General features: G+C 68.8%; 50 protein-coding genes, 2 tRNA genes and 1 other RNA gene (1 of these 53 cut by a window edge). 19 read left to right on the forward strand and 34 right to left on the reverse strand.

Annotated elements, in window-relative coordinates; all coding sequences use genetic code 11:
• The 9 genes from BLS25_RS17225 to BLS25_RS15390 all read right to left on the reverse strand — a co-directional run.
• Positions 1-227 (reverse strand): helix-turn-helix domain-containing protein (locus BLS25_RS17225; protein ID WP_143017950.1); only part of this gene is annotated, 227 nt, incomplete at its 3' end.
• 201 nt (positions 228-428) lie between these two features.
• Entirely contained in the window at positions 429-767 is a 339-nt protein-coding gene (locus BLS25_RS15355; protein ID WP_056230642.1) for a hypothetical protein, read from the reverse strand.
• Positions 764-1,291, reverse strand: coding sequence for a hypothetical protein (locus tag BLS25_RS15360; RefSeq protein WP_056230639.1), 528 nt, complete (start codon positions 1,289-1,291; stop codon positions 764-766). The genes BLS25_RS15355 and BLS25_RS15360 overlap by 4 nt, the downstream gene beginning before the upstream one ends.
• A 98-nt stretch (positions 1,292-1,389) precedes the next feature.
• Positions 1,390-2,415 (reverse strand): ketol-acid reductoisomerase, encoded by a 1,026-nt coding sequence (ilvC, locus tag BLS25_RS15365; RefSeq protein ID WP_056230637.1) that lies wholly within the window; start codon positions 2,413-2,415, stop codon positions 1,390-1,392.
• Between the two features lie 66 nt (positions 2,416-2,481).
• Positions 2,482-2,991 carry an acetolactate synthase small subunit gene (gene ilvN, locus BLS25_RS15370; protein ID WP_056230635.1) on the reverse strand — a complete coding sequence of 170 codons (510 nt, stop codon included), beginning with the start codon at positions 2,989-2,991 and terminating at the stop codon, positions 2,482-2,484.
• Position 2,992: 1 nt separating this feature from the next.
• On the reverse strand, positions 2,993-4,801 hold the full coding sequence (locus BLS25_RS15375; protein WP_074696861.1) for an acetolactate synthase large subunit: 1,809 nt from the start codon (positions 4,799-4,801) through the stop codon (positions 2,993-2,995).
• A 46-nt stretch (positions 4,802-4,847) separates the two neighbouring features.
• Entirely contained in the window at positions 4,848-6,566 is a 1,719-nt protein-coding gene (gene ilvD, locus BLS25_RS15380) for a dihydroxy-acid dehydratase (protein WP_056230630.1), read from the reverse strand.
• Positions 6,567-6,706: 140 nt separating this feature from the next.
• On the reverse strand, positions 6,707-7,486 hold the full coding sequence (otsB, locus tag BLS25_RS15385) for a trehalose-phosphatase (RefSeq protein ID WP_056230629.1): 780 nt from the start codon (positions 7,484-7,486) through the stop codon (positions 6,707-6,709).
• Positions 7,483-8,970, reverse strand: coding sequence for an alpha,alpha-trehalose-phosphate synthase (UDP-forming) (locus BLS25_RS15390; RefSeq protein ID WP_074696863.1), 1,488 nt, complete (start codon positions 8,968-8,970; stop codon positions 7,483-7,485). The genes otsB and BLS25_RS15390 overlap by 4 nt, the downstream gene beginning before the upstream one ends.
• 152 nt (positions 8,971-9,122) lie before the next feature.
• Here BLS25_RS15390 and BLS25_RS15395 point away from each other — a divergent pair, with 152 nt between their 5' ends.
• Positions 9,123-9,377 (forward strand): cytochrome c-type biogenesis protein, encoded by a 255-nt coding sequence (locus tag BLS25_RS15395; protein WP_056230625.1) that lies wholly within the window; start codon positions 9,123-9,125, stop codon positions 9,375-9,377.
• A 64-nt stretch (positions 9,378-9,441) separates the two neighbouring features.
• Here BLS25_RS15395 and BLS25_RS15400 read toward each other — a convergent pair whose 3' ends face one another.
• Genes BLS25_RS15400 through BLS25_RS15410 form a run of 3 tightly spaced genes read right to left on the reverse strand, consistent with a single transcriptional unit; the run spans position 9,442 to position 12,052 of the window.
• Entirely contained in the window at positions 9,442-10,629 is a 1,188-nt protein-coding gene (locus BLS25_RS15400; protein ID WP_074696865.1) for an acetyl-CoA C-acetyltransferase, read from the reverse strand.
• Positions 10,626-11,279: a CoA transferase subunit B gene (locus BLS25_RS15405; RefSeq protein ID WP_176786394.1), complete on the reverse strand. Its 654-nt coding sequence runs from the start codon at positions 11,277-11,279 to the stop codon at positions 10,626-10,628. The genes BLS25_RS15400 and BLS25_RS15405 overlap by 4 nt, the downstream gene beginning before the upstream one ends.
• Complete coding sequence (locus BLS25_RS15410; protein WP_074696867.1) at positions 11,279-12,052, reverse strand: CoA transferase subunit A; 774 nt, start codon at positions 12,050-12,052, stop codon at positions 11,279-11,281. The genes BLS25_RS15405 and BLS25_RS15410 overlap by 1 nt, the downstream gene beginning before the upstream one ends.
• 100 nt (positions 12,053-12,152) lie before the next feature.
• Between BLS25_RS15410 and BLS25_RS15415 the strand changes: the two genes are divergently transcribed.
• The 4 genes from BLS25_RS15415 (at position 12,153) to BLS25_RS15430 (ending at position 16,461) form a co-directional block, all read left to right on the forward strand.
• Positions 12,153-12,935, forward strand: a complete 783-nt coding sequence (locus BLS25_RS15415; protein ID WP_056230622.1) for an IclR family transcriptional regulator — start codon at positions 12,153-12,155, stop codon at positions 12,933-12,935.
• 50 nt (positions 12,936-12,985) lie between these two features.
• Entirely contained in the window at positions 12,986-13,528 is a 543-nt protein-coding gene (locus BLS25_RS15420; protein WP_081349890.1) for a MarR family winged helix-turn-helix transcriptional regulator, read from the forward strand.
• The gene (locus BLS25_RS15425; protein WP_074696869.1) at positions 13,525-14,766 is read left to right on the forward strand and encodes an MFS transporter; all 1,242 of its coding nucleotides are present in this window, start codon (positions 13,525-13,527) and stop codon (positions 14,764-14,766) included. Before BLS25_RS15420 ends, BLS25_RS15425 begins: the two co-directional genes overlap by 4 nt.
• A gap of 162 nt (positions 14,767-14,928) precedes the next feature.
• On the forward strand, positions 14,929-16,461 hold the full coding sequence (locus BLS25_RS15430; protein WP_074696871.1) for an HNH endonuclease signature motif containing protein: 1,533 nt from the start codon (positions 14,929-14,931) through the stop codon (positions 16,459-16,461).
• Here BLS25_RS15430 and BLS25_RS15435 read toward each other — a convergent pair.
• Together BLS25_RS15435 and BLS25_RS15440 are read right to left on the reverse strand one after the other, a co-directional pair.
• Positions 16,428-17,000, reverse strand: a complete 573-nt coding sequence (locus BLS25_RS15435) for an NUDIX hydrolase (protein WP_081349891.1) — start codon at positions 16,998-17,000, stop codon at positions 16,428-16,430. The genes BLS25_RS15430 and BLS25_RS15435 overlap by 34 nt on opposite strands.
• Before the next feature lie 151 nt (positions 17,001-17,151).
• Positions 17,152-17,227 (reverse strand) — tRNA-Lys (locus BLS25_RS15440).
• A gap of 103 nt (positions 17,228-17,330) precedes the next feature.
• Here BLS25_RS15440 and BLS25_RS15445 point away from each other — a divergent pair.
• Positions 17,331-18,155, forward strand: coding sequence for an inositol monophosphatase family protein (locus BLS25_RS15445; RefSeq protein ID WP_056230613.1), 825 nt, complete (start codon positions 17,331-17,333; stop codon positions 18,153-18,155).
• Positions 18,152-18,721, forward strand: coding sequence for a hypothetical protein (locus tag BLS25_RS15450; RefSeq protein WP_056230612.1), 570 nt, complete (start codon positions 18,152-18,154; stop codon positions 18,719-18,721). The genes BLS25_RS15445 and BLS25_RS15450 overlap by 4 nt, the downstream gene beginning before the upstream one ends.
• Positions 18,722-18,746: 25 nt before the next feature.
• On the opposite strand, the gene BLS25_RS15455 is transcribed toward BLS25_RS15450, so the two are convergent.
• Complete coding sequence (locus BLS25_RS15455; RefSeq protein WP_056230610.1) at positions 18,747-19,001, reverse strand: hypothetical protein; 255 nt, start codon at positions 18,999-19,001, stop codon at positions 18,747-18,749.
• A gap of 30 nt (positions 19,002-19,031) precedes the next feature.
• Between BLS25_RS15455 and BLS25_RS15460 the strand changes: the two genes are divergently transcribed.
• Positions 19,032-19,763, forward strand: coding sequence for a DUF6891 domain-containing protein (locus tag BLS25_RS15460; RefSeq protein WP_074696873.1), 732 nt, complete (start codon positions 19,032-19,034; stop codon positions 19,761-19,763).
• An 86-nt stretch (positions 19,764-19,849) separates the two neighbouring features.
• Positions 19,850-20,389, forward strand: coding sequence for a YaeQ family protein (locus BLS25_RS15465; RefSeq protein ID WP_056230606.1), 540 nt, complete (start codon positions 19,850-19,852; stop codon positions 20,387-20,389).
• Positions 20,390-20,474: 85 nt separating this feature from the next.
• Here BLS25_RS15465 and ssrA read toward each other — a convergent pair.
• Positions 20,475-20,844: a transfer-messenger RNA gene (gene ssrA / locus BLS25_RS15470) on the reverse strand.
• 213 nt (positions 20,845-21,057) lie between these two features.
• Here ssrA and BLS25_RS15475 point away from each other — a divergent pair.
• On the forward strand, positions 21,058-21,717 hold the full coding sequence (locus BLS25_RS15475) for an SIMPL domain-containing protein (RefSeq protein WP_074696875.1): 660 nt from the start codon (positions 21,058-21,060) through the stop codon (positions 21,715-21,717).
• Positions 21,718-21,726: 9 nt separating this feature from the next.
• Here BLS25_RS15475 and smpB read toward each other — a convergent pair whose 3' ends face one another.
• From smpB to prfB, 4 genes are all read right to left on the reverse strand, one after another.
• Positions 21,727-22,203, reverse strand: a complete 477-nt coding sequence (smpB, locus tag BLS25_RS15480) for an SsrA-binding protein SmpB (RefSeq protein ID WP_074696877.1) — start codon at positions 22,201-22,203, stop codon at positions 21,727-21,729.
• A gap of 83 nt (positions 22,204-22,286) precedes the next feature.
• Positions 22,287-23,204: a permease-like cell division protein FtsX gene (ftsX, locus tag BLS25_RS15485; RefSeq protein ID WP_056230602.1), complete on the reverse strand. Its 918-nt coding sequence runs from the start codon at positions 23,202-23,204 to the stop codon at positions 22,287-22,289.
• On the reverse strand, positions 23,201-24,253 hold the full coding sequence (gene ftsE, locus BLS25_RS15490) for a cell division ATP-binding protein FtsE (RefSeq protein ID WP_074696879.1): 1,053 nt from the start codon (positions 24,251-24,253) through the stop codon (positions 23,201-23,203). Before ftsE ends, ftsX begins: the two co-directional genes overlap by 4 nt.
• Before the next feature lie 127 nt (positions 24,254-24,380).
• Entirely contained in the window at positions 24,381-25,493 is a 1,113-nt protein-coding gene (gene prfB, locus BLS25_RS15495; RefSeq protein ID WP_056230598.1) for a peptide chain release factor 2, read from the reverse strand.
• Positions 25,494-25,564: 71 nt separating this feature from the next.
• Between prfB and BLS25_RS15500 the strand changes: the two genes are divergently transcribed.
• The gene (locus BLS25_RS15500; protein ID WP_074697098.1) at positions 25,565-26,803 is read left to right on the forward strand and encodes an MFS transporter; all 1,239 of its coding nucleotides are present in this window, start codon (positions 25,565-25,567) and stop codon (positions 26,801-26,803) included.
• 107 nt (positions 26,804-26,910) lie between these two features.
• Here BLS25_RS15500 and BLS25_RS15505 read toward each other — a convergent pair whose 3' ends face one another.
• The gene (locus tag BLS25_RS15505) at positions 26,911-27,930 is read right to left on the reverse strand and encodes an NADPH:quinone reductase (protein WP_074697100.1); all 1,020 of its coding nucleotides are present in this window, start codon (positions 27,928-27,930) and stop codon (positions 26,911-26,913) included.
• Positions 27,931-28,058: 128 nt separating this feature from the next.
• On the opposite strand from BLS25_RS15505, the gene BLS25_RS15510 reads away from it, so the two are divergent.
• Positions 28,059-28,140 (forward strand) — tRNA-Leu (locus tag BLS25_RS15510).
• Between the two features lie 48 nt (positions 28,141-28,188).
• On the forward strand, positions 28,189-28,938 hold the full coding sequence (locus BLS25_RS15515; protein ID WP_074696881.1) for a DedA family protein: 750 nt from the start codon (positions 28,189-28,191) through the stop codon (positions 28,936-28,938).
• On the opposite strand, the gene ku is transcribed toward BLS25_RS15515, so the two are convergent.
• On the reverse strand, positions 28,935-29,798 hold the full coding sequence (ku, locus tag BLS25_RS15520; RefSeq protein ID WP_074696883.1) for a non-homologous end joining protein Ku: 864 nt from the start codon (positions 29,796-29,798) through the stop codon (positions 28,935-28,937). The genes BLS25_RS15515 and ku overlap by 4 nt on opposite strands.
• A 300-nt stretch (positions 29,799-30,098) precedes the next feature.
• On the opposite strand from ku, the gene BLS25_RS15525 reads away from it, so the two are divergent.
• Positions 30,099-32,537, forward strand: a complete 2,439-nt coding sequence (locus BLS25_RS15525; RefSeq protein WP_074696885.1) for an ATP-dependent DNA ligase — start codon at positions 30,099-30,101, stop codon at positions 32,535-32,537.
• A gap of 77 nt (positions 32,538-32,614) precedes the next feature.
• On the opposite strand, the gene BLS25_RS15530 is transcribed toward BLS25_RS15525, so the two are convergent.
• The 8 genes from BLS25_RS15530 to murI form a co-directional block, all read right to left on the reverse strand.
• Positions 32,615-32,887: a GNAT family N-acetyltransferase gene (locus tag BLS25_RS15530; protein WP_074696887.1), complete on the reverse strand. Its 273-nt coding sequence runs from the start codon at positions 32,885-32,887 to the stop codon at positions 32,615-32,617.
• 2,777 nt (positions 32,888-35,664) lie between these two features.
• The gene (locus BLS25_RS15535) at positions 35,665-36,093 is read right to left on the reverse strand and encodes a hypothetical protein (protein WP_143017976.1); all 429 of its coding nucleotides are present in this window, start codon (positions 36,091-36,093) and stop codon (positions 35,665-35,667) included.
• Between the two features lie 10 nt (positions 36,094-36,103).
• On the reverse strand, positions 36,104-42,568 hold the full coding sequence (locus BLS25_RS15540) for an RHS repeat-associated core domain-containing protein (RefSeq protein WP_256335608.1): 6,465 nt from the start codon (positions 42,566-42,568) through the stop codon (positions 36,104-36,106).
• 5 nt (positions 42,569-42,573) lie between these two features.
• Positions 42,574-43,218 (reverse strand): hypothetical protein, encoded by a 645-nt coding sequence (locus BLS25_RS15545; protein WP_074696892.1) that lies wholly within the window; start codon positions 43,216-43,218, stop codon positions 42,574-42,576.
• Positions 43,219-43,389: 171 nt separating this feature from the next.
• Complete coding sequence (locus BLS25_RS15550; protein WP_074696894.1) at positions 43,390-44,307, reverse strand: cation diffusion facilitator family transporter; 918 nt, start codon at positions 44,305-44,307, stop codon at positions 43,390-43,392.
• A gap of 78 nt (positions 44,308-44,385) precedes the next feature.
• On the reverse strand, positions 44,386-44,982 hold the full coding sequence (gene rdgB, locus BLS25_RS15555; protein WP_074696896.1) for an RdgB/HAM1 family non-canonical purine NTP pyrophosphatase: 597 nt from the start codon (positions 44,980-44,982) through the stop codon (positions 44,386-44,388).
• A gap of 1 nt (position 44,983) precedes the next feature.
• Entirely contained in the window at positions 44,984-45,709 is a 726-nt protein-coding gene (gene rph, locus BLS25_RS15560; protein ID WP_074696898.1) for a ribonuclease PH, read from the reverse strand.
• 36 nt (positions 45,710-45,745) lie between these two features.
• Positions 45,746-46,564: a glutamate racemase gene (gene murI / locus BLS25_RS15565; protein ID WP_074696900.1), complete on the reverse strand. Its 819-nt coding sequence runs from the start codon at positions 46,562-46,564 to the stop codon at positions 45,746-45,748.
• A gap of 351 nt (positions 46,565-46,915) precedes the next feature.
• On the opposite strand from murI, the gene BLS25_RS15570 reads away from it, so the two are divergent.
• Entirely contained in the window at positions 46,916-48,241 is a 1,326-nt protein-coding gene (locus tag BLS25_RS15570; protein ID WP_074696902.1) for a nicotinate phosphoribosyltransferase, read from the forward strand.
• A 480-nt stretch (positions 48,242-48,721) separates the two neighbouring features.
• On the opposite strand, the gene BLS25_RS15575 is transcribed toward BLS25_RS15570, so the two are convergent.
• The 3 genes from BLS25_RS15575 to BLS25_RS17230 are packed head-to-tail and all read right to left on the reverse strand — an operon-like array spanning position 48,722 to position 51,903.
• Positions 48,722-48,988, reverse strand: a complete 267-nt coding sequence (locus BLS25_RS15575; RefSeq protein ID WP_056230575.1) for a DUF3039 domain-containing protein — start codon at positions 48,986-48,988, stop codon at positions 48,722-48,724.
• A gap of 51 nt (positions 48,989-49,039) precedes the next feature.
• On the reverse strand, positions 49,040-50,569 hold the full coding sequence (locus BLS25_RS15580) for a hypothetical protein (protein ID WP_371129347.1): 1,530 nt from the start codon (positions 50,567-50,569) through the stop codon (positions 49,040-49,042).
• An 8-nt stretch (positions 50,570-50,577) separates the two neighbouring features.
• Positions 50,578-51,903, reverse strand: a complete 1,326-nt coding sequence (locus tag BLS25_RS17230; protein WP_256335605.1) for an ABC transporter ATP-binding protein — start codon at positions 51,901-51,903, stop codon at positions 50,578-50,580.
• 385 nt (positions 51,904-52,288) lie between these two features.
• Between BLS25_RS17230 and BLS25_RS16740 the strand changes: the two genes are divergently transcribed.
• From BLS25_RS16740 to BLS25_RS15595, 3 genes are all read left to right on the forward strand, one after another.
• Positions 52,289-52,777 carry a hypothetical protein gene (locus tag BLS25_RS16740; RefSeq protein WP_143017977.1) on the forward strand — a complete coding sequence of 163 codons (489 nt, stop codon included), beginning with the start codon at positions 52,289-52,291 and terminating at the stop codon, positions 52,775-52,777.
• A gap of 221 nt (positions 52,778-52,998) precedes the next feature.
• The gene (locus BLS25_RS15590; protein ID WP_074696905.1) at positions 52,999-53,937 is read left to right on the forward strand and encodes a hypothetical protein; all 939 of its coding nucleotides are present in this window, start codon (positions 52,999-53,001) and stop codon (positions 53,935-53,937) included.
• 77 nt (positions 53,938-54,014) lie between these two features.
• Positions 54,015-55,358: a maltokinase N-terminal cap-like domain-containing protein gene (locus BLS25_RS15595; RefSeq protein WP_074696907.1), complete on the forward strand. Its 1,344-nt coding sequence runs from the start codon at positions 54,015-54,017 to the stop codon at positions 55,356-55,358.
• Positions 55,359-55,429: 71 nt separating this feature from the next.
• Here BLS25_RS15595 and BLS25_RS15600 read toward each other — a convergent pair whose 3' ends face one another.
• Positions 55,430-56,959, reverse strand: coding sequence for a S1C family serine protease (locus tag BLS25_RS15600; RefSeq protein ID WP_074696909.1), 1,530 nt, complete (start codon positions 56,957-56,959; stop codon positions 55,430-55,432).
• A 148-nt stretch (positions 56,960-57,107) separates the two neighbouring features.
• On the opposite strand from BLS25_RS15600, the gene BLS25_RS15605 reads away from it, so the two are divergent.
• A protein-coding gene (locus BLS25_RS15605) for an aminotransferase class I/II-fold pyridoxal phosphate-dependent enzyme (RefSeq protein WP_074696911.1) crosses the window boundary here: on the forward strand, positions 57,108-57,496 show its start. It continues 817 nt past the right edge of the window; the window shows 389 of its 1,206 coding nt (coding positions 1-389); its start codon is at positions 57,108-57,110; the stop codon falls past the right edge of the window.

The following is a 57,496-nucleotide window of genomic DNA, read 5'->3' on the forward strand; positions in this document are numbered from 1 at the left end:
TTCACCGCATCCGCCAGCGCGGACGGACTCGACCTCGGGCGCCGCGAACGCGGCTCCAACGCCTGGGCCTCACCCTCGGCCATCACCCGGGAACGGATCGCGTAGAACGTCTTCCGGGAGATGCCTTCCTCCGCGCAGAACGTCGACACAGCCCCACGCGGAGCATCCGCTGGCCACCGCACGATCGCGAGACGGACACGGGGATCGACAGGCTCATTTCGGCTCACACCCTCATCAGAGCCGCCGAAGTGTCACCATCACACACCCCGAAAGTGTCACCGATGTCCTGAGGCAGAACTGTCACCAAAGTCCTGAGACATGACAGAGCCCACGTCAGCGAGACGCCGAAATGTCAGCGAGATGCTTTCTCGCGGAGGACAACGCCGCGCGCGAGCAGAACGGGACCCCGGATGCCGGGACCCTCGTCCTCAGCCGCCGTACAGGCCGTACGAGGTGGTGCCGTAACCCACGATCGCGAGCCAGAACGCGGCGGAGAGCGTCAGCCCCGCGAGGAGGGCGATCGCGAGCTCGCCCGCCCTTCGCCGCTGGCCGATCGCGAAGGCCACACCGAACGCGACGAGCGGGAACACGATGGGAAGGATGTACACGAACCAGCCCAGACCGTTGAGCCCCAGGGGGCCGTTGACCTGCTGGATCAGCAGCGCGACCGAGCTCCACACGACGTACGCGTAGAACAGGCCGAAGAGTCCCGCGATCGTGACGAGAAGCCACGTCGGCAGGTGGCGGGTGCGAACGGGAGTGCTCATGCGAAGGCTCCCAACGACAGGAACGGCCAGGGAACGAGAAGCACGATCCCCACGATCAGCAGCAGGAAGCGCTGCCACGTGCGCCAGCTGCGCGTGAGAGCGAGCACGGCGACGAACCACACGACCGGGGCGAGCGCCGCGCCGATCGTCAGGGCGATCACCGTCACCGACGGAATGGGAAGACCGAGGCCGTTCAGCCGCAGTCCCGCGAGAAGCCAGCCGATCGCGAAGAGCAGGAACGTCGCCGCCACCATGCCGATCCCCACGAGACCCACGTTTCCGAGGGGCGCCGCGTGGGCGGCATCCGGGTCCTCATCGTCGACGTCGTCGACCGCGACCGGCTCGGAGCGGACGGGCTCGGGATGCCGGGTGACCGGCGCCGCGGCAGGCTGCAGGGGCTCGATCGGCTCGGCCTCGACCTCGCCGCCGGGGACGGGGGTCGGCGCGTGCTTCTCGCCGACGTCGAGGGTGGGGTCGTCGTCACCGCCCCAGGACAGGGCGTCGTCATCGCGCGGAGTGCTCACGGCTCCACGGTAGCGGCGCTCCCCCGCCGCCGGGCCGCGCCCCGCCGAAACGTCGAACGCCCCGGAACCGCGAGGTTCCGGGGCGTTCGACGAGAGGATCAGCGCGCGGCGGAACCCTCGACGTAGTCGGTGTCCTGCTGCTTCCACGCGAAGAGGCCGCGCAGCTCCTTGCCGGTCGCCTCGATGGGGTGACCCTGCTCCTTCTCGCGGAGCTCGAGGAACTCGGGGGCGCCCTTGTCCTGGTCGGCGATGAAGCGCTCAGCGAAGGCACCCGACTGGATGTCGCTGAGGACGGCCTTCATGCTGGCCTTGACGTCGGACGAGATGACGCGGGGACCCGAGACGTAGTCGCCGTACTCGGCGGTGTCGGAGATCGACCAGCGCTGCTTGGCGATGCCGCCCTCCCACATGAGGTCGACGATGAGCTTGAGCTCGTGCAGCACCTCGAAGTACGCGATCTGCGGCTGGTAGCCCGCCTCGACGAGGGTCTCGAAGCCGGCCTGCACGAGGTGGCTCATTCCGCCGCAGAGCACGGCCTGCTCGCCGAACAGGTCGGTCTCGGTCTCTTCGGTGAAGGTCGTCTTGATGACGCCGGCGCGGGTGCCGCCGATGGCCTTGGCGTACGACAGGGCGGTGTCCCAGGCCGAGCCCGAGGCGTCGCGCTCGACGGCGATGATGTCGGGGATGCCGCGGCCCGCGACGTACTCGCGACGCACGGTGTGACCGGGAGCCTTGGGGGCGACGAGGATCACGTCGACACCCTCGGGGGCGTCGATGTAGCCGAAGCGGATGTTGAAGCCGTGCGCGAAGGCGAGCGTCTTGCCCTCGGTGAGCTTGTCCTTGATCGAGTCGGCGAAGATCGAACGCTGGTGCTGGTCGGGCGCCAGGATCATGATCAGGTCGGCCCACTCGGCGGCATCCGCCACGTTCTTGACCTCGAAGCCGTCTTCCTGCGCCTTGGCGGCCGACTTGGAGCCGTCCTTGAGCGCGATGACGACCTCGACACCCGAGTCGCGCAGGTTCTGCGCGTGGGCGTGACCCTGCGAGCCGTAGCCGACGATCGCGACCTTCTTACCCTGGATAATCGAGAGGTCGGCGTCGTCGTCGTAGAAGATCTCTGCCATGAGGATGTTTCTCCTTGAATCGTGGCCCCCGCTCAGGGGCCGCTGGTGAATGGAAGAAGGGAAGATTCAGCCGCGCAGAACGCGCTCGGTGATGCTCTTGCCGCCGCGACCGACGGCGAGCAGGCCCGACTGCGCGAGCTCCTTGACACCGAAGGGCTCGATCGCCTTGAGGAAGGCCGCAACCTTGCCCGAGTCGCCGGTGATCTCGATCACGATGGCGTCGGGGGCGTAGTCGACGACCGACGCGCGGAAGAGGTTCACGACCTCGAGCACGTTGGAGCGGCTCGCGTTGTCGGCGCGCACCTTGACCAGGACGTGCTCGCGCTGGACGGAGCTGGCGGGGTCGAGCTCGACGATCTTGATGACGTTGATCAGCTTGTTCAGCTGCTTGGTCACCTGCTCGAGCGGCAGACCCTCGACGTCGACGACGACCGTGATGCGCGAGAGGCCCGGCACCTCGGTGACACCCACGGCGAGCGATTCGATGTTGAAGCCGCGGCGGGCGAACAGGCCCGCGACGCGCGTGAGCAGACCGGGCTTGTCCTCGACGAGGAGGCTCAGAACGTGGCGGGACATCTCAGTCCTCCTGCTCGTTAAAGGTGGGCGAGTGGTCGCGCGCGTACTGGACGTAGCTGTTGCTGACGCCCTGCGGGACCATCGGCCAGACCATGGCGTCGGCGCTCACGACGAAATCGATCACGACCGGGCGGTCGTTCGTGTCGAGCGCGAGCTGGATGGCCGCGTCGATCTCGTCTTCTTTCTCGACGCGGATCGCCAGGCATCCGTACGCCTCGGCCAGCTTGACGAAGTCGGGGATGCGGCGGGTGCCGTGTCCCGTGTTCAGGTCGGTGTTCGAGTGGCGGCCGTCGAAGAACAGCGTCTGCCACTGGCGCACCATGCCGAGCGAGGAGTTGTTGATGATCGCGACCTTGATCGGGATGTCGTTGATGACGCAGGTCGCGAGCTCCTGGTTGGTCATCTGGAAGCAGCCGTCGCCGTCGATCGCCCACACGGCGCGCTCGGGCTGGGCCACCTTGGCGCCCATGGCCGCGGGCACCGCGTAGCCCATGGTGCCGGCACCGCCGGAGTTGAGCCACGCGTTCGGGCGCTCGTACTTGATGAACTGCGCGGCCCACATCTGGTGTTGGCCCACGCCCGAGGCGTAAACGCCCTCGGGGCCGGTCATCTCGCCGATGCGCTGAATCACGTACTGCGGCGAAAGCAGACCATCGGTGGTGGGCGTGTAGCCGAGCGGGAACTCCTCGCGGAGCCCGTTCAGGTAGGTCCACCACTCGGTGTAGTCGTGGGGCTGCTCGGCGTCGACGGCACGGAAGGCGGCGTCGAGGTCGACGAGCACGTCCTTCAGGTCGCCCACGATCGGCACATCGGCCGTGCGGATCTTCGAGATCTCGGCGGGGTCGATGTCGACGTGCACCACCTGCGCGTGCGGGGCGAACAGCGCCGCCTTGCCGGTCACGCGGTCGTCGAAGCGCGCGCCGAGCGAGACGATCAGGTCGCTCTCTTGCAGGGCGAGCACCGCGGGAACGGTGCCGTGCATGCCCGGCATGCCGAGGTGCTGCTCGTGCGAGTCGGGGAACGCGCCGCGCGCCATGAGCGTGGTGACCACGGGCGCACCGGTCGCTTCGGCGAGCACCTTCAGCTCGGCCGAGGCGTTCGCGCGGATCGTGCCGCCGCCCACGTACAGCACGGGCTTCTTGGCGGTGGCGAGCAGCTGGGCCGCGGCCTGGATCTGCTTGCCGTGCGCTTTGGTCACCGGGCGGTAGCCGGGGAGCTCGACCTTGGGCGGCCAGACGAACGGCGCTTCGGCCTGCTGGGCGTCCTTGGTGATGTCGACGAGCACGGGACCGGGGCGACCGGTCGAGGCGATCTCGAAGGCCGCGGCGATCGCGCCGGGGATCTCTTCGGCGGTCTTCACCAGGAACGAGTGCTTGGTGATCGGCATCGTGATGCCGACGATGTCGGCTTCCTGGAAGGCATCCGTTCCCATGAGGGTCGAGAACACCTGGCCGGTGATGCAGACCAGCGGCACCGAGTCCATGTAGGCGTCGGCGATCGCGGTGACGAGGTTGGTCGCCCCAGGGCCCGACGTCGCGATGGCGACGCCGACCTTGCCCGAGGCGGCGGCGTAGCCCTCGGCCGCGTGACCGGCGCCCTGCTCGTGGCGCACGAGGATGTGGCGCACGTGCTCGTCGTCCATGAGCGGGTCGTAGACGGGCATGATCGCCCCGCCCGGCAGACCGAACACGTCGGTGACGCCGAGCAGGTCGAGCGAGCGGACGACCGCCTGCGCACCCGTCATCACGGGCGCCGGAGCGGTGCGGGCGGGCGGCCGGGGAATGGCTGCCGTGGAGGAATCGATGGACATGGGAGTACCTCGAGAACCGGGAGAAAGGTGAGAAGGGGGACGGCCGTCAGCCCGTGACCGCGCCCTCCGCGGCGGAGTGCACGAGCTTGGAGTACTTGGCCAGAACGCCACGGGTATAGCGCGGGGGAAGCGGTTCCCAGCCTTCGCGGCGGGAACTCAGCTCGGCGTCATCGACGATCAAGTCGAGAGTGCGAGCGGCGATATCGACCCGTATCAGATCACCATCGCGCACGAAGGCGATGGGACCTGCGTCCACCGCTTCGGGAGCTATGTGGCCGATGCACAGGCCGGTTGTGCCGCCTGAGAATCGTCCGTCCGTCAACAGTAGTACATCTTTTCCGAGGCCCGCGCCCTTGATGGCCGCGGTGATCGCGAGCATCTCGCGCATGCCCGGACCGCCCTTGGGACCCTCGTAGCGGATGACCACGACGTCGCCGGCGGCGATCTCGCCCGCCTCGAGGGCGTCCATCGCGCCGCGCTCGCGCTCGAACACGCGGGCGGGGCCTTCGAAGACGTTCCCGTCGAAGCCGGCCGACTTCACCACGGCGCCCTCAGGGGCCATCGAGCCGTGCAGGATCGTGATGCCGCCGGTCGCGTGGATCGGGTCGTTGAACGAGTGGATGACCTTGCCGTCGACCGGGTCGGGGTTCAGATCCGCGAGGTTCTCGGCGAGGGTCTTGCCCGTGACGGTGAGCGCATCACCGTGCAGCAGCCCCTCGTCGAGCATGGCCTTCATGATGACCGGGATGCCGCCGTGACGGTCGACGTCGTTCATGACGTACTGGCCGAAGGGTTTCATGTCGGCCACGTGGGGCGTGCGGTCGCCGATGCGGTTGAAGTCGTGCAGGTTGAGCTCGACCTCGGCCTCGTTCGCGATGGCGAGCAGGTGCAGCACGACGTTGGTCGAGCCGCCGAGCGCCATGGCGAGGGCGATGGCGTTCTCGAACGCCTCTTTGGTGAGGATGTCGCGCGTGGTGATGCCCTGGCGCAGCAGGTTGACCACGGCCTCGCCCGAGCGGTGGGCGAAGTAGTCGCGGCGGCGGTCGGCCGAGGGCGGGGCTGCGGAGCCGGGGAGGCTGAGGCCGAGGGCCTCGGCGACGGACGCCATGGTGTTGGCGGTGTACATGCCACCGCACGCGCCCTCACCCGGGGCGATCGCGCACTCGATGCGCTTGAGGTCGGCCTCGCTCATCTTGCCCGCGAGGCACGCGCCCACGGCCTCGAACGAGTCGATGATCGTGACGTCCTTCTCGGTGCCGTCGCTGAGCTTGACCCAGCCCGGGGCGATGGAGCCGGCGTAGAGGAAGACGCTCGAGAGGTCGAGGCGAGCGGATGCCATGAGCATGCCGGGGATCGACTTGTCGCAGCCGGCGAGCAGCACGGAGCCGTCGAGGCGCTCGGCCATCATCACGGTCTCGACGCTGTCGGCGATGACCTCGCGCGACACGAGCGAGAAGTGCATGCCCTCGTGGCCCATCGAGATGCCGTCGGAGACGGAGATCGTGCCGAACTGCAGCGGGTACCCGCCGCCGGCGTGCACGCCCTCTTTCGCGCCCTGCGCGAGGCGGTCGAGGCTGAGGTTGCAGGGCGTGATCTCGTTCCAGCTCGACGCGATGCCGATCTGGGGCTTGTCCCAATCCTCGTCACCCATGCCGACGGCGCGGAGCATTCCGCGCGACGTGGTGGCTTCGATGCCATCGGTGACGACGCGACTGCGGGGCTTGATGTCGAATTCGCCGGTGTTCGGATTCTGCGGTGCGGGCATTCTCGAAGTCTATTGCGCGGGTACGACACCCGATGCTCCGCAGGCCGTGAACGCTCGATTAATCGGCGCTCGTGAACCCCGCGCCCGGTGCCGGCCGCATCGACTTCCGCGCGAACGCGGATCGTCGAGGTGGCGTCGGGTCAGTCGACGTGCGCACGACGCAGGCGCGCCACATCCTCCAACACCGCGACGAACGCGTCGATGTCGTCCACGCGGAGCGTCGCCGCGGTGTCTCCCCCGCCCACGCGCACGCCGAGGTCACCGGCATCCAGGGAGCTCAGGGCATCTTCATCGGTGACGTCGTCGCCCGCGAACAGCACGGCCGTCGCCCCGACGCGCTCGCGCAAGCGCGCCACGGCGGAGTCCTTGCCCTCATGTCGGAACGAGAACTCGAGGATGTCGTGGCCGGTGCGACGCCGCCACGAGGGCGCTCGATCGGCGAGCATCTCGTCGACGAGAGCACGGGCGGCCCGAGCGGTCGCGGCGTCCGCGGTGCGCGTGTGGACGCCGAGACCGTACTCCTTGGGCTCGATCCACACACCCGCCATGTCAGCCGTGCGCTCGAGGACCTCTTTCTGCAGCTCATCCCGCAGCTCGAGGTCGGCGGCGTCGTCGCCTGTCTCTTCGATCCCCGCACCGGGCACCCAGAACTGGGCGCCGTGCGAGCCCGCGAGCCAGATGGGCGAGGAGTCGTCGTGCTCGGCGATCTCGCGCAGGTGCCCGAGCGAGCGCCCCGACACCAGGGCGACGACCGTGCGCGGAAGCACCGCGAGGGCGTCGACCGCGGCCCGCGCACCCGGGGTCATCCGCGCCGACATCGGCTCGTCGACGAGCGGCGAGAGCGTGCCGTCAAAATCGAGGGCGATGAGAAGCGTGTCGGTGGTGGCGACGGCCTCGACCGTCGCGTCTGCGGCGGTCACTCGGCATCCGTTTCGTCGATGGGCTCGCGCTCGGGGACCGAACCGTCGTCGTGTTCGACCACCTCGGCGGCGGCGGCGCTCGACGATTTCTCGTGGAAGACCGAGAGCGCCTCGAGGAACTCCCGCGACCAGTCCTCGACGTCGTGATCGCGCACGCGTTTGCGCAGGGCCCGCATGCGGCGGCCCTGCTCGGCGGCGGGCATGTCGATCGCGCGCAGGATCTGGTCCTTCAGCCCGTCGATGTCGTGCGGGTTGATGAGCAGGGCGCTGCCCATCTCGTCGGCGGCTCCCGCGAACTCGCTCAGCACGAGCACGCCGCGGTTGTCGATGCGGCTGGCGACGTACTCCTTGGCGACGAGGTTCATGCCGTCGCGGAGCGCGGTGACGAGCATGACGTCGGCAGCGAGGAAGAGGGCGACCATCTCTTCGCGCGGGTACGACTGGTGCAGGTAGCGGATGGCCGTGTGCGTGGTGGTGTCGTAATCGCCGTTGATGCGCCCGACGGTCATCTCGATCTCGTCGCGCAGCTGCACGTAGGCGTCGACGCGCTCGCGGCTCGGGCTCGCCACCTGCACGAGGGTGGCGTCCTCGACGGTGGCACGGCCGTCTTCGAGCAGTTCACCCCACGCTTTCAGGCGGTGGCGGATGCCCTTGGTGTAGTCGAGGCGGTCGACGCCCAGGAGAATCTTGCGCGGATTGCCGAGCCCCTCGCGGATCTCTTTGGCGCGCTGCTGGATCTCGGGCTTCTGCGCGAGCTCGATGTACGACTCGGCGTCGATCGAGATGGGGAACGCCTTCGCAAGGGCGACGCGCGTGCCGCCCTGGGAGTCGGGCACCAGGATGCCGCTGGCCTTGGTCTCGTACCGCAGCTGTCGCCGCACGGCCCGGGCGAAGTTGCCGGCGTCGGCCACCCGCTGGAATCCGATGACGTCGGCGCCGAGAAGTCCCTCGAGCACCTGCTTGCGCCAGGGCAGCTGCGAGTACAGGCCGTAGGCGGGGAACGGGATGTGGTGGAAGTACCCGATCGTGAGGTCGGGGCGCAGCTCGCGCAGCAGTTTGGGGACGAGCTGGAGCTGGTAGTCCTGCACCCACACGATGCCGCCCTCGGCGGTCACGTCGGCGGCGGCGCGGGCGAAGCGTTCGTTCACCTTCACGTAGGCGTCCCACCACGCGCGCTTGTACGTCGGCGCGGCGATGACGTCGTGGTACAGCGGCCAGATGGTGTCGTTCGAGAAGCCCTCGTAGTAGAGCTGCACGTCGGACGCCGACAGGGTCACGGGAACGAGGTGCGTGCCCTCGAAGTCGAAGGGGTCGACGGTGGCATCGGCTTGACCGGCCCATCCGACCCAGGCGCCTTCGGCGCGACGCATGACGGGTTCGAGAGCGGTGACGAGACCGCCGGGTGAGCGTCGCCACCCCTCGCCGTCGGGGGTGCGATCGACGGGCAGTCGGTTGGCGACGACGACGAAATCGGCCTGGGTCACAGGTCCTCCTCGGGGATCGTCCTCAGGCTAACAGCGGGCCCGATCCGCGCACGGGGGTGGACGGGATGCGATACGTGCGTCTCGCGCTCGGTCCGGTCGCGCTTCGCTGTCAAGGTGCGGCGCCGGATCACACCGCTCGATAGGTTGGGCTCATGCGGCAGTACATCTTCGGAACCGGTCTTCTCAGCGCCATCACCGGCGGCGTCACGCTCCTGCGCGGTCTCAAGAACGACGAGCCGTTCACCTGGCGCACGGCGCTGGCGTGGCTGAGCTGGGGCATCACTCTCGCGCTCGCGATCGGCGCGGTCGTCGACACGCGCCGCGCACGTCGGGGTCGCGTGATCTCGGGGGACTCCCCCGTCTCGAAGAAGCAGGAGAAGCTGTTCAAGAAGCGTCTCGCGCGCTGACCCACGGAGACCTCACGGATGCCGCGGCCTCGAGGTCGCGGCATCCGTTCGTTTCGGGCCGGCCCTACCGGGTGAGGATCAACGCGTCGCCCTGACCGCCGCCACCGCAGAGCGCCACCGCGGCCGTCCCGCGGCCGCGACGGACGAGTTCGTGCACCGCGTGGACGACGAGACGGTTGCCCGAGGCGCCGATGGGGTGCCCGATCGCGATGCCGCCGCCGTGCGGGTTGACGACCTCGCCGGAAACGCCCAGCTCGGCCTGCGACCGCGCGACCACGGCGCCGAAGGCCTCGTTGATCTCGATGAGGTCGAGGTCGGATGCCGCGATGCCCTGCTTCTCGAGCGCTTTCGCGATCGCGCGGGCGGGCTGGGCGTGCAGGGAGTTGTCGGGGCCGGCGACCTGACCTGCGGCCCCGACTACGGCGAGCACGTCCCACCCGCGCTCGTCGGCGATCGCGCGGGTGGTGACGACCACCGCGGAGGCGCCGTCGGAGATCTGCGAGGCGTTTCCCGCGGTGATCGAGCCGCCCTCGGCGAAGGCGGGACGCAGCTTCGCGAGCGTCTCGACCGTCGTGTCGGCGCGGATGCCCTCGTCGGCCGAGACGACCACGGGGTCGCCCTTCCGCTGCGGGATCGACACCGGGACGATCTCGGCGTCGAAGATCCCGTCCGCCTGCGCGGCGGCGGCGCGCTGGTGGGAGCGGGCGGCCACGGCATCCTGAGCTTCGCGCGTGACCTCGTACCGGGCGTTCGCGCGCTCGGTCGAGGCGCCCATGCTCTCGCGGTCGTACGCGTCGGTGAGGCCGTCGTACGCCATGTGGTCGAGCACCTCGACGGAGCCGTAGGCGTAGCCGTCGCGCGAGTTCATCAGCAGGTGCGGGGCACGGGTCATCGACTCCATGCCCGCGGCGACGACCACCGTCGCGTCTCCCAGGCGCAGCATGCGTGCCGCGTCGATGATCGCGGTGAGACCCGACAGGCAGACCTTGTTGATGGTGGCGGAGTGCACGTCCCAACCGATGCCCGCTTCGATCGCGGCCTGGCGCGCGGCGTTCTGCCCCGCTCCGGCCTGCAGCACGTGGCCCACGAGCACCGCATCGACGGCGTCGGCGGGGATGCCGCCGTGCTCGAGCGCCCCGCGGATGGCGGCCGCCCCGAGCTGCACGGCGGTTAACGGGGCGAGCTGCCCCTTCAGTCGGCCCTGCGGGGTGCGGGCGGCGGCGACGATGACGACGTCTTTCTGTGCGTTCATGCGTGCTGCTCCTCAGCGAGTCGGACGGTCAGCTCGGGCTCGGTGGCGGCCCGCACCTCGTCGACGCTCACCCCGGGGGCGAGCTCGACGAGCACGAGTCCATCCTCCGTCACATCGATCACGGCGAGGTCGGTGATGATCCGGTCGACGACGCCGCGGCCGGTGAGCGGCAACGAGCACTCGTCGACGATCTTCGGTGAGCCGTCGCGGGCGACGTGCTCCATGAGCACGATCACGCGGGCGGCGCCGTGGACGAGGTCCATCGCTCCCCCGGGGCCCTTGACCATCTTTCCGGGGATCATCCAGTTCGCCAGATCTCCGGATGCCGACACCTGCATCGCCCCGAGGATGGCGGCGTCGATCTTGCCCCCGCGGATCATCCCGAAGCTCAGGGCCGAGTCGAAGAACGCCGACCCCGGGAGGGTGGTCACGGTCTCTTTGCCGGCGTTGATGAGGTCGGCGTCCACCGCGTCCTCGGTCGGGTAGGGACCGACGCCGAGGATGCCGTTCTCGGACTGCAGCACGACCGTGACCGCGTCGGGCACGTAGTTGGGCACGAGGGTCGGCAGGCCGATGCCGAGGTTGACGTACGAGCCGTCGGCGAGCTCGCGGGCGGCGCGGGCGGCCATCTCGGTGCGGGACAGAACCATCAGCGGGTCTCCTCACTCACGGTGCGCTTCTCGATGCGCTTGGGGACGTCGGGGCCGACCTCGACGATGCGGTGGACGTACACGCCGGGGAGGTGAACGGCGTCCGGGTCGAGGTCACCGGGCTCGACGAGGTGCTCGACCTGCACGATGCAGGTGCGGCCGGCCATCGCGGCGAGGGGGTTGAAGGCGCGCGCGGCCTTTCGGAACACGAGGTTGCCGTGCCGGTCGCCCGTGTGGGCGTGCACGAGCGAGAAGTCGGTGGTGATGGCCTCTTCGAGCACGAACTCGCGCTGCTCGCCGTTCACCTCGAAGGTGCGGACGTCCTTGACCGGGGAGGCGACGGCGATGCCGCCGGCCCCGTCGTAGCGACGCGGCAGTCCGCCCTCGGCGACCTGGGTGCCGACACCGGTCTGGGTGTAGAAGGCCGCGATGCCCGAGCCGCCGGCCCGCAGCTTCTCGGCGAGGGTGCCCTGCGGGGTGAGCTCGAGCTCGAGTTCGCCCGAGAGGAACTGCCGCTCGAACTCCTTGTTCTCTCCGACGTACGACGAGGTCATCTTGCGGATGCGACCGGCGCCGAGCAGGATGCCGAGCCCCCAGTCGTCGACGCCGCAGTTGTTCGACACGACCGACAGGTCGCGGGTCCCCTGGGCGAGAAGGGCCTCGATGAGGGCGATGGGGTTGCCGGACAGGCCGAACCCGCCGACGGCGAGAGACGCTCCGTCGGTGATGTCGGCGACGGCCTCGGCGGCCGAGGCGACGGTCTTGTCGATCACGCGAACTCCTTCGTTTCGTCCTCCTACGGTGCGCTGTTCGGGCCCGCCGAGTCGACCGCGCTCTTGTCATGTGGATGACGTGGGGCTTAGCGTCCACATCGTGGACACTGCATCGCGATCCGTTCCCGGCGCCCAGGCCATCTCGCGGGCGGCCCGGCTCTTGCGCCTCGTGACGGCCGCGGGCGAGACCGGCGCGTCGGTCGGCGACCTCGCGCGCGACGCCGATCTCACGCGACCGACCGCGCACCGCCTCCTCAGCGCGCTTCGCGCCGAGGGGCTCGTCGACCGCGACGAGCCGACCGGTCACTGGCTACCGGGGCCGGAGCTCTATCTGATGGGGAGTGTGGCGGCATCCCGATTCGACATCACCTCGACCGCGCGCGACATCGTGCGCTCCCTGGCGGTCCGAACCGAGGAGAGCGCGTTCCTGTCGGTACGGCGGGGCGACGAGACGGTGTGCCTGGTGCGCGAGGACGGGAGCTTCCCGATCCGCTCGTTCGTGCTGTCGGAGGGGGTGCGCTTTCCCCTCGGGGTGGCCTCGGCGGGGTTGGCGATCCTGGCGTTCCTGCCGTCGAGCGAGGTGGATGCGTATCTCGAGCGGCATCCGGAACTTCCCGAGAAATGGGGGGCGTCGCACTCCCCCACCCGTCTGCGCGGGCGGATCCGCGACACGCAGGCACGTGGATACGCGGTGAATCCGGGGCTCATCGTGGAGGGGAGCTACGGGCTCGGCGCGGCCGTGTTCACGCGCGCGGGCGACCCGCAGTGGGCTCTCAGCCTGACCGGGGTGGAGTTCCGCTTCGGCGGCGAGCGCCTCGCGGAGCTCGGACGGATCCTTCTCGCGCACGCGCACCAGTTGTCGACGCGCATCGCGTCTCGCTGAATCCCTCGAAATAGATACCCACGGTATATACCGGGGGTATACTTCCACATATGACCCGCCACGACGACCTGCAGACGCTTTTGCTCGCGGTGCACGCCCTCACCCGCGTCGCGGCTCTCGACACCCAGACCGACGCCCCCGCCGCGCAGTGGCGCACGCTGACTCTCCTGCGCGACCACGGCCCCCAGCGCCTCGGCGACCTCGCGACCCTCAGCCGCGTGACACAGCCCGGCATGACCCGACTCGTCCACCAGATGGACGCCGCGGGACTCGTCGAGCGCCGCCGCCTGCCCGACGACTCGCGCGTCAGCGTGATCGCCGCCACGGCGAAGGGCCTCGACGCGCTGGCCGGGTGGTACGAGCAGTTCCGCGCGGCCCTTGCGCCGCACGTGGCCGACCTCTCCGAGAAGGAGTGGGATGCCGTGAGCGTCGCCGCCTCCGCGCTCTCACTGCGCGTGGGAATGGCGCCGACTCCCGCGGGTCGAAACGAAACCACTGACGATCGAACCCCCGACGACGATGGCGCCGCCGACCCCACCGAAGACCGCGGAGTCCCCACGGAATCCGCAGAAGAACAGGAGGTGGTCCGGTGAGTGCCGGAACCGCAGCAGTCAGCAAGGCGCCCAGCGTCTGGAAACAACCCGCGCAGGTCTGGGCCGTCGCCTTCGCGTGCGTCGTCGCCTTCATGGGCATCGGTCTCGTCGACCCGATCCTCCCCGCCATCGCGGACTCCCTGAAGGCCACCCCGGTCGAGACGGAGCTGCTGTTCACCAGCTACCTCGTCGTGACCGGCCTGGCGATGCTCATCACCAGCTGGATCTCGAGCCGCATCGGCGCCAAGGCGACCCTGCTCGTCGGTCTCGGTTTGATCGTCGTGTTCGCCTTCTTCTGCGCCATCAGCGGCAGCGTCGACGCCGTGATCGGCTTCCGCGCCGGATGGGGTCTGGGCAACGCCCTGTTCATCTCCACCGCGCTGGCGACCATCGTGGGCGCGGCATCCGGCGGGAGCTCGGCCGCGATCATCCTCTACGAAGCCGCGCTGGGCCTCGGCATCGCCGTGGGGCCGCTGCTCGGCGGCATCCTGGGTGAGGTCAGCTGGCGCGGGCCGTTCTTCGGCGTCGTCGTCCTGATGGCGATCGCGTTCCTCGCGGTGGCGGTCCTTCTGCGCGGCCCCCAGCCCGCGCGCACCCCGCTCCCCTTCAGTGCCCCGTTCCGTGCCCTCGGCCGTCCGGCGCTCGCGATCCTCGCGGCGACCGCGCTGTTCTACAACATGGGCTTCTTCACGCTGCTCGCGTTCTCGCCGTTCCCCCTCGGGTTCGGGGCGATGGGCATCGGCCTGACCTTCTTCGGATGGGGCGTGGGCCTGGCGATCACGAGCGTCTGGGTCGCCCCTCTGCTGCTGCGCCGCCTGCGGCTGACGACGGTCCTGCTGATCGCCCTGCCCCTGCTGGCCCTCGACCTGCTCGTCGCCGCGTTCATCGTGTCGTCGGCCGTCGCTCTGGTCGTGTGCATCATCGTGGGCGGTCTCGTGCTGGGCGTCGTGAACACCGCGCTGACCGAAGCGGTCATGGAAGCCACCGACCTCCCGCGCTCGGTCGCGTCGTCGGCCTACTCGGCCGTGCGCTTCCTGGGCGGGGCGGTCGCTCCCCCGCTCGCCGCGCTGCTCTGGCACGCGTACGGCGCCGGAGTGCCCTACGTGATGGCCGCGGTGTCGGTCGTGATCGCCGCCGCCTGCATCCTCTTCGGTCGGCGTCTGCTCGCACACGTCGACGGAGCACACCCGGATGCCGCCGACGAGGGCGCAGCTGTTCTCGTGGGGGATGCGGCGTAAGGCGTCGGCGTCACCTCTCCTCGCGCCGGGTGCCGGCAGGACGAACCGTTCGGATCGTCTTGTCGGCGCCCGGCGCTTTCGCGTGGGTGGGCGCTACTTGCTCGATTTCGCCCTCGACCGGCGGTTCCTCCTGATGTCGGAGGTCCTCGATACCGTGCTCGTATGACGAGCCCGACCCCCGCATCGCACCGGTCGACACCGGATGCTGCGCTCGTGCCCGCCGTGTTCCTGGCGCCTCCTCCGAGCGACGACGAGCTCCGGGCCTGGGCCGATGAGATCCGCGCGATCGAAGAGGGACAGTCCGAGCCGGACTGGAACGAGCTGTTCTCCGACGACAGCACTCCGTGGCCGGTGAGCCACGACCTCGACTCCCCCGGCGAGGACGCCGCTGCGGTTTCCGAGTCCGAAGCCGACGCTCGTCCCATCGACCTCGTGCACACCCTCGTCGCGGTCGCCATCCGCCGTCGCCAGCACACCGCCGAGGAATACCAGCTCATGACGCTGATCCTCGACCGCGCCGTTGCCGATCCCGACCCGTGGGTCGGTCCCGATCCCACCCTGGATCACGCGTGGGAGGACTCTCGCGGGCGGTCAGTGGCCGCCGTGCGGCGCGACCGTGCCGACCTCGCGGAGCGCGCCGCCGCCGCAGAGATCGCCGTTCACCTGCGTCTGGCCGAGCAGACGGTCCGCACGCGGGTCGGCCACGCCCGGACGCTGCAGGCACGGTGCAGCCTGGCCTGGCGGGCGTTCCTCGACGGACGGATCTCCGAGAGCCACGCGATCAGGATCGCCCGGCTCGCCGACTCCCTCCCCGATGACCGCGAGGCCTGGACCGCGTTCGACACCGGCGCCACCGAGCGCGCCGAGCGTCTGACGCCGTCGAGTTTCGACACCGCCGCTCGCGCGCTACGCGAGAAGGTCCACGCCGAGTCGATCGAGGAGCGGCATCGCCGCGCGGCCCGCGACCGCGGGGTGTGGCTGACCGCCGAGCTCGATGGCATGGCGACACTGACAGCCTTGCTTCCGGCCGACAGGGCGCACGCCGCCATGACACGCCTGGACCGCGCCGCGCGGCATCTGGCGACGGCAGACGGCGAAGAGCGCACGCTGGCGCAACTGAGAGCCGATGCGCTAGCGGATCTGCTCGCGGGTGGATCGGTCGCGGAGCGTCCCGCGGCGGCGCCGGCTCCCACAGCAGGGGACTCGAGGGCGTTCGGCTCCGGCCGCCCCACCGTCGTCGTGACCGTTCCCGCCCTCACCCTCCTCGGCCGCGACGACACCCCAGCCACCCTCGACGGGTACGGCCCGATCGATCTCGACACGGCACGAAGACTCGCCGGAGAGGCGTCGTCGTGGATCCGCGTTCTCACCCACCCGGTCACGGGGGTTCCGCTCGCCCTCGATCGCACCAGATACCGAGTGACGACCGCACTCCGGCGCTGGCTCGGCGTCACCTCGCCGACGTGCGTCTTCCCGGGATGCGCCCGCCCCGCCCGCGACTGCGACATCGATCACCTCACCGCGTGGGCCGACGGCGGGGCCACCGACCACGACAACCTCGAACCCGAGTGCCGCCACCACCACCGCCTCCGCCACGAGACGAAATGGGAACCGCTCAAAAACCCCGGCGATGTCGACCTGAGGTGGCGCTCACCCCTGGGTCACGACATCGAGGTGGATCCGCCGCCGTTCTGATCTTTGGCGGCGCCGACCTGGCACTCCTCTCGCACCCGTTCCCCCAGCGTGTCCCACAGCTGATCGAACCGGGCGTTCCACGGTGTCGCGAACACCCCGTCCTTCCAGCGCTGGTGCACGACGTCGAGGGTGACCCACTCGGCATCCTGGACCTCCTCCGGATCCGGCACGGGCGCGGGCTCCCCGTCGACACGGCCGACCCAGAGGTCGAACAGGGCTCTTTCTTCGACGACGCGACCCACCAAGACCAGGTCGTCGGGGGCCAGCACCATCCCCGTCTCTTCCGCGAGTTCCCGGACGGCGCCGGTGCGGCTGGTCTCTCCGCGCAATGCGCTGCCGGCGGGGAACTCCCACGCCAAGGGGTAGTCCTTGGCCGCGGCGCGCAGGCTCATCAGCACGCGGCCGGTGGACGACACCAGACAGACGGATGCCACGACGTGGAACAACCCGGCCGGCACAGGGCCGTCCCCGCGCCGGTGGAGGGTTCCGGTCGGTGTGCCCTGGATGTCGGTGACATCCCACATCTCGTCGTCGGCCATGGAAACCTCCCGGGTCACGCGCCGCCGTTGGAGACGGGGCTGGTCCCATCATGCCGAGCGCCATCGAGGAGGCGGAGGGATTGCGCAGAACCCGGATCTGAGAAATGAAAATCCCCTCCACACCACACGGGCGAGAGGGGACTTTCTGTGCTGGTGCACCCCCTGGGACTTGAACCCAGAACCCACTGATTAAGAGTCAGTTGCTCTGCCGATTGAGCTAGAGGTGCGTTCCGTTCGGCCGGAGTTTCGCTCTCCGCGCCGAGGAATGACACTACCAGGCGTGACTCGGGCACGCCAAATCGAGCCAGGATCGACCGTTATCCTGGAGCCGTGTCCCGCATCGAAGAGCCCGCCGCGCCCGCCGCGGACCTGACCGACGATCTCGCACTCGCCCTCCGCCTGGCTGACGCTGCCGACGCCGTGGCGATGGAACGCTTCGACTCCGCCGACCTCCGGATCGACACGAAGCCCGACCGCACGCACGTGACCGAGGCCGACCTGGCGACGGAGCGCGCGATTCGCGGGATCCTCGACGCGGAGCGCCCGGGCGACTCCGTGCTCGGCGAGGAATACGGCACGTCGGGTGACACGTCCCGCCGCTGGGTCATCGATCCGATCGACGGGACCCACAACTACATGCGCGGCATTCCGGTCTGGGCGACGCTCATCGCCCTGACCGTCGACGGCGTCCCCCGGGTGGGCGTCGTGAGCCAGCCCGCGATCGGTCGCCGCTGGTGGGCCGCAACGGGCCAGGGCGCGTGGACGACGACCGCCGACGGTGACATCCGACGCATTCACGTGTCCGGGGTCGACGAGGTTTCGGCATCCAGCATCAGCTTCCAGAGCATCGAGCAGTGGGATGACGTCGATCTCGTCCCCACTCTCGAGAAGCTCACGCGCGCTGTCTGGCGCGATCGCGCCTACGGGGATGCGCTCCCTTACATGTGGTTGGCCGAGGGCCGTCTCGAGCTCGTGGCCGAGTTCGGGGTGAAGGAGTACGACATCGCGGCGATCGCCCCCATCGTGCGCGAGGCCGGCGGACGTTTCACGGCGTTCGACGGGACCGACCGTCTCGATGCCGGTTCTTCCCTCGCGACGAACGGCCTGCTGCACGACGACTTCTTCGCTCTGCTGCACGAGGACGGTGCCCGATGACACGCGCCCGCCTCGCTCTCCTCGCCGCCGGCGGCGCCATCGTCGCAACGGCTCTCGCCGGGTGCACGTCGACCCCTGACGCCGCCCCGAGCGTCGCGGCCAGCGCCACGACGACCGATGCACCCGCTCCCGACGCCGGTGCCAGCGCGACTCCCACGACGGACCCGATCACCCCGACCTGCGAGAACATCATTCCGACCGCCACCGTCGACGACTTCAAGAGCCTCGGGTGGACCTACCAGGAGGAGCCGTTCCGGATCGGCGCGACGGCGCTTGACGATGGCATCCAGTGCAAGTGGGGCGATGCCAAGGTGGCATCCGATCGCGTGCAGATCTTCGGGTGGGCTCCCATCGACGACGCGACGGCGCAGCAGGCCGAGAAGGACCTCGTCGCTTCGGGGTGGAAGCTCGAGCGCGACGGCACGGGCGATTATGTCACCGAGAACCCCGATTGGCTCGGCGGGCGCGGTGCCGACGGCTACGGTCTGACGTACCTGTTCGGCGACGGGTGGGTGAAGTTCGCGGATACCCGCCAGAGTCTGCTCCTCGTCGAGACGCCTCAGTAGCGCGCTGCAGACGCGGGCGCTTCGCTCACCGGTACGGATTCACCGCCGCGGCATCCCGGCCGGCGGCGAAGCCCTCGTCCCACGCGTCTCCGCGCGCCTCGAGACCACGCCATCGTTCGTCGACCTGCAGGATCCGTTGTGCGAACGCGACCCAGTCGCTCCACCCGCCCTCGACCGGGGCGTCGCCGCCTCTCCCCTCGGCCCGCCACCGCGCCGAATCGGGAACGGCGTCGAGGTGGAAGGGACCGACATCGATGCGGATGTGACGCGGATCGGGCATTCCCCGACGCTAGCTGGTTCACTGGGACGCATGGGATTCCTGGATCGCCTGTTCGGCAAGAACGTGCCGGCCCCGCAGGCCGCTCCCCTCGCGTCCGATCCTGGTCTCGCAGAGCTCAGACGGACAGCTCAGGATGCCGTCATCCCCGGCTTCCGCGACTTCGATGAGGTCGTGCAGCAGGTGCAGGACGTCCACGAGCTCGACGATGCCGCAACCGCCGAGGCCGTGGTGCGCGAGGTCTGGGCCGAGCGCCGCCGCGTCGAGCAGGGGTGGCCGTCCGTCACGGAAGGCGACCGCCTGCGCACGGCATTCGCGATCCTCGAGGCACGCGGCTTCGTCGCCCGCGCCGACTTCACCTGCTGCAACACGTGCGGAACCGCTGAGATCGACGACGAGCGCACGCCCGCGCCGAGCGACGAGACGGGTGCACCGCAGTTCCGCGAGTGGGCCTACACCTTCTTCCACCAGCAGGACGCCGAGCGACTCGCCGAGGAGCCCGCACATCTGTTCCTCACGTTCAGCGCCTTTGCACCCCTGCGCGATCTCGACCCCGGGCTTCTCGCGGCGGCCGACGTCGGCGACGAGGCCGCGCGCAGCGAGGTCTGGCGACAGACCGATGCCCGCGTCGGCCGGATCGTCGCCGATGCTCTCGCCGAAGCCGGCCTGCCGGTGGAGTGGGACGGCGACCCCGCGCACCGCATCGTGATCCCCCTCCCCCAGTGGCGTAACCGCCTTCCCGGCACCGCCCCCGCGACCGCGTAGGCGCGGCACGGCACAACGCACACGGCACAGCGCGCACAGAACAACGCGCACGGGCATGCCGTTCCGACAACGTAGGCTCGACCCTCGTGGCTATCGGCTCGACCATTCATCAGTTCACCGTGCAGCTCTCCGACGTCGATCGCGGCGTCTACGACGAGCTGGCGTTGCGCGTCGCTCGGCACCCCTCGGAGACCGCTCCGTACATGCTGACGCGCGTGCTGGCCTACTGCCTCGAGTACGAGGAGGGCATCGGCTTCAGCGAGGGCGTCGCCGCGACCGACGAGCCCGCCGTGATGATCCGCGACCTCACGGGCGCCCTGGTGGCGTGGGTCGAGGTCGGAGCTCCGGATGCCGCGCGCCTGCACACCGGCAGCATGAAGGCCGAGCGCGTCGCGATCTATACGCACCGCGATCCCGACAAGGTCGCCGCCCCGTGGGCGGGAAAGCGCATCCATCGCGCTGAGGAGGTGCTCCTGCACAGCTTCGAGCCCGGCTTCGTCGAGAAGTTGTCGGATGCCATCGAACGACGCAACACCGCCACTCTGACGCGCACCGAGGGGCGCATCTATCTCGAGCTGAACGGCGTTGCCGGCGAGAGCGACATCCACACGCGCTCCGCGGGCTGATCCCGAGATGAAGAAAGCCCCCACCTTCGCCGAAACGGGCGAAGATGGGGGCTTTCTCACATGACAACCTCATCGTGACGATGGTTCGTGGAGCTGGGGGGAATCGAACCCCCGTCCAACGCTGGGTCTCCGCGTTTTCTCCGGGCGCAGTCTGTGCAGACGTTCTGCTCGGCTCCGACCTTTGTCACAGACACCTAAGTCGACAAGCCCAGCCTGGGAAAAGTCCCGCGTGACGTCCAGACGCCGTCACACAGCAAGACCCCTAAATGACGCCAGATTCCGTGGCGGGGTCGCACACGGCCTGACGGACTATCGGGCTCGCTTACGCAGCGAGGGCGAAGTCAGTGCGCTTAGCATTGGCACTTATTGTTTTGCAGGGAGCGTTTACGAGATAACCCCACATCCTCGGCCCGCTTCTCGCGGGTTCGCAGGCGCTGTCGAAACCGATCAGCCCCGGGAACTCCGTGAAGGAGCGACCATCGTCACGCTGTTGAGTTGCCACCTCGGGGGCGGAAGCACCCGAGCATCACAGTCTACAACGGTTCGCGGCGCGCGATGATTCCCACCCGAAGCCGTCTCGCCCGCGCCCCGTAGGCTCACCGCCTGAGCGACGTCGTCGCGCCCACCCCGACCCCCACCCGAGCGCGCCCCTCCCGTAGGCTCGCCGCATGAGCGACGTCGTCATCACCGTCCGGGGCGAGAGCAACGCCCGTGCCCGCGCTGAAGAGGCCGCCGTCCGCGTCACCGTGTCGACCGACGGTCCGACTCGCGGGCCGGTGGTGGAACGGGCGCAGGAGCGCGCGGCGAGCGTGCAGGATGGCCTGGTCGCGCACCTGCGCTCCGGCGAGGTGTCGGAGTGGTCGAGCGCGCGCGTGTCGGTGTGGTCCGACCGGCCGTGGAACAACGAGGGAGCGCAGCTCCCCCTCGTCCATCACGCCGCCGTGGAACTCTCCGCCACGTTCACCGACGCCGGTGCCCTGTCGTGGTGGCTGGGGGATGTGGCCGAGTCCGATGACGTGCAGGTCACCGCGGTGGAGTGGCGCCTGTCCCCCACCACTCGCGCCCGTGTCGAGCGCGAGGTGGCCGCCGACGCCGTCCATGTCGCCGTGGAACGGGCGACGGCTTATGCGGACGCTCTGGGGCTGGCATCCGTGTCCGCCGTCGAGATCGCGGATGCCGGTCTGCTCGGCGCGCACCCCGAACAGCCGGCGCCGTTCGCCGCGCGCATGATGGCGGCCTCCGGTCCAGCCGGGGGGCCGTCGTTCAGCCTGCAGCCGCCCGAGATCGTGGTCACCTCGGTCGTCGAGGGCCGCTTCCGCGCGGAGTGACTCAGTGCGTCACTCGCCCAGACGGTTCTTCGTGCGCATGGCGCGTTCGGCTTCGCGCTTGTCTTCGCGCTCGCGGATCGTCTGACGCTTCTCGAACTCGCGCTTGCCCTTCGCGACGGCGATCTCGACCTTCGCGCGGCCGTCCAGGAAGTACAGCCGCAGCGGCACGAGCGTGTACCCGCCCGCCGACACGGCGTGCGACAGCTTGATGATCTCTTCTTTGTGCAGCAGCAGCTTGCGCGTTCGCTTGGCCGAGTGGTTGGTCCAGTGGCCCTGGGAGTACTCCGGGATGTGCACGGCATCGAGGAACGCCTGGCCACCGTCGATGTAGGCGTAGCCGTCGGTGAGGTTCGCGCGCCCCTGGCGCAGCGACTTCACCTCGGTGCCCGTGAGCACCAGTCCCGCTTCGTACGTCTTCTCGATGGCGTAGTCGTGACGCGCCTTCTTGTTGGACGCGATGAGCTTTTCACCCTGCTCACGAGGCATGGTGCCACCTCCTCATGATCATGGGCACACAGAGCCCTACAGTTTACCCCACAGCGGATGCCGACTCCGCGCGCGACCGGAGGTCAGGCGCGCAGCCAGCGACGGATGGCGAAACTGGCGCTCAGGGCGGCGAGGACGATACCGATCACCACGAGCGCGGGGATGACGATCGCGACGTCGCCGAAATCGACCCACGAGGTGATGAAGCCGATCCGATCCCTCAGGTACTGGTTCACGCCGACGCCGACGATCGCCCAGACGGCGACGCTCGCCAGAGCGGACCCGATCAGCGCAGCGAGGACACCCTCGACGATGAACGGCGTTTGGATGAAGCGGTTGGACGCGCCCACCAGGCGCATGATCCCGAGCTCCTTGCGTCGAGCGAACGCCGAAAGGCGGATGGTCGTCGCGATCAGCAGTACCGCCGCGATCAGCATGAGTCCGGCGATGCCCACCGCCACGTAGGTCGCGACCGTCAACGCCTGGAAGAGGGGCTCGAGGTATTGGAGCTGGTTCGTGACGCTCTCGACGCCGTCCTGTCCGCTGAAGGCTTCGGCGATGACGTCGGACTGGCTCTGGTCGACGAGGTTGATGCTGAAGGTCGCGTTGAACTGGTCGGCCGTGACGACACCGAGGATGTCCTCGGACAGCAGGCCCTTGGCGTTCTCGAACACCTGGTCACTGGTCTGGAAGGTGTAGTCGCGGATGAGCGGGGCCAGGGCGGAGCCGTCGAGCTTCGCGGTGACCGCGTCGATCTGATCCTGCGTCGCGGGCTGACCGGCCACGCAGGTCGGCGCGTTCGACGAGGCCGCGCACATGAACACCGCCACCTGGGCGCGATCGGCCCAGTACGACTGCATCTTGCCGATCTGCATCTGCATGAGCATCGCCGCGCCGACAAAGGTCAGCGACACGAAGGTGACGAGGATGACCGAGATGACCATCGACGCGTTGCGGCGAAGACCGGTGAAGGCCTCCGAGAGGATGAGCCCGAACCTCATGACGTGGGTCCCACTTCGTCGTTGCGGTCTTTCTTCTGGCCCAGGCCGAGTCGGTCGGCGAGACCGAGAGCGTCGACGTCGGGGCGGGTGACCGGGATGGAGCGCGTGTTGGTGCCGGGCTCGCGGGGCTCGTCGGCGGGGGCCGGAGCGTCGTCCGACGCGGCCGCAGCGGTCTCTTCGCGTCGCGCCGCCGGAGCAGCCTCGTCGCGTCGTGCCGCCGGCGTCGCGTCCGCGCCCGGCTTCGTCAGCGGTTCGACGGGCCCGGTCAGACCGGTGACCTCGCGCTGCACCTCGAGCACCGCGGTGAGGGCGGCGACCGCGGCCGCTCCGCGCTCGACCTCGGGCGCGAGGCGCGGAAGGCTCGACGTGTCGCCGTAGCCGCCGTGGCGCTCGTCGCGCACCATCTCGCCACCGCGCAGCTCGATCACGCGGCGCTGCATCTGGTCGACGAAGCCGGCCTCGTGCGTAGCCATGACGACGGTCGTGCCGCCGGCGTTGATCCGCGCGAGCAGACGCATGATGTCGATCGAGGTGCCGGGGTCGAGGTTTCCGGTCGGCTCGTCGGCGAGCAGCACCTGCGGACGGTTCACGAGCGCGCGGGCGATCGCGACGCGCTGCTGCTCACCGCCCGAGAGCTCGTGGGGCAGCCGCTTCTCTTTGCCGTCGAGACCGACGAGCGCGAGCACTTCGGGCACGGCCTGCTGGATGAACCCGCGCGAGGCGCCGGTCACCTGCAGCGTGAAGGCGACGTTCTGGTGCACCGTCTTGTTCGGCAGCAGGCGGAAGTCCTGGAAGACCGAACCGATGTGACGGCGGAAGTAGGGAACCTTGCGGTTCGACAGCGTGCGCAGGTCGCGACCGAGCACGACGACTCGGCCGTCGCTGGGGGTCTCGGCGCGCAGGATGAGCTGCAGGCACGACGATTTGCCGGAGCCCGAAGCGCCGACGAGGAAGACGAATTCCCCGCGCTGCACTTCGAAGTCGACGGCGTTCAGGGCGGGCTTCGCGGTGCCGCGATACCGCTTTGTGACGTTCTCGAACCGGATCATGGCTTGACGAGCCTAAGCGCGGGCTTCAAGCAGGCCGACAGGACGCGCCGGGTGGCGAAACCGAGAGAGCCCTATGGATGCCGAGGTGCCGGCATCCAGAGGGCTCTCTGTCGTGAGAGTGGACGACTCAGTCGTCGTCGTCCTTGCGCTTGCGCCAGCGGATGCCAGCCGCGATCAGGCCGTCGAGGTCGCCGTCGAATACGACCGCCGGGTTTCCGACTTCGTATCCGGTGCGGAGGTCTTTCACCAGCTGCTGGCCGTAGAGGAAGTACGAGCGCATCTGGTCGCCCCAGCTCGCGGTGATCGTGCCGGCGAGCTCCTTCTTCTTGGCCGCTTCTTCTTCGCGCTTGAGCAGCAGAAGGCGGGTCTGCAGCACACGCATGGCGGCCGCGCGGTTCTGGATCTGCGACTTCTCGTTCTGCATCGAGACGACGAGGCCCGTCGGAAGGTGCGTGATGCGCACGGCGGAGTCGGTCGTGTTGACCGACTGTCCACCGGGGCCCGACGAACGGAACACGTCGACGCGGATGTCACCCTCGGGCACCTCGACCTCGACGGCTTCTTCCATGACGGGGATGACCTCGACGGCCGCGAAGCTCGTCTGTCGCTTGTCGGCGCCACCGAAGGGGCTGATGCGCGCGAGGCGGTGCGTTCCGGCCTCGACCGACAGCGTGCCGTAGGCGTAGGGCACGTCGACCTCGAAGGTGGCCGACTTGATGCCGGCGCCTTCGGCGTAGGACGTGTCCATGACCTTGACGGGGTACTTGTGGCGCTCGGCCCAGCGCAGGTACATGCGCAGCAGCATCTCCGCGAAGTCGGTGGCGTCGTCGCCGCCGGCGCCGGAGCGGATCGTGACGACCGCGGAGCGCGGGTCGTACTCGCCGTCGAGCAGCGTCTGCACCTCGAGCTGGCCGATGACGTCCTTCAGCGAGGCGAGCTCGCGGCGCGCTTCGTCGGCGGACTCGTCGTCGTCCATCTCGATGGCGAGTTCGACGAGCACCTCGAGGTCGTCGAGGCGCTGCTCGATCTCGGTGACCCGCTTGAGCTCGGCCTGCTTGTGGCTCAGGCGGCTGGTGACCTTCTGGGCGTTGTCGACGTCGTCCCAGAGGTCGGGGGCACCGGCCTCTTCGCTGAGGCGTTCGATGTCGGCTTTGAGTGCGTCGACGTCGACCACGGCCTGAATATCGGCGAAGGTCGAGCGCAGCGCCTGGATGTCGGCGGTCAAATCGAGTTCGAGCATTTGACATCAAGCCTATCGTGGAGACGGTGACAGCCGACTCTCCCCGGAACGTGCTGGTGCGCTTCGCACCGATGATCTACGGCCCCACGCTGCTGTTCGCAGTCGGCGAGGGCGCCGTGATCCCCCTCATTCCGGTCATCGCGAACCGCCTCGGTGCCGACGTCGCTCTCGCCGCCCTCGTGGCCGCGGCCCTCGTCGTCGGCCAGCTCTGCGGCAACATCCCGGCAGGCTGGGCCGTCGCCCGCTTCGGCGAGCGCGTCACGATGGGGGTGGCCGGCATCGTCGTGCTGGCGGGTCTGCTGGGAATCGTGTTCGCGCAGTCCTTGGCGTTCTTCACCGCGGCGGTGTTCCTCATCGGCTTCTGTGCGGCGTCGTTCGCGCTCGCCCGTCACTCCTTCATGACCACGAGGGTTCCCCTGACCTTCCGCGCTCGCGCGTTGTCGCTGCTGGGCGGCACGTTCCGTCTCGGGATGTTCGTCGGCCCGTTCATCTCGGCGGCGCTGTTGGCGGTCTTCGGTACCGAGACGGCATCCATCATGTTCTTCGCCGTGTGCCAGGTCGCCACGATCCTGCTCGTGTTCTTCGGCCCCGATCCCGAGAAGGCCGTGCCGGTGGGCGCGGGGTCGCCGACGCGGCGGGGCGGCGGGGACTCGCGCGATGCCGAAGACACGGGTGAGCCGGTTACCGGGGCGATCCCCACCGTCGAGCGGGTCGGGGTGTTCCGCACGATGTGGCGCTTCCGCGGAGTGCTCGCCCGGTTAGGCCTGGCGGCGTCGTCGCTGTCGGCCGTGCGCTCGGCGCGGCAGGTGGTGCTCCCGCTCTGGGGCGTCTCCCTCGGACTGGATGCCGGAACGATCGCGGTGGTCGTCGGCGCCTCGGGCGCGATCGACTTCGCGCTCTTCTACGCGAGTGGCCAGGTGATGGACCGCTTCGGTCGCCTCTGGGCCGCCCTTCCGGCCTTGATCCTGATGGGCGCGGGGTTCTTCGCCCTCTCGTTCACGCACGATCTGTCGTCGGCGGCGATGTGGTACGCCATGTTCGCGGCGGTCCTGGGTGTCGGGAACGGTTTGTCGAGCGGCATCCTGCTCACCCTCGGCGCGGACGTCGCCCCGCCGACCGATCCCGCGGCGTTCCTCGGCTCGTGGAGGACGTTGACGGATGCCGGGGGCGCGGTCGCTCCGTTGATCGTGTCGGCCCTGACGGCCGTGGCATCCCTGTCGGTCGGTGTCGGCGCAATGGGACTGATCGCCGTCCTCGTTTCGGCGGGCTTCATCCGGTGGGTGCCGCGCTACGTCCCGCGCACCCGCTGACGGAGCCTCACTCCCCTGTCGTCTCTCGCGTGAGGGGTCACTCACTGTCGCCTCGGGTCCGCCCCAGCGACAGTTTCCGACCCCTCACGCGCAACGCGAGGCGGAGATCACTCCGCGACGCGGATGAGCACCTTGCCGAGCGCACCCTGCTCGACGGCGTCGTGCGCGGCGGCGGTGTCGGCCAGGTCGAAGAAAGTCAGCGGAAGCCCCGCGTCCTCCCCCACCGGCAGAGCGCCGTCGGCTACAGCCGCGGCGACGTCCTCGGCGGCGGCGAGCAGCGCCCGCTCCCCCACCGTGTACAGCAGCAGTCCCTGCCAGCGGATGTTCTTCGCGAAGCTCACGCGCACGGGGGCGGTGAAGTCGTCTCCGCCGTTGTCGGCGTAGTACCCGATCGTTCCGTGGTTGGCGATCACCTCGACGTCGAGGGCGGCGTTGTCGGCGATCGCGACCTCGACGATGTGTTCGACGCCGTTCGGGGCGAGTTCCCGGATGCCGTCGGCCAGCGCGTCGCTCGGGTACTGCAGCACGTGGTGGGCGCCGGCGGCCCGCGCGAGAGCTTCTTTCTCGTCACTGCTCACGGTCGCGATGACGGTGGCTCCGGCCCAGGCCGCGAGCTGGATCGCCGCGTGCCCCACGGCTCCGGCGCCACCCTGCACGAGGACGGTGCGTCCGGCGAGCGCGCCGGGGGCCAGACGCGAGGGGCCGTCCTCGTGCACGGTGAGCACGCGGTGGGCGGTCATCGCGGGCACCCCGAGGCTCGCGCCGAGTTCGAACGAGGCGTCGTCGGGCAGGGCGACCGCACGCGACGCGGGGAGCACCGTGTACTCGGCCGCCGTGCCGAGAGGACGCTGGTGCGCCGCGAGGTACACCCACACCCGCTGACCGACAGTCAGGGTGTCGACGCCGTCGCCGACGGCATCCACCACTCCCGCTCCGTCCTGGTTCGGGGTGACCTCGTCGAAGGGAAGGGGCCGCCCGGTCGTGGCCCGCGCCTTCCAATCCGTCGGGTTGACGCCCGAGACGGTCACGCGCACGCGCACCTCTCCGGGGCCGGGTTCGGGCAGCGGACGGTCCTCGAGCGAGAGGACGGAGGAGTCACCGGGCTGGGAGTACGTGATCGCCTTCATGGAGGGGAGAACGGATGCCATGTCGTCCAGCATTCCCCCGCGGCGTGTCGCGCCGGGTGGAACAGGCGTGGGCTTGACGGCTGCTTCACATCGTGGGCGCGCTCCGCACGCTTAGAATGAGCACACTCGCGGGAGTGGTGAAATCGGTAGACACGCAGGATTTAGGTTCCTGTGCCTTCGGGCGTGGGGGTTCAAGTCCCCCCTTCCGCACGGCATCCGCTGTTCTCAGCACCGACTCTCCGACCCGACGGGACCGATGTGATCCACACCACCACCGCGCTGCTCCCGTGGCTCGACCCTGCGGCGATCATCACCAACTCGCAGCCGTGGGCGCTGCTCGTGGTGTGCTTCATCATCTTCGCCGAGACCGGTCTGCTGATCGGCTTCTTGCTGCCGGGTGACACCCTGCTGATCATGGCGGGGCTGCTGTCGCACTCGACTCCCGCGGCTCCTAACGGCGTGTTCGGCATCAACGCGTGGTGGGTGGCCCTGGCGATCGGCGTCGCCGCCTTCATCGGCGGTGAGGTCGGGTATTTCATCGGTCATAAGGCCGGGCCCTCGATCTTCGAGCGCAAGGACTCCGGCATCTTCAGCAAGAAGAACGTCGAGCGCACGAACGCGTTCTTCGAGCGCTTCGGCGGATTGACCGTGATTCTCGCGCGCTTCGTGCCGGTCGTGCGCACGTTCGCCCCGATCGCGGCGGGCGTGGGCCACATGCCGTGGAAGAAGTACTCGCTGTACAACCTCATCGGTGCGGTCATCTGGGGCATCGGTCTCACGATGCTCGGCTACGCGGTCGGCTACATCCCCTTCATCCGCGACATCGTCACCGAGTACATCGACGTGATCCTGCTCGCCGCAGTCGCCGGTACCGCGATCTTCATCGCGATCCACTACTTCCGCGAGCGTGCCGCCGCCAAGCGCGAGGGTGCCGTCACCCCCGCCGAGGCCGAGGCCCTCACGCTCGACCCGAAGACCCTCGAAGACGGAGACCAGCCGACGCGCTAAGACGCCTTCGACGTCTTCTTCTTCGCGGGAGCCTTCTTCTTCGGCGCGTCTTCGGTCCTATCGGCGCGGGCGCGGGCGGCCCGGCTGCGCTCGACGCTCGCGCGCAGCGCCTCCATGAGGTCGATGACCTCACCGCCGTCCTCTTCTTCCTTCTTGCCGAAGGTGGCGTCGGTGTCGAGCGCGTCGCCCTGCTCGAGCTTCGCGTCGATGAGGGTGCGTAGCTCGGCCTGGTACTCGTCGGTGAACTCTTCGGGGTCGAAGTCCTTCGAGAAGCTGTCGACGAGCGAGGCCGACATCTCGAGCTCCTTCGCCGAGATGCGCACGCTCTCGTCCAACGCGGGGAACGCCGCCTCGCGCACCTCGTCGGCCCACAGCAGGGTCTGCAGCACGAGCACGTCTCCGCGGACGCGGAGGGCTGCGAGCCGCGTCTTCTGACGCAGCGAGAAGCGCACGATCGCGGTGCGGTCGGTCTGCTCGAGCGTCTTGCGCAACAGGACGTACGCCTTGGGCGACGACGAGTCGGGCTCGAGGTAGTACGCCTTGTCGAGCGTCAGCAGATCGACCTGGTCGCTGGGCACGAACTCGACGACCTCGATCTCGCGGCTGCGTTCGCTCGGCAGTGACGCGAGATCATCCTTGGTCAGCACGACCGTCTGTTCACCGTCGTCGTAGGCCTTGTCGATGTCCTGGTAGGGAACGACCTCGCCGTCGATCTCGCAGATGCGCTGGTATCGGATGCGCCCGCCGTCGGCGTTGTGCACCTGGTGCAGAGACACGTCATGGTCTTCGGTCGCGGAGTACACCTTCACGGGCACGTTGACGAGGCCGAAGGTCAGGGCGCCTTTCCAGATCGATCGCATGGGATCAGTGAACACCGAAAAGGCGGTGGATGCCGAGGGGGTTGTGCCCGCTCTCCGCGCACAACTCCTGCAGATCCGCCCTCCGGCCCTCTCCCGCGCGCCATCTGTCGCGATCTGCAGGAGTTGTGCCGCCCGCTCCGGTGGACTGTGCAGGAGATCCGGCCGTCCCCCCGCCCCTCCGCGCCACGCCGACGGCCGTCCGCCGCCTGCCTCCTGCGGTGTGTCCGTGATCCCACGACGCCGCCGCGTCCCCCGCAACCCCCTCGGCATCCGCCGCCCCCTCCGCTCTACGCTGGGGCGATGACGGAGCAGACGGTGCGCATCGGCGGTCGCCGCCTGCGCCTGTCGAACCTCGACAAGGTGCTGTACCCCGAGACCGGCACCACCAAGGGCGAGGTGATCGACTACTACACGCGCATCGCGCCGCTTCTGCTCCCCCACGTCGCCGATCGTCCACTGACGCGCAAGCGCTGGCCCGACGGAGTGGGGACGGATGCCGACCCCGGCGAACCGTTCTTCGCCAAGGCCCTCGAGCCCGGCGCTCCGGCGTGGGTGCGGCGCTTTCCGATCGATCATTCGAGCGGCGCGAAGGACTACCCGCTCGTCGACGACCTGCCAACGCTCGTCTACCTCGCGCAGGTCGCGAGCCTCGAGTTGCACGTGCCGCAGTGGCGCTTCGCCTCCGACGGCGAGCGGCAGAACCCCGACCGGCTGGTGCTCGATCTGGATCCGGGCCCGGGCGTCGGTCTCGCCGAGTGCGCTGAAGTTGCCCGGTGGGCGCGCGCGATCCTGCAGGACATCGGCCTCGAGCCGTTCCCGGTGACCAGCGGCAGCAAGGGCATCCATCTGTACGCGCGCCTCGACGGCCGCCAGTCGAGCGACGCGGCGAGCGCGGTTGCGAAGGAGCTCGCGCGCGCGATCGAGGCCGACCACCCCGACCTCGTCGTGAGCCAGATGTCGAAGGCGGCGCGTCCGGGCAAGGTCTTCATCGACTGGAGCCAGAACAACGGCTCGAAGACGACGATCGCTCCGTACTCCCTGCGCGGGCGCCCGCGTCCGTTTGTCGCCGCCCCGCGCAGGTGGGCCGAACTCGACGACCCCGAGCTGCGGCACCTCCTGTTCCACGAGGTGCTCGAGCGACCCGTCGATTCGCTGGCTTCGGTCGACGAAGCGCACGGTCCCCTCCGCGCCTACATCGCCAAGCGCACGGCCGGTAAGACCCCCGAGCCCGTGCCAGACGCTCCTCACGGCGAGCCCAATCCCGAGGGCCTCCCCCGCTTCGTCATCCAGGAGCACCACGCCAGCCGCCTGCACTGGGACCTTCGCCTCGAGCGCGATGGCGTGCTCGTCAGCTGGGCCGTGCCCAAGGGCGTCCCCCCGACGACCGCGAAGAACAGCCTCGCCGTCATGACCGAGGACCACCCCCTGCAGTACCTCGACTTCGCCGGCGAGATCCCGCGCGGCGAGTACGGCGCGGGCATCATGACCGTCTGGGACACCGGCACGTACGAGCTCGAGAAGTGGCGCGACGACGAGGTGATCGCGACCCTCGAGGGTCAACACGACGGTCCCCTGGGCCGTGTGCGCCTCGCGCTGATCCGCACCGAGGGGCAGGGCGAGAAGTCGCAGTGGCTGCTGCACCGGATGAAGACGGATGCCGAGGGCGCACCGCAGAGCGAGGGAGCCCCCGTCGTGGCTCTCGATCACGGGTCCCCCGCCCCCGAGCCCGCCCGTGCGACGGCCCCGTCGCCCATCGACGCTCCCACCGTCGCCGAGCTGCGGCCGATGCTCGCCACGTCCGCGACGCCGGGGATCGCTCGCGCCGCCGCCGACCGCTGGGGCTCTCCTTGGGTGGAGATGAAGTGGGACGGCATCCGGGGGCTGGGCGTGTGGGACGGTGAGCGACTGCGCCTGCGCTCGCGGAACGGCAACGATCTGACCGCCGCCTATCCCGAGCTGACGAGCGTCGACCTGGGCCTCGGGCCCGACCCGGCGGTGTTCGACGGCGAGATCGTCGCGCTCGACGACAGGGGCCGACCGAGCTTCCCCCTCCTGCAGAAACGCATGAACCTCGCCCAGCCCCGCGAGATCCAGCGTGAGGCGAAACGCACGCCCGTGCACCTGTACCTGTTCGACGTGCTCTCGGTGGCGGGCCGGGATGTGGCATCCCTCCCTCTCTCGAAACGGCGGGAGATGCTCGAAGAACTCACCGCCGACGCCGGGAGTCCGGTCGTCGTGCCGCCCGTCTTCAATGACGTGGATGCCGCGGTGTCGACGAGCGGCCGGTTCGGGCTCGAGGGGGTCGTCGTGAAAGACCCGACTTCGACGTATCGCCGCGGTGTGCGGTCGGAGCAGTGGCTCAAGGTGAAGCACTCGCGGACGCAGGAGATCGTGATCGGCGGCATCCGTCCGGGGAAGGGCAATCGGTCGGGGACCATCGGCTCGCTGCTCGTGGGGGTGCCCACCGCCGACGGCTTACGGTACGCGGGCCGGGTGGGGTCGGGCTTCGGCGAGCAGACCCTCGCGCGGTTGACCGAGCTGCTCGACCCGCTGCGCATCGACGCCGATCCGTTCGTGGGCGTACCCGCGGCCGATGCGCGCGATGCGCTGTGGGTGCGGCCCGAGCTCGTCGCCGAGGTCGAGTTCGCCGAGTTCACCCCCGGCGGGATTCTGCGGCAGGCGCGGTGGCGTGGGTTGCGGCCGGACAAGTGTCCCGGCGAGGTGGTGCGGGAGGACTGACGCGAACGAGGTGGCTGGCCGACGCGGTGGCTGAGCCTATCGAAGCCACCGACCCCCTCGCGAGCCCGGCCACTACGTCAGTCGTCGATGACAGGCCACTCCCCGAAGCGGCGGAACCCGGATGCCGAGGCCAGTGCCACCGACGGCGCATTGTCGAGCTGGCATCGGTACTGCGGTTCGTAGCCGCCTTCGAGCGCTTCGGCAGCCATCGCCAGGACGGTGGCGCGGGCGAGCCCCCGGCCGCGGAACCCGCGCAGCGTGATGACGCCGAGATCGGCAAATCGTGTGCCGCTACAGGGGTACATGCTGGCTGCACCGGCGAGCCGCCCGTCGACGAACGTGCCAAACACGAGCCAGTGGTCGATCTCGACGAAAGCCTCATTGAGATCGTCGTCGGGTGCTCACCTCGTCTCAGGTGCTTCTTTACCCGCCTCAGTTTTGAGCGAACGAGCTTATGTTTGAACGGGTCGACCACGAAGCCACTCAGGCCCATGGGATTCGCGGCGGAGGTTCTCATCTCACCCAGAAACTCGAGCAGAAAGCTCTTGGAAGAGTTCAATTCCTCGCAGGGTGCTCCTAGACGATCACAGAGGGGGCCCTCACGCCAAGCGATTTGAACGGCCTCTCAAAATGATGAGAGAGCCAGAGCTAAACATCGCCTTTGTCGACACTCAGAAGTACACCGAAAGACCGAACGCGAGATGCCATTTCAGGCAAACAATAAATATCTCGTGAACGCACTGCCCGACCCTTTCAGTTCAACCGCGACTCAAGAGCTGACCCATGTCACGAAATCGCGATAGCGAAGAACTGGAGAGACTGATCGCCGGTGATTTAGTATTTCAAGCCGCCGACTGCCCGAGCCATCCGACACACCTCATATCCGAGAGCGCCACCGACCGGAATTCGACGTATCCACCAATAATTTGGGTCCGCGCGATGCTTCTCCAACATTGACTCGGAACTAATTACAACAAGACCCGGATCATCACGCGTCAGAATGCGGAATAGCTCATCGGAAGCCCTAATCGTGTAATATTCATGGTCATCCTGCGTGATCTCCAGCTCAAACGCCGCCGACTCAAGATACGTTCGCGTGAATAAGGCGTCTATGAAATCGTCATAGCCAAAATTTCCCACTACCTCAGCAGGGAATTCCCTCATGTCTGCAGACATTTTGAGAACCTGCGCGGACCAAAGGCCGATCACGGATCCAAACGTGATGGTCTCATTGTGCCACCTTACCAATAGGTCAAATTTTGACAAATCACTCACCTTCCGGGATTGAAGAATCCAGTCGACTTAAACGGATTGCTTTCGTTTGTGGCGCTGAGGTTTCTCTGAACAAAATCCTCCTCTGACGCAATTAACGCGAAGCCGCTCACAAGAAGATTGCGCGCGGCTTCCCCGCCTCGGACCGGGGGGTACGCCGAAACAAATTGTCTCCCTCGCTCGAGCTCAGCGATCGAGGCCCCCACCTTAGCCGTGAGCGGGGCTCCAATGCCCAGAGATTCAATAGCTTCAGGAAGCACGACAACCAGATCGAAGCGTCGTCTTCCGTGACGCTCACTACGACATATGCAGGCCTCTTCTGAGATGCACGTGCACTCGCCGCAAAGGGATATTCGACTTTTATCGCTCGGGCCTTTTAGTCCTGGGAAGCACTCGCACTACGATGCGCCGAAACGCAGTTCCGCCATCAACATCGTTCGGGTCGACGGCCGTGAGCGTTCCGTCCATAAAGCAGGCGGGTCGCCCCCGATGTCGTACGCGCTTCTCGTCCGGCATGATCACATCGCGAAAGAGATCGGTGTACCGGGCTGGTGTGAAGCGGGTACCCGGCGAACGTCTCGGACGGGCTGTGCGGCGACTGTTGCGCCAATCGACCATGACACCGCCGATGTGGCAACTGGAAATCTCACGCTGGCTAAATCGAAGTCTCACCCCGTGTTGCGATGCCCGCTCGGCCCCGATGCATCTCTCCGAATCTCCCTGCCATCAACGGTACTCAACCAATCGCCCCACGCGGCCGCGTCAAAGGGGCCACCGTCGGCCTCTATCTCCGTGTCCGCAAAGAGTGTGAGGGAGTCTTCACCTGCAGTCGAACAAAAAACCTGGAGGTATGCTCCTACGCAAGCGAACGCCGAATCGATGGTTATTTGTTCGTTCGAATCAAAGTTATAAGATCTGCGAATCACAAAACCCGGGCCACCCTCGGACGTCACCCACGGTTCCAACGTCGAACGAGGTTCCAACCCCCGCATAGTTCGACTCACACTCTCTACCCAGAGAGGCCATCCCGCCGCGTCGCGAGCCACGCCGTCGGGAATTTGAACGTGTTCTATCAGCGCGTTCCACGAAAATTCAGATTCAGATAAAAAAACGCCGATGAAGTCCGTCATTGCGAGGAATGCATCTCGCACGGTAATTATGTCGTTGATTTCGGTCGACCACCCTTTCGCCACGCTTGCCCAATCACACCCCGTTGCCGCTCGACGCCTTGCCTCGCAACGGCAAAATCCACGAAAACTCGAAGCAGTGGAAGAAATCTCTTACAGAATCAGGACCACCCAAGTTCGTCGAATTGCCGCGGCGCCTCCAGATTTCGCCCCTAGATCGCATTCGCTGACGGGTTCCCTTCAATGATGTTGAGGTGATGCCGATCATCATAAACTACCCCTGGATACCCCTACTCAGCTATAGACATCCAGTACAAAAATTGCTTTATATACCCTATACACCAATACACTCACCAATTGGGAAGCTGCGCTTATCAACCACGAACTGCCCCGCCGAGACGCATGCTGGGTAAGCATTGTCACCGTGAACTAGATATTCCGGCAAGTTTGTAGTCGCCCGCATGCTGAGCACCGAACACAACGTCCCCTCCGTCAGCGCGAAAGAGGTTGACTCGTGATGTAAAAATTCCCGCCAGGGCAGAAGGATTACGAGTTCAGAACTCGTGCACCTAACTAGAAATAGGCACCTTTCATGTGCTGATCTATACACTGTAGGTCACTGGAAATCGAAGTCATCAACCTCGCCAGTGCGAGCATTAAAAAATGCGCGCCCCAATCGAACTGGGATTTGCCCCGATTGCTTGCTCAACAATCGACCTGATCTTCACTCAGTACGCGAGACCAGCTCTAGCCCGAGCTACTCTCGCGATCTCGTATCCGAGAGCCCCCTCGCGGGGAATGCGCCGAAGCCACCAATAGGACTTGTCCTGCTGATACTCAGCAAACAGCGGCTCGGACTCGATCACAGCACCGCCCGGATCATCACGGGTGAGGGACCGAAAATACTCATCTGCCGTTTCAGCGAAGTGCCATTCGATGTCGAGCCTCGTCACGGAAAGCTCGTCCATCGCGCGACGCAGATGATTCCGAGCGAAAAGCGCCCCAATGTAATCGTCGTAACCAAAATCCCCAACAACCTCGGACGGATATTTTCTCATATCCGCCGCCATCTGAAGAACGTAAGCGGTCCAGGACCCCATCACATCGGCCAGCGTTGTTGGCTGCTCTCTCCAGGATACAATCTCTCCGAATTTCATTGCTGATACCTCACTGCTTGAAGAACCCCGTCGATTTGAAAGGGTTGTTCTCATTAATAATGACACGAGTGTTTTTGAAATCGAAAACAAGACCATCTTGACCCGGTCTCCGGAATGGCGTCCCGTTCTTGAGGGCGGCTTCTATCTGCGCGAGAGAAGGTCGCGCTTGGCCATTCGCCCACCCGTCCCCGCTGTGGCCTCGTGCGAACTGAGCTAGCTCGTCGACATCGTAGTTCGCCGCCTCTCCCTTGATCTCCTCCTGGGGGGCTCGACTCGAGTTCGCGTCTTTGAACACGTTGCTTTGAGGGCACGAGTACTCGAAGAAGGCTTCGGGGTCGCAGTTGGGTGAGCCGCTACCGGAGCGGGTGTCCGCCGCAGCGGATGCGTCTAGCGGGGACGCCGCGGCCTCGTTGCGTCGCACCCCAACGCCCGATGAATCACCACTCAGCGAGAGAAGGAGCATGCCGGTTGCCGCTCCTGCGGCAACGAGCCCGGCCGCGACGGCTGCCGCGGCCGCAGATTCCGCGGCTGCCGCGGCCCCTGTACTGAGCAGCGGAACGCTGGGCGACAATAGGCCGACCGATCCCATCGAGTGCCGTGCGGTCGGTTGCGACGTGGCCTTTGGCCTGACGACGTTCGCCTTCAACGGGTGCCCGGTGAACGTCTTGGACGGGCTGTACGACGACTGCTGCGTCCGCGCGCCGGTGTTCGACCACACCCCCGGCGCGGTGAACCGCGGCCGCACCGAGTGCCCGTCGGCCCAGTCGTACCGCCCCAGCGGCCGGTACCCGAGCAGGTCACGCGAGGTCACCGGGTTGCCCTCGACGTACGCGTACCCGTTCAAGGACGCGGGTGACTCGAGCACCCCCTCCCAGGAGTCCCGCGACAACCACGAACCCGACCGAGGGTCATACCCGCGCGAGTAGAACAGCGCCAGACCGGCGACGGGGTCGACGCGCTCGCCCGAGTGTCCGACCGAAGCGTTCCACCCCGCGGTGGAGAAGCCGGGGACGCCCCAGTCCGATCCACCCGACACCTGTGTGATCCGCGCGGTGCGGTCGGTCAGGGCGTCGCGGGCGTTCTGCACCGGGTTGTTCAGTGACGACCCCAGCCGTGTGTCCCCCACCTGCGCGATGGCGCTTCCCAACCGGTCGAGAAGATCCCAGGTCACGGAACCGGAGGTGCGGCCCTCGAGCAGCAGTTCCCCCGCGACGCCCCGAATCAGGGTGGTTGTCCCGGCGACGTCACTGGTGTCTTGGACGGGCTGCATGCCGTTCCACACGGTTGAGGTGTTCGTTGAGCCGTAGGCGCCGTTGGTGCTGGTGGAGACGCGGCGGCTGAGGGCGTCGTATTCGAACTGTGTGGAGCCGGAGGGGTCGGTGTACCCGGTGAGCTGTCCGAGTTCGTTCCACCGGTACGTCGCACCGGAGCCACCGCCCGTCACCGATGTGCGGTGCCCGTCGGCGTCGTACCCGTAGGTCTGTGCGCCGGCGGGCCCGCCGGTGGCGGAGACGAGCTGGTTCAGGCTGTTGAACTCTTGCGTCTGCTGGAACGAGGTATCGGTCGCTTTCACGGATCCGGTGGCGAGGGAGGCGGGAGGGCGGGGAACACTCGCCCCGGACGCATCAACCATCGACACCGGATCCAGCACCCCCGATGAGGACGTGGCTGCGGAGTGCGACCATCCCGTGCGGTTACCGACCTGGTCGTACGCATAGTCGTCGGTTGCGCCGATGCTCTGCGTCGACCGGGTCAACCGGTTGTCGTTGTCGTACGCAAACGTCGTTGCGAGCTTGTCCAGGACCGTCGTTGACGCGTCCGATGTCCCAGGGAGAGCGCCTGCCGGCGCGATGCCTCCGGGGAGCGTCGACGTGGGTGCGGCGACGGTGCGGGTGGCCTCGGTCACATTGCCGGCCGCGTCGTACCCGTAGAGGAGCGACAGCGTGGCGCCCTGAGGAAGCGACCCGGTATCCGAGGGCAGCGAGCGGTGTCCGAGGTAGGACGAGACGGTGCTGCATCCGGGCTTGTCGACGGTGGAGGCCCGGAGTCCGGAGGCGTTCTCGTTCGTCACCACCGGGCACAACCCCTGGGTGCGCACCGCCCCCGGAACCGCGGGTCCCGCTACCGGTGATGCCGGTGGTGGGGTGGTCGAGGTGATCGCAGTGACCTGGCGGGCGGCGTCGTAGCCGTAGCGGGTGGAGACGCCGTTGGAGCGGTCGATGCCGGTGAGGTTCCCGGTCTTGTCATAGCCGTAGACGGCACTCCCCCACGGGCTCGACATGCGCGACACGCGGCCCGCCGCGTCGCGCTCGTAGTCGATCTTCTGACCGCCCGGGACGGTGAGCTGCGTGAGGGCACCGGCGCGGTCGTACGCGTAGGACAGCTCACGTCCTTGCTGATCGATCTGGGATGCCATCTGCCCGGTGGGGGTGTAGGTCCACCCGGTCGTGCCATGGGCGTTGGAGGCGGCGATGAGGCGCTGTTCCGCGTCGTACTCGAACCGGAGGACATCGGAGACGGAGGCCTGTTCGGTGCGGTCGCCGCGCGCGTCGTAGCCGTAGGACACGGCCACACCCGAGGGTGCGACGACGCGGGACGTCATTCCGCGCTGGTCGTACTCGTAACGGGTGCGCCCACCCGCGGGGTCGGTTACGGTCACCGGCTGCCCGAGCGCGTTGTTCTCGTACGCGGACTGATTACCGCGTGCGTCGGTGACGGCTGCGAGCACCCCGAGCTCGTCATAGGCATACCGCGTGACCCCACCCGTCGGGTCTGTGACGGTCGCGAGCTGCCCGTGCTCCTCGTAGGTGTAGGCGCTGGCGTGACCGAGTGCATCCGACGTGGAGGTCAGTTGCCCGGCCGTGTCGTAGGTGAACGTCGTCGATTCGCCGAGGGCATTCGTCACGCTGGTCCGGCGGCCTGCGACATCCCATGTGGCGCGGGTCACGCTTCCGTCCGGATCGGTCACCGCAACGACGTTGCCGAGGACATCGTGCTCGTAGCGGGTCGTGTTGCCGGCGGCGTCCGTCGACTCCGTGACCTGACCGGTCGCATCGTAGGCGAACGTTGTCGTCCGGCCGGTCGGGTCGGTGACGGAGACGAGCTGGCCTGCCGCGTCGTACGCGTAGGAGGTGGTGCCGTCCGCGTTCGTGATCTTCGCGAGTTGGCCCGCCGCATCCCGCTCGTACATCGTGGTGTTACCGAGGCGATCCGTTGTCCCGACCACCTGACCGTCGGCGTTGTAGGTGTAGCCGGTGCGTTGACCGGTGGGGTCGATGACGGAGATGACCTGATCGAGTGCGTCGTACTCGTAGGTCGTCGTGTTCCCTGCACCGTCGGCGACGGAGCTCACTCGCCCCACGGCGTCGTACGCGGTGTGCTGCGCGACACCGGTCGGGCCCTTCGTCGAGGTGACGCGACCGAGCGCATCGACCTCGTTCTTCGTCTCCGCTCCGCGGGGGTCGGCCTGCGTCACCGGGACACCGGACGCGTCGAAAGTCTGCTTCCACGATCGCCCCGCGGAATCGATGGCTTCGACCGGACGCGCGAGCACGTCGAGCACGAAGCGGGTCTGACGGCCGGCCGCGTCGGTGGTGCCGGTGAGGCCATCTTCCTTGTCGTACGTGTACGAGGTGGTGCCGCCTGTCGCATCCGTGGCGCTGACGATGCGGAAGAGCGCGTCCCAGGTGTAACGGGTGGCGTTTCCGGCGGGGTCGGTAGCGGAGGTGAGGTTCCCATTCAGGTCGTACGCGAACCGCGACACCCGCCCCAGAGCGTCGGTGACGGCGGTGAGCTTGTCCCGCGCATCCCACGCGTACCGGGTCACCCGACCGAGAGGGTCGGTCGAGGCGATCAGGCGGTTCCCGTCGTCATACGCGAAGCGGGTGGTCCGGCCCAACGGGTCGGTGCTCGCGACCCGGTTTCCGCGTCCATCGACCTCGTACGCGAACACCGCTCCCGACGGCAGAGTCGTCCGAACGAGGTTGCCGGACCCGTCGACGCCGTAGGTGATGACGGATCCGTCGGCCTGCACGGTCTTCGTCAAAGCTCCCCGGTCGTTGTACCCGTAGCTCGTGACCCGACCGAGGGCGTCCGTGCGCGAGGCGACAGTTCCCTTCGGGGTGTACGTGTACGCGGTGGTGTTCCCGGCGGCATCCGTCACCCCGGTCACATTCCCGGCGGCGTCGTAGGCGTAGGAGGTGGTGCGTCCCGCCGCGTCGGTGAAGGCCGTGACGTTGTTGTCGTCGTCGTAGGTCCACGACTGCTCACCACCGGCGGGGTCGGTGATCTTCGTAATGCGCGAACGGGAGTCGAACGCGTAGGTGTGAATGCGGCCTTCCTGATCCGTATAGGTCGTCTGCCCCGCCTCGTAGGCGAAGTGACGCTCGTTACCGGCGGCATCCCACTGCCGCACGACGCGCCCCGCGTCGTCGTAGGCGTTGCGCAGATACGTCGCCCCCAGCGCGTCGGTCATCGTGACGATGCGGTGCGACCCGTCGTAGGCGAAGGTCTTCGCTCCGCCGTCGGGCGAGGCGATGCGGGTGAGGTCGCCGTTGCCGTCGTACCCGAGCGACCAGGCGCGGCCATCGGGCAGCGTAAGGGCGGTGATCCGCCCGGCGTCGTCGGAGTCGACCCGCACACGCTGACCGCTCGCGTCGGTGATCGCGGTCAGTGCCACGAACTGCTGCGTTCTCGAAGGGGTGCCGTAGGTGAGGGTGGTGGCGCGACCGGTGGTGTCGACAGCGCGGGTCATCTCCCCGATGCCGTCCTGGTCGGCGGCGTCGAAGTCCCATGTCTCCCCGGCGCGCGACGACATCCGCAAGATGCCGCCTCCGGCTTCGACCAAGTGGAGGCCCTCGCCACGGGGATCGATGTAGCCCCCTGTCCCATCGGGTTCGAACATGATCGACGCCCCATCGCCGCGCACGACCATGACGGAATGGTCATCGAAACGCTGCGCGTGACCGCCGAGCGCAAAACTCCAGCCCGCACCGACACGACCCAGCCGACCGTCCTGCGCGTTGTAGACGAGGGAGACATCCGTCGCGGAGCCGCCCGCGCTCGGGAGGGAGAAGAGGTGTTCGGTTTCGACGAGGTTGCCGGTCGAGAACGACACCGGGTCAGCGCCGTAGTGCTGCCAGTTGCGGTAGCCGAGCTGGTACCAACGCGACAACTCCGCGGCGGAGGGGCGAGCGGGCCACCCGCCCGTGACCGGATTCGTGCAGGAGAAGCCCTTCGACTCGAGATATTTCCCGACGCCGGTGAAAGCACCGTTCACGACCGAGTCCCACCCGTTGTCGATCACGGGGCGGTCGAAGTTGTGGTCCATGTACAGGGCTTCCATGTGCACCACCGCCCCCGGCAGCCCCAGGTACTCCTCCCGCGGGAAGTCCGCCGTCGGAGCCTTCACCCGTCCGGGCCGGCCGGTGTATCCGCGCATCTCCGACAGCAACGACTCGCGCAGGGCATCGCTGTCTCCGCCGCGGGAGAACAACTGCGTTCCGCCATTGAGGGCATTGCCCCAGGCAGTACCCTGGTTGGTTCCGAACGCGACCGTCAACGTCACGTCCGGGTTGTGGGATGCAGCGATCGCGCGCCGCGTCTGCGCCGATACGAAACGCTGGTCCGCGCCTCGCGTCAGCGTGACGTCCGCTGCGCACCGCTCGCGGAGCATCGCCGCCATCTGATCGGCCAACCGCACGTTCAACGGCAGTTCTGTGATGCGCGGGCCGGGAGAGTTCGCCCACCCCGCATCATCGTCGGGATCCAGCACGATCCGGGGCACCGGAGTCGTCTGCACCGGTGTGCCGATGACGACGAACTGCGACAAGTGCTCCGACTCCGCTCGCACCGCATGCGCGTCCGCGTCGTAATACGACGGGAGCTGCTGCCAGGGGTCGCCGGGACTTTCCCGCGTCACGACACGAAGACTGTCGAGGTCCACGCCTGACCGCGTCAGCGAATCGGGGTCGACATCGAGCTGCAGGCTCACGCCGGGCCGCACGTTCTTCGCAACTTCGATACCGGACGAGTCGTCTTTCTCGAGCGTGTACGACGCGGGGAACTGGGTGACGTCGTCACCGGCCTCCGTGTGGGCACGGATCTCGACGGGAGGAGCGGCGACCACACCCCCTGTCTCGGACGCAGCCGAGACCGCGGCACCGTCGTCCAACGCAACGGCCCTCACCGTCAACTTCTCGTCGGCCTCGTGACCGGAGAACTCCGCTCGAACACCGGCAGCATCCGCATCCAGCACCGCGCCCTCTCCTGGTTCGAGCGTGGCTTCTGCCGATGTGCCCTCGTCGACCGCGGTAGCGGACGCGCGGGCGGCAGGAGCCGCGGCAGCGCGCACGCGATCAAGGATCTGCTGTTGCACGTCGGCCGGACGGGTCACGGGTCGCTCGACGGCGTGGACGGACCCACCCGTCACGACCAGAGCCGCGACCAGGACGGCAGCGCACGCACTTCTCACCATCGTGCTCACGCGCGGACCTCCGCACCTTCACTGGCGTCACGTCTCGGGCGGCGGCGCGCGCGCACCGCCAGCGCGCCCGCACCGCCGATGATCAATGCCGCCCCGACACCGACCGCCCAGGGAACCCCATCCCCGTCCTGACCCGTCGTCGCGAGCTTCTGCCGGTAGAGCGCGTACGCCTGGAGGCTCACCGCGTCGGCGACGCCGTCACCATCGAGGTCCTCCGAGCCGGTCGCACACGTCGCGGTCCCGCAGATGACGAATTCCACCCAGTCGGGGACCCCATCCCCATCCGTGTCCTCACGGCCGGATGCGCAGATGTCGGAACCGCACACCAGTCGCTCCACAAAATCCGGGATGCCGTCGCCGTCCGCGTCGGCGCGGGGATCTGCGCAGCGCGTCGTCCCGCACGACGCAACCTCGACAGCGTCGGCGATCCCGTCACCGTCGACGTCCTCTGTGCCCGTGGCGCATGTCGAACTGCCGCACACCACGCGTTCGATCGTGTCGGGAATGGTGTCTCCGTCGACGTCGCCGGCGCTGACGGAGGTGACCGGACCCGAAGCACGGGCGGCGATCGGCGACAGCGTCAGAGCGCCGACGAGGGCGAGAAGGACCGCGACGGACGCGGCGAAGCGAGGAGAGGGCACACGTCAGGATGGCGTCTGCTTCGACCCTAGAAAACGCGGAGGCGCGGAAAATCAAGGGTTTTAAACGCAAAATCCACCCGCGGTTTCACCCTCGACGCGGTTGAGCCAGCTCTGCCTTCACCCGCTTGTCGGGGTGCTGGCTGTCCGAGGAAGGTCGAGCCGCGGCGGAGTTCACGCGTGCCGCGAGTCGTGCTCCACGTGCCCCGCCGGCTCGAGCTGGAACGTCGAGTGCTCCACGTCGAAGTGGTCGGCGAGGCACGTCTGCAGCGACGCGAGGATCGCGGCCGCGCGCCCATCGGTCAGGGCTGCGTCCTCGACGATGACGTGCGCGCTGAACACCGGGGCGCCACGCGTGAGCTGCCACACGTGCACGTCGTGCACGTCCACCACCCCGTCCGCCTCGCGGAGATGCTCGCGGATCTCGGCGACGTGAACGCCGACGGGCGCCGATTCCGTCAGCACGACCACGACCTCGCGCAGGAGACCGATGGCCCGCGGCACGATCATCACGGCGATGAACAGCGAGGCGATGGCATCCGCCTGCGTGAATCCGGTCGTCACGATCACGATGGCGGCGACGATCACGGCGGCGGAGCCGATGAGGTCGCCGAGCACCTCGAGGTAGGCGCCGCGCACGTTGATGCTGCGCTTCTGCGCGCGCGAGAGCAGGAACATCGACACCGCGTTGGCCACGAGGCCGACGACCGCGACGACGAGCATGAGCGCGCCGTGCACCTCGGCTTCGGCGGGGGTCAGGAGGCGCTGCACCGCCTCGACGCCGATCCACGCGCACAGCACGATGAGGATCACGCCGTTCGCGAGGGCTCCCAGGACTTCGGCGCGCTGGTAGCCGAACGTGCGGCGATCATCCGCCGGGCGCGCGGCGATCGCGGTGGCGATCAGCGCCACCACCAGGGCTGCGGCATCGGTGAACATGTGCGCCGCGTCGGCCAGCAGCGCCAACGATCCGGTCAGGATCGCGCCCACGACCTGCACGACCATCACCGTGGCCGTCAGGGCCAGGGCGGTCGCCAGCAGGCGCCTATTGCTGGCATCCCGGATGCCACCGGAGGGCGCGTGATCGTGCATAGCTCAAGGCTAGATCGGGCACAGGCTCGGCCGCGTCGGTTCGAGCAACTCGGGAATGAGAACGGGTGTCGGTCTCGCTCAGAGCGTCTCGAGCAGTGGCGCCAACTCGCGGAACGCCCGCGACCGGTGCGATGCCGCGTTCTTCTCCGCGGCCGTCCACTCCCCCACGGTCCGTTCCTCGCCCGCGGGCTGGCCGTCGGGGATGAAGATCGGGTCGTAGCCGAAACCGCCGGGGCCGGCGGGTGCCGTCGCCAGACGCCCGGGCCAACGGCCCTCGACCGTCTGCTCCCCGCCGTCCGGACGCACCAGCGCGATCACCGACACGAACTGCGCCGTGCGATGCGGGTCGGCGACATCCGACAACTGGTCGAGCAGCAGCTCGAGGTTGGCGGTCGCGTCCTTCTTGTGTCCCGCCCAGTACGCCGAGAAGACGCCCGGCGATCCGCCCAGTACGTCGACCGCCACGCCCGAGTCGTCGGCCAGCGCCGGCAGACCCGTGTGCGCCGCGGCCGCGCGGGCCTTGATCAGCGCGTTCGCGGCGAAGGTCACGCCGTCTTCGACCGGCTCGGGCCCGTCGTATCCGACGACCTCGAGGTCGGGGCGCACCTCGGCGACGATCGCCTGGAACTCCTCGACCTTGTGCGGGTTGTGCGTCGCCAGGACGATGCGCGCCATGTCAGGCCTCGAGCACCGAGGTCTGGATGCCGCGCAGCTCGGCGCAGCCGTTCACACCCAGCTCGAGCAGCTGATCGAGCTCGCGCTTGTCGAACGGCGCACCCTCGGCGGTGCCCTGCACCTCGACGAACAGGCCACGGCCGGTGACGACGACGTTCATGTCGGTCTCGGCCCGCACGTCCTCGACGTAGGCGAGGTCGAGCATGGGCTCTCCGTCGATGATGCCCACCGACACCGCCGCGACCGAGTCGCGCAGCACCTCTGCGCGCTGACCGATGAACTTTTTCTCGCGGCCCCAGGCGATGGCATCCGCCAAGGCCACATACGCACCCGTGATCGCCGCGGTGCGCGTGCCACCGTCGGCCTGCAGCACGTCGCAGTCGATGACGATCGTGTTCTCGCCCAGTGCCTTGGTGTCGACGACGGCACGGAGCGCGCGGCCGATCAGGCGCGAGATCTCGTGCGTGCGACCGCCGACCTTGCCCTTGATCGACTCGCGATCGTTGCGGCTGTTCGTCGCGCGCGGGAGCATCGCGTACTCGGCGGTGACCCAGCCCTTGCCCTTGCCGGTCAGCCAGCGCGGCACGCCGTTCGTGAATGACGCGGTGCACAGCACCTTCGTGCCACCGAAGGTGACGAGAGCCGAGCCCTCGGCGTGCGCCGACCAGCCGCGCTCGATGGTGACGGGGCGGAGCTGGTCGTTGGTGCGACCGTCTTTGCGGGTCATGAGTCCTCCAGAGGAACGGGAAATGGATGCCACGCCTCAGCGCGGCAGGTCGATGGCGCCGGTCTGCACGAGCTGCACCTCGCGCACCTCGCGACCCATCAAGCGGTGGGCGAGGCGCACGAAGTCGTCGGCCGATGATCCCGTGGCTTCGTAGCGGGCGGTGGGCACGGCATCCGGACTCGCGAGAAGATCACGCGAGACGAGCTGACGGTAGACGTCTTTCGCGGTTTCACTGTCGCTCGAGACGAGGCTCACGTCGGGCCCCATCACGTAGCTGATGGCTCCCTCGAGGAACGGGTAGTGCGTGCAGCCGAGCACGAGCGTGTCGACGCCGGCGTGGCGGAGCGGGGCGAGGTACTGCTCAGCGGTGGCGAGCACCTCGGGTGAGTCGGTGACTCCGGCCTCGACGAACTCGACGAACCGCGGGCAGGCCTCGGCGAACACCGTGAGGTTCTCGTTGACCTCGAGCATGTCCTGGTAGGCGCGGGATCCGATCGTGCCGACTGTGCCGATCACGCCGATGCGGCCGTTGCGGGTGGTCGACATGGCGGTGCGGACGGCGGGGCCGATGACCTCGACGACGGGCACGTCGTACCGCTCGCGGGCATCGCGGAGCATGGCGGACGACGCCGTGTTGCAGGCGATCACGAGCATCTTCACGCCCTGCTCGACGAGGGTGTCGAGCACCTCGAGCGAGTACTTGCGCACGTCGGCGATGGGCTTCGGGCCGTAGGGCGAACGCGCGGTGTCGCCGATGTAGAGGATCGACTCGCGCGGCAGCTGTTGAGAGACCGCGCGGGCGACGGTGAGGCCGCCGACTCCTGAGTCGAAGATCCCGATCGGCGCGTCGTCCATAGGGACCCAGCCTATCGGGCGGGGGTGGGACGGGTTTCGGGGTGTCGACAGCGTCGCCGCGTACACAACGCAGGAGATTCGGCATCCCTCCTCCCCGCCGCCGCGGCTCGTCGACGCCCCGCCACCGTATTTCCTGCGTAGTGCGTGCGGGGGCCTATACCGCCAGGCGGCGCCGCGACCGTTCCGGATCCCGCGCACGCCACCAGAATGCAGGAATGTCGGCATCCTCCCGCTTCTCCAACGCCCGTCGACAGGGCGCGCCGGCCGAAAGTCCTGGGTTGTGTCGCACCGACCCGTCAAGGGGCTGAGGGCGACCCGACGCCCGACGACGGGCCGCAATAGGCTGACCGAATGAGCCGTAGCACCGCCCTGCACACCGACCGTTACGAACTCACGATGCTCGACGCGGCGCTCCGCGACGGCACGGCCTCGCGCCGTTGCGTGTTCGAGGTCTTCGGTCGCCGCCTGTCCGGCGGGCGCCGGTTCGGCGTCGTCGCGGGCACGGGGCGGTTGCTCGAGGCGATCCGCGACTTCCGCTTCGGCGATGACGAGTTGCGCTACCTCCGCGACAACCGGGTGGTGGATGCCACGACCATCGAATTCCTCGCCGACTACCGTTTCACCGGCTCGGTGACGGGATACCGCGAGGGCGAGGTCTACTTCCCCGGGTCGCCGCTGCTGACGATCGAGGGCACCTTCGCCGAGGCGGTGCTGCTCGAGACGCTCGCCCTGAGCATCTTGAACTACGACTCCGCCGTCGCCACTGCCGCCGCCCGCATGACCGTGGCCGCGGGCGAGCGTCCCCTCGCCGAGATGGGCTCCCGGCGCGCGAGCGAAGAGGCCGCCGTCGCCGCTGCCCGCGCGGCGTACATCGCCGGGTTCTCGGCGACGAGCAACCTCGAGGCCGGTCGCCGCTGGGGAGTTCCGACCATGGGCACCGCGGCCCACGCGTGGACGCTGCTGCACGACACCGAAGAAGACGCTTTCCGCTCGCAGGTCGAGGCCCTCGGCCCGGGCACGACCCTGCTCATCGACACGTACGACATCCCCGAGGGTGTGCGCACGGCCGTCCGCGTCGCGGGCACCGAGCTGGGCGGGGTCCGCATCGACTCCGGCGACCTCCCCATCGTCGCGGGCGAGGTGCGGGCGCTGCTCGACGAACTCGGCGCGACGAACACGCGGATCACCGTGACGAGCGACCTCGACGAGTACGCGCTCGCTGCTCTCGCGGCATCCCCCGTCGACTCGTACGGCGTCGGGACCTCGGTCGCGACCGGGTCGGGCGTTCCGACGGCGGGCCTGGTCTTCAAACTCGTCGCCCGCGAGGCCGCGGACGGTTCGTGGGTGGGTGTGGCCAAGGCATCCGCTCAGAAGGCCTCGCACGGCGGTCGCAAGGCGGCCTTCCGCACCCTCGACGCGGGCACCGCGACCTCGGAGCTGATCATCGTCAGCGACGGTTTCGAAGAGCTCTCGACCGCGGCCGAGCACCCCGACGCCCGTGCGCTGCAGACCGCGCTCATGGAGGACGGAGAAGCGGATGCCGCCTCCCTCGGCGCAGCGGGAGTGCAGGCCGCTCGGGCTCATCACTCGCGCGTCCGCGAGGAGCTGCCCGTGCGCGCCCTCGCGCTGAGCAAGGCCGACCCCGCGCTCCCGACGGAGTACCGCAACGCCGAGTGAGCCGCGCTCGCCCGCCCCGCCGCGCGTGAGGGGTCAAAAACTGTCGCCGCGTGCGCGTAGCCCACGGAAGGTGAGCCACGCGCGCAGGGGACTTTGGCTGATTGAGTTGCCGCGAATGGCGGCCGGGCGGGGCGCGCAGCGACCAAGTGCGGCAACTGAAGCGGGGCGTGGCCATGGCGCGCGCGCGAGTCCGCCACCCTCCCGGGTTGAGTTGCCGCGAATGGCGGCCGGGCGGGGCGCGCAGCGACCAAGTGCGGCAACTGAAGCGGGGCGCGGCCATGGCGCGCGCGCGAGTCCGCCACCCTCACCGGGTTGGGTTGCCGCGAATGGCCACCGGGCGGGCCGCGCAGCGACAAAGTGCGGCAAGTGAAGCAAGGTGCCCCGCGCACCAGGTCCGAACCGCGCGTGAGGGGTCAGGAAGTGTCGCTGGGCGACGGCGCCGGCGACACTTCCTGACCCCTCACGCGGGGTGAGAAACCCTCAGTTGATGAGGGACTCGTAGATCTCTTTGCACTGCGGGCAGACGGGGAACTTCTCGGGGTCGCGCCCCGGCGTCCACTTCTTGCCGCACAGCGCACGCACCGGCTTGCCGCTCAGGGCGGACTCGAGGATCTTGTCCTTCTTCACGTAATGCGAGAAGCGCTCGTGATCACCGGGCTCGATGTTCTCTTCGCGGATGAGCTCTTCGAGCTCACGATCCAGGGTCGCGAGACCCCCGCTGTCAGGACTGTCGAGAGGCGTGCTCATGGAGAGCCAGTGTAGCCGCGGTACGCCCCGAGCGGTCGGTGCGAGGCGAGGTCAGGTCGCTTCGGCGAACTCCATGAGCCGGGTTCCGCGACGTTCGAACAGCGCCGCACCGACGGTGACACCGATGACGAGCACGACTGCTCCGGCGCCGACGCCGACCCAGAGAGCGAGCATCGAGTCGATCTCTTGACCGTTGATCGCCTGCCACGTGAGCCACGCCGCGGGCGAGGCCGCCGCGATCGCCCCGGCCATCACGAGACCCTGGGCGACGACGCCACCCGAGCCCGTGCGCTGCGGCTGCTGGAACGGGCTGTCACCCGGCCGCGACACCGCGTAGGGAGCAACGACTGACGAGATGCTCGACAGTCCGAGCCCGGCCAGGAACAGCGCCGCGCAGACGCCGACCATGGCGGGGAGGATGGCCCAGCGCCCGTGGGCGACGATGGCGAGCGGCAGGGTGATGGCGAGGATCGGGATGCCGATGAGCAGCACCGGAACGAGTCGTCCGATGCGGTCGGGAGCCCCGCGCATGCCGCTGGCGATGTGCATCCACAGCGCGGTGGAGTCGTAGGCGAGGTCGTTGTGCGGCAGCCAGCCGAAGAACAGCGCCATGATCGGCACCGGCAAGAGGACGGCGAGTTCGAACGGCACCCCGGCGACCAGCAGCGGCACCGTCGAGACGACGGCGGCGATCGGCACGATGATGACGTTGACGATGTAGCGACGGTCGCGCAGCCAGTACGAGAGGCTGCGGGCGGCGACCGCTCCCCCGGGCGTTCCGGGCAGGATCGCGAACCATCCGAGACCGCCGCGCTCGCGCACGGCGATGGGGCGGCGGGTCGTGGTGAGCAGGGTGTTGACGAGCGCGAACCACGCCAGGGCGAGAACGAGCACGGTGGCCAGGGCCACGACGAAGCTGCCCACGGCGGCTCCGGCCGAGGGCGCCAGGGCGATGCCCCACGCGGCGCCGATCGGCGTCCACGCGAGCACCTCGGCGGCCGACGCGAGTTGCGAGGGCACAGCGCCGCGCCACTCAAGCGAACCGAGGAAGACACCCACGGGCACGACGACGACGAGCACGGCGACCAGGTACACCCCGATGAGCTCGCGCGACTGCCGGGGGCGCTGGACGAGAGCGCCGAGCGCCATGCTCACCCGTGCGAACAAGACGCATGTCGTGAGGCCCAGGACCACGGATGCCACGCTCGCCCAGGCCGACGCGCCGTGAGCGCCCCACGCGATCGCGAGGCTCACACCGAGGGCGAGGACCACGAGCACGGGGACGCTGAGGAAGCCAGCCAGCAGGAGCGCTCCGGACAGGGGGCGGGGTTCGGGGCCGACGACGGCGAAGCGCCGGGGGTCGAGGGGGTCGATCGACGCGGTGACGGGCGGACCGACCGCGAAGCCGAGCGTCACCGCCGAGCCCGCGAGCACCGTGACGACGGCCGTGGTGAGGTTGCTGGCATCCGCGAGACCGGCCGCGCTCATCGCGGCCACGACGGTGGCGCCGATCAGGATGACCACGCCGATGGCACGCCGGATGACCTCGCGCCGGTCGCCCCGCAGGGCGCCCAGCATCATGGCGAGCCTCAGGCGGAGAACGTGTGCAACCACTCGAGGCCCTCCACGTCGCCGAGCCCACCGGAGAGCTCGCGGAAGCGCTCCTCGAGCGTTCCTTCGCCGCGCACCTCGTCGACGGTGCCCTCGGCGAGCACCTGACCCGAGACGATCACCGCGACCCGCGAGCAGACGCGTTCGACGAGCTCCATGCCGTGGCTCGAGAGGATGACCGTGCCGCCGTGTTCGACGTACGTGCCGAGGATGTCGAGGATGACGCCGCTTGAGACGGGGTCGACGGCTTCGAACGGCTCGTCGAGCACGAGCAGGCGCGGCGAGTGGATCATCGCGCCGGCGAGCATGACCTTCTTGGTCATACCGGCGGAGTAGTCCGACACGGGACGCGACAGCGCCTCGACGAGGTCGAACGCGCGGGCGAGGTCGGCCGTGCGGCTCTCGACGAGCGGGGCGGGGAGCCCGCGCAGAGCGCCGTAGTACGACAGCAGCTGGCGGCCCGTGAGCCGGTCGAAGGTGCGCAGCCGGTCGGGCAGGACGCCGATGAGCTTCTTCGCCTCGCGCGAGCGCTTGCCCGCGTCGACGCCGTTGATCGTGACGGTGCCGCGATCGGGTCGCAGCAGTCCCGCGATGATCGACAGGGTCGTGGTCTTGCCGGCACCGTTGGGGCCGACCAGACCGTAGAACGCACCGGCGGGAACGGTCAGGTCGATCGCGTCGACCGCCCGCAGCTCGCCGAAGCTCTTCGTGATCGTCCGGAGCGCGAGAGCGGGGACGGCGGTCTCGTCAGCGGATGCCGTGACCCCATCGACCGCCGGCGCAGCCGCGACCGCGGCGGGCTCGAGGTCGTCGCCGTGGTGGGCGGCGTCATCGTTCGCCTCGTCGTCGCTCGGCTCAGCCGAGGCGGCAGCGAACACAGCGGTCTCGGGCTCGGGCGTCTCCTCGGCCTCGACCGATGCCTCCGCTCCGTCGGGGGCGACACTCTTGACGAGCAGTTCAGACTCGTTCGACCCCGCCGCGACCTCGTCCACGTGCACGTCGGCGGGCGTCGGGTCGTGGGGCTCGGCCGCGTCGTCGATGTCGGAGGTACCGGCGGACTCGGCGACGGCGCTCGACGCGTCGCCCGAGACCTCGGCCCGGGCGTCGGCCTCGAGCGGCTTCTCGGTGACGATCTCGGCGACCGGCTCGGCGGCGAGCGCCGAGGCAGACTCAGACTCCGACGGAGACGCCTCAGCGGGCTCGAGCTCCGCCACGTCGACGGGCTCAGACTCGGACACCGACGCGTCAGTGGCCTCGACCAGGGGCTCTTCGACGGCGATATCGGCGGGCGTGGGATCAGCCACAGGCTCCGCATCCGCCGGTTCCAGGTCAGCGTCAGCCGCCCCGGCCGAAGCCAGCTCAGGCGCAGGCTCCCCGACCGCCACCTCCGGCGCAGCCGCAGAGTCACCAGCGGGCTCCCCGACCGCCGCCTCCGGCGCAGCCGCAGAGTCACCAGCGGGCTCCCCGACCACCACCTCAGCCGGCGCGGCCTCGCCCGAGGGCTCAGCACCCGGCAGCGGCGGACGCGGGGGCACCACGATGTCATCGGGAAGCAGCGGAGGGATGCCGACACTCGGCGCGACCGCATCGGTCGCCCTCGTCGTCGCCTCGTCCTGGGCAGCCTCGAGAGCTGCAGCCTTCGCCGCGGCTGCCTTCGCCGCCGCCGTCTGACGCGGGGCGGCCGGCTTCTTGGGAACCGCCGGCTTCGCTCCGGCGGCGGGCTTCGCTCCAGCGGAGGGCTTCGCTCCAGCGGCGGGCTTCGCACCCGCGGCCTTCGACGCGGCCGTGGTGCGCGGGGCAGCAGGCTTTCGCGGAGTCGCGGGCTTCTTCGCGGCGGCCGTGCGGGCCGTCGCGGACGTGCCCGACGCGGCGCGCGCGGCCGTCGTGCGCGGGGCACGCGGCTTCGCCGGCGGCTTGGGCGCCGTGGCCGACTCGGACTCGGCGTCGTCCGACGCCGTCGCCGCGGCGGGGCGCCGGGGCGCACGCGGGGTCGTCGTCCGCGGAGCGCGGGGCTTGGGCGGGGGCGACATCGAGGCTTCGGCGCTCGCCGACGCGCCCTCGGTATCTGAAGAGGACTTTTCGGGGGGCACCGGCAGCGACGCTGTCATCGCACCAAACTACCAACCCCCTCCGACACCGACCGACGCCTGGTCGCGCGCCGCACACACTCACAGATAACGAAAGGCCCGGCGACCAGTGCGAAACATTTCATCTGAACGGATGACGTCGGTGCGCGGCATCCCGTCGGCTTCTCTCCGTCCCCGCGTGAGAGGTCGAATTCTGTCGCTTCGCGTCTCCTCTGGGCGACACTTCCTGACCCCTCACGCCCCGTCGCGCCCCGGGAGCGCCCCGCCGTCAACCGCCCCCGGCCAAATCGCCACCGGGGTGAGGATGGAGGCATGGCTGAGAAGGTGCACCGCATCCACACCCTGCCCGACGACGCCCCCTGGAAAGGCGGCCTCCCGCCGGTGGGGTCCGAGGAGCACCCGCGAACGATCCGTCTGCTCGATCGCGTGCTCTCGGTGCAGCGACCCGTGGTGCTCGCGCACCTGCGCAGCGTGCGGTTGCGGCATCCGGATGCCACCGTCGACGAGATCCTGAGAATCCTCGAGCGCCGCTATCTCGCGGCCGTCACCACGGGTGGAGCTGCAGTCGGCGCCACGGCCGTGGTGCCCGGCATCGGCACGGGCGTGACGCTCGCGTTGAGCGGGGTCGAGACCGTGGGCTTCCTCGAGGCGACGGCTCTCTACGCGCAGTCGGTCGCCGAGGTGCACGGGGTCGTCGTCGAAGACCCCGACCGCGCTCGCGCTTTGGTTCTCGCGCTCATGCTCGGCAAGGAGGGCATCGACCTCGTGTCGCAGCTGGCGTCGCAAGCCGCCGGTCGTGGCGTCTCGCGCTCGAGCTACTGGGGAGAGATGGTGACCAAGACGCTCCCCCGCGCGATGGTCGGGCCGCTCGTCGACCGCCTCAAGACGACGTTCGTGCGACAGTTCGCCACGCGGGGCGGTGCGTCGTGGATCGGCAAGGCGCTGCCGTTCGGCGTCGGCGCTGTCGTCGGAGGTGCGGGCAACCACATCCTCGGCCGTCGCGTGCTCGTCAACGCCCGTCGCGCGTTCGGCACTCCCCCGCTCGCGCTCCCGGTCGACCTCGAGCCCACGCCCGGCAGCGAGCGGCTCGAACGCGCCGCGGTGGGCGGTGTCCGCCGCGTCGGTGAGGCCATCGCCGGGGCCGGTCGCCGTACGGGTTCGCTGGCCCGCAAGGCCCTCCCGGGGCGCAAGAACCGCCCCGAGAATCCGGGGCTCGAGGCGGGCGACGACGACCGCACGTCGGCATCCTGAGGCTCACCCTTTCTCATCGACACGGGGGCGCGCGCAAGACCTTCGCGATGCGAAGACCCGCGCGTTAGCCTCGCGACATGGGCGACCTCCTCGATCTCCTCGCTGTCTGGATGCCGCGTCAGCGCTGGTACGGCACGAAGGGCCGCGATCCGCGGCTGACTCTCGTGGCCGACTGGCCGCTCGATGCGGCCGATGCGCGACTGCTGCTGGTGCGCGACGAAGCCGTGCACCCGGCGATCGTGTACCAGGTGCCGGTTGCGCGCCGGCCGGAGGGGTCCGTTCCTCCCGGGAGTCTGATCGGCGCCGCCGACGACGGGCTCGTGTGGACGGATGCCACGACCGACCCCGCCTTCACCGATGCGCTGTACGCGCTGGTGTCGGTCGGCGGCGAGGTGGGATCGGACGAGGACGGGTTCCGGGGCATTCCGCTCGGGGCGACGGGCGGGCGGGCGCCTGCTCCGCAGATGACCGCGCGCGTGCTGAGCGGCGAGCAGTCGAACACCTCGATCATCTACCGACCCGAGGGTGAAGAGCCGGGTGTCCCCGTCATCTGCAAGTTGTTCCGGCAGGTGAATCCGGGGATCAATCCTGACGTCGAGCTGCAGTCCGCTCTGGCCGCTGGAGGGGCCGCTTTCGTGCCCGGAGCGATCGGCGAAGTCCGCGGAATCTGGATGACGCCCGAGGGTGTTCCGGTCAGCGGATCGCTCGCTTTCGCGCAGGAATTCTTTGAGGGAGTCGAAGATGCGTGGCGCGTCGCGCTCGACGCCGCGGCCGCCGGAGAGGACTTCGCCGACCGCGCGTACGCCCTCGGAGCGAGCGTCGCCGGCATGCACGTGGCACTCGCCGAGCAGTTCTCGACCCTCGATCCGAGCGAGGCCGACCGCTCCGCCATCACCGGCGCGTGGGAGCGACGACTATTGATCGCGCTCGGGGAAGTGCCCGCTCTGCAGCCCTACGAGGAGCAGATCCGCGACGTCTACGCCCGCGCTCTGGCCGCGAAATGGCCTGCTCTGCAGCGGATTCACGGCGATCTGCACCTCGGTCAGGTGCTCGACACGCCCTCGAACGGATGGGTGCTCCTCGACTTCGAGGGTGAGCCCCTTCGTCCGATCAACGAGCGCCTCCAGCCCGATGTCGCGGTCCGCGATGTGGCCGGCATGCTCCGCTCGTTCGACTACGTCTCGGGTGCCGTGGCCGACGACGACGGCGAGGCCGTGCGCGCGTGGGTCATCGCCGCGCAGCAGGCCTTCCTCGACGGATACGCCGACACGACGCGTCGCCCCCGCACCGACGACGATCCCCTGCTCGAGGCGTTCGAACTCGACAAGGCCGTGTACGAAGCGATCTACGAGACGCGAAATCGCCCGGACTGGGTGGGTATCCCCCTCGCCGCCATCGGGCGCCTGGCACCCCTGCGCTGACCGCTCACTTCATCACGAGAACGCCACCCCGCACTGTCTGGCGGGGTGGCGTTTTCGTTGCTCGGAGCGGGTCAGCTCGTGGGCATCGAGCCTAGGGTGACCTCGGCGGTCTTCTCCTGGCCGGAGCGGTTGTAGGTGATCTCGGCCTTGCTGCCCGCGGCGAGCGCGCGCACCTGGGCGGTGAGGTCGATGGAGTTCGTCACGGGGATGCCGTTGACCTTGGTGATCACGTCGCCCTTCTGGAGTCCGGCCGCCTGCGCCGCCCCTCCGCCGGAGACGTCGGCGATGTAGGCACCGGTCGTGGTCGCTCCCTGGATGGAGGCGGCATCCTGAACCGAGGCACCCAGCAGGCCGTGCGTGGCGGAGCCGTTGTCAATGATCTCCTGCGAGATGCGCTTGGCGATGTCGGAGGGGATCGAGAAGCCGACGCCGATGTTGCCGGACTGTCCGCCCGACGACGATCCGCCGGCGCTCGCGATGGCGACGTTGATGCCGATCAGCTTGCCCTCGTTGTTGACGAGCGCTCCGCCGGAGTTGCCGGGGTTGATGGCGGCGTCGGTCTGGATGACGGCGATCTTGATCGTCTGGTTGGCGGACTGCTGCTCCTGGCCCTGACCGAAGTCGAAGCGGAACGGGCTCTCCTGACCCGGCTCCTGCTGCTGCTGGTCGGTGCCGTCGCTCGGGGCGGCCGACGAGGCGACCTGGATCGAACGGTTCAGCGCGCTGACGATACCGGTCGTGACGGTGTTCGGCAGGTCGAGCGGGGCGCCGATCGCGATGGCGTTGTCGCCGACGTTGAGCTTGGACGAGTCGGCCCATTCGATGGGGGTCAGGCCCGAGGCGTTGTCGAGCTTGATGACCGCGAGGTCGTAGGTGGGGTCGGTGCCGACGACCTTGGCCGAGTAGACCTTGCCGTCCGAGGTGGTGACCGAGATCTTGGCGCTGCCGCTCTGACCGTCGAGGGTGACCACGTGCGTGTTGGTGAGCACGTAGCCGTCCTGGCTGAGGATCACGCCCGAACCGGTGCCGCCCGACTGCCCGGCCGTCGCGCTGATGGTGACGACGCTGGGGACGACCTTCGCGGCGACCGCCGAGGTGTTGTTGACGCTGTCGGGGTTGTTGACCGTGATGGCCGAGGGGCCTGACGCCGCCGAGGTGTTCGAGCCGCCCCAGAGGTTGAGGCCGGCGTAGGTGCCGCCGAGGCCCGCGCCACCGCCGACGAGGGCGGCCGCGACGAGCAGGGCCGCGACGCGCGGCACCGAGCTCTTCTTGCGGGGGGCGGTGGACGTCGACGACGGCATCGCGAGGGTGGGGTGCGCGTCGGTGGCGGCGGGGCCGAAGGCCTGACCGGTCGGCGTCGTCGCGCCCGAGGGGGCCGAGGCGTAACCGGGGTGCTGCGGTGCGGTGCCGGCGGCGGGCGGGGGCCAGGCGGCGGCGGCCGAGGCCGGCGAACGCGTGGGCACCGGCGGCACGTCGTAGCGCGGCGCGGCGGGGGTGGTGGACTCGGGCTGCGGCGACGCGGGAACGGCGCCGTTCGCGGCGGAGTTGTCGAGGTGGCTGTTGTGGTCGCCCGCGGGGCGGTTGTCCGTGTTGTCGCTCATGGGATGCTCCTTGTTCCAGGTGCTTCTACGATGACCACCAATCCTGTGGACCACCTATGACGGGCGTGGGCCCTCTCTATGGGTCTAGCAGGAACGACCCGCGCGGCATTCCCGCTTGCGTTGCGCGGGGGTGCGGCATCCTGGATCCATGCGACACATCCCCGGCGCTTGGCAGCGCACCGCCCGCGGTGCGGGCCTGCTCGCTCCCGACGGCTCGTCGGTCCCCACGATCTTCGCCGAGATGAGCGCCCTCGCCACCGCGACCGGGGCTCTCAACCTGGGGCAGGGATTTCCCGACGAGGACGGGCCCGAAGCGATGCTGGATGCCGCCCGCGCGGCCATCTCGTCGGGCGTCAACCAGTATGCGCCGGGGCGCGGCTTTCCCGACCTGCTGGCCGCCGTCGCCGAGCATCAGCAGCGCTTCTACGGGATCGAACTCGACCCGCAGCGCGAGGTGCTCATCACGGTCGGGGCGACCGAGGCGCTCGCCTCGACCCTGCTCGCCCTGGTGGACTCCCCCGACGACGAGGTCGTGGT

Origin of the sequence: Microbacterium testaceum StLB037, from assembly GCF_900104345.1 — a bacterium.
GTDB lineage: Bacteria > Actinomycetota > Actinomycetes > Actinomycetales > Microbacteriaceae > Microbacterium > Microbacterium testaceum_A.

Excerpts from the sequence above, each read along its gene's own strand:
- BLS25_RS15355 (WP_056230642.1), bottom strand. The coding sequence starts at position 767 with ATGAGCACTCCCGTTCGCACCCGCCACCTGCCGACGTGGCTTCTCGTC.
- ilvC (WP_056230637.1), bottom strand. The coding sequence starts at position 2,415 with ATGGCAGAGATCTTCTACGACGACGACGCCGACCTCTCGATTATCCAG.
- ilvN (WP_056230635.1), bottom strand. The coding sequence starts at position 2,991 with ATGTCCCGCCACGTTCTGAGCCTCCTCGTCGAGGACAAGCCCGGTCTG.
- BLS25_RS15375 (WP_074696861.1), bottom strand. The coding sequence starts at position 4,801 with ATGTCCATCGATTCCTCCACGGCAGCCATTCCCCGGCCGCCCGCCCGC.
- ilvD (WP_056230630.1), bottom strand. The coding sequence starts at position 6,566 with ATGCCCGCACCGCAGAATCCGAACACCGGCGAATTCGACATCAAGCCC.
- BLS25_RS15395 (WP_056230625.1), top strand. The coding sequence starts at position 9,123 with ATGCGGCAGTACATCTTCGGAACCGGTCTTCTCAGCGCCATCACCGGC.
- BLS25_RS15400 (WP_074696865.1), bottom strand. The coding sequence starts at position 10,629 with ATGAACGCACAGAAAGACGTCGTCATCGTCGCCGCCGCCCGCACCCCG.
- BLS25_RS15405 (WP_176786394.1), bottom strand. The coding sequence starts at position 11,279 with ATGGTTCTGTCCCGCACCGAGATGGCCGCCCGCGCCGCCCGCGAGCTC.
- BLS25_RS15420 (WP_081349890.1), top strand. The coding sequence starts at position 12,986 with ATGACCCGCCACGACGACCTGCAGACGCTTTTGCTCGCGGTGCACGCC.
- BLS25_RS15430 (WP_074696871.1), top strand. The coding sequence starts at position 14,929 with ATGACGAGCCCGACCCCCGCATCGCACCGGTCGACACCGGATGCTGCG.
- BLS25_RS15435 (WP_081349891.1), bottom strand. The coding sequence starts at position 17,000 with ATGGCCGACGACGAGATGTGGGATGTCACCGACATCCAGGGCACACCG.
- BLS25_RS15450 (WP_056230612.1), top strand. The coding sequence starts at position 18,152 with ATGACACGCGCCCGCCTCGCTCTCCTCGCCGCCGGCGGCGCCATCGTC.
- BLS25_RS15455 (WP_056230610.1), bottom strand. The coding sequence starts at position 19,001 with ATGCCCGATCCGCGTCACATCCGCATCGATGTCGGTCCCTTCCACCTC.
- BLS25_RS15460 (WP_074696873.1), top strand. The coding sequence starts at position 19,032 with ATGGGATTCCTGGATCGCCTGTTCGGCAAGAACGTGCCGGCCCCGCAG.
- BLS25_RS15475 (WP_074696875.1), top strand. The coding sequence starts at position 21,058 with ATGAGCGACGTCGTCATCACCGTCCGGGGCGAGAGCAACGCCCGTGCC.
- smpB (WP_074696877.1), bottom strand. The coding sequence starts at position 22,203 with ATGCCTCGTGAGCAGGGTGAAAAGCTCATCGCGTCCAACAAGAAGGCG.
- ftsX (WP_056230602.1), bottom strand. The coding sequence starts at position 23,204 with ATGAGGTTCGGGCTCATCCTCTCGGAGGCCTTCACCGGTCTTCGCCGC.
- ftsE (WP_074696879.1), bottom strand. The coding sequence starts at position 24,253 with ATGATCCGGTTCGAGAACGTCACAAAGCGGTATCGCGGCACCGCGAAG.
- prfB (WP_056230598.1), bottom strand. The coding sequence starts at position 25,493 with ATGCTCGAACTCGATTTGACCGCCGACATCCAGGCGCTGCGCTCGACC.
- BLS25_RS15500 (WP_074697098.1), top strand. The coding sequence starts at position 25,565 with ATGATCTACGGCCCCACGCTGCTGTTCGCAGTCGGCGAGGGCGCCGTG.
- BLS25_RS15505 (WP_074697100.1), bottom strand. The coding sequence starts at position 27,930 with ATGAAGGCGATCACGTACTCCCAGCCCGGTGACTCCTCCGTCCTCTCG.
- ku (WP_074696883.1), bottom strand. The coding sequence starts at position 29,798 with ATGCGATCGATCTGGAAAGGCGCCCTGACCTTCGGCCTCGTCAACGTG.
- BLS25_RS15525 (WP_074696885.1), top strand. The coding sequence starts at position 30,099 with ATGACGGAGCAGACGGTGCGCATCGGCGGTCGCCGCCTGCGCCTGTCG.
- BLS25_RS15535 (WP_143017976.1), bottom strand. The coding sequence starts at position 36,093 with ATGAAATTCGGAGAGATTGTATCCTGGAGAGAGCAGCCAACAACGCTG.
- BLS25_RS15540 (WP_256335608.1), bottom strand. The coding sequence starts at position 42,568 with ATGGTGAGAAGTGCGTGCGCTGCCGTCCTGGTCGCGGCTCTGGTCGTG.
- BLS25_RS15550 (WP_074696894.1), bottom strand. The coding sequence starts at position 44,307 with ATGCACGATCACGCGCCCTCCGGTGGCATCCGGGATGCCAGCAATAGG.
- rdgB (WP_074696896.1), bottom strand. The coding sequence starts at position 44,982 with ATGGCGCGCATCGTCCTGGCGACGCACAACCCGCACAAGGTCGAGGAG.
- rph (WP_074696898.1), bottom strand. The coding sequence starts at position 45,709 with ATGACCCGCAAAGACGGTCGCACCAACGACCAGCTCCGCCCCGTCACC.
- murI (WP_074696900.1), bottom strand. The coding sequence starts at position 46,564 with ATGGACGACGCGCCGATCGGGATCTTCGACTCAGGAGTCGGCGGCCTC.
- BLS25_RS15570 (WP_074696902.1), top strand. The coding sequence starts at position 46,916 with ATGAGCCGTAGCACCGCCCTGCACACCGACCGTTACGAACTCACGATG.
- BLS25_RS15575 (WP_056230575.1), bottom strand. The coding sequence starts at position 48,988 with ATGAGCACGCCTCTCGACAGTCCTGACAGCGGGGGTCTCGCGACCCTG.
- BLS25_RS15580 (WP_371129347.1), bottom strand. The coding sequence starts at position 50,569 with ATGATGCTGGGCGCCCTGCGGGGCGACCGGCGCGAGGTCATCCGGCGT.
- BLS25_RS15590 (WP_074696905.1), top strand. The coding sequence starts at position 52,999 with ATGGCTGAGAAGGTGCACCGCATCCACACCCTGCCCGACGACGCCCCC.
- BLS25_RS15595 (WP_074696907.1), top strand. The coding sequence starts at position 54,015 with ATGGGCGACCTCCTCGATCTCCTCGCTGTCTGGATGCCGCGTCAGCGC.
- BLS25_RS15600 (WP_074696909.1), bottom strand. The coding sequence starts at position 56,959 with ATGAGCGACAACACGGACAACCGCCCCGCGGGCGACCACAACAGCCAC.